This window comes from Streptococcus lishijunsis, from assembly GCF_047290665.1.
In the GTDB taxonomy this organism is placed as follows: Bacteria; Bacillota; Bacilli; order Lactobacillales; family Streptococcaceae; genus Streptococcus.
In genome coordinates, this window is the sequence record NZ_JBLBUC010000009.1 from 1 (window position 1) to 57671 (window position 57671).

Below are 57671 nucleotides of genomic sequence, written 5' to 3' on the forward strand. Positions count from 1 at the left end.
TTGTCTACAAACCAGTAGGAAGCTATGTACCAGTTGATCCAGATGGTAACCCAATCGGACCTAAGACTCCTTACACAAACGATCCAAACGATCCAAGTAAGGTAACTGGAAATAACACACCAGTGACTCCAGATGGTTACGACCCACAAAATCCAGATGGTACAAACAATACCTACACTCCAAATGACGATCCAACTAAGGATACTGAACAACCATTTACAAAATCTAAGACTCCAGAACCAGAAACTCCGGAAACTCCAGAAACACCGGCTGAGCCTAAACAACCAGGTACACGTGAAGTTCCAATTTACGAAACACGTACTCAAGTTGTCGAAGGCTACGAAACCGTTTATAGTCGTGAGAGAGTACGTAAAGTACGTCAAACACTTCCAGAAACTGGTGATGAGTCTAATGCCGCAACTGCCGCAACTGTTGGTGGTGTATTGATGGCAACACTTGGTCTATCAGGTCTTGCTCGCCGCAAAAAACGTGACGAATAAGACACCTAATCACTTTGCTAGCTCCAAGCTTGATTAACAAGTTTGGAGCACAAGGTGGTCAGCGTTAATATGGAGATGAGTTATCTAACATATGAGGTAAAGGTATTATGTTTGTTCTAATTAGTATTGCTATTATAACCTTGGTGGCATTTGTATCATTATTTGTTGCTGAAGTTATAAGGACTAAAAAATATGGTGTCCGTAAGGTCAAACCATTACGTGTTTTGTTGAATTGGTTATTGATAGTTTTCTTTGTATTTAGTATTGTTGGGATAGGCGTCGTTAGTTCTGTAAAATCATCTAACAGACAAGCGACAGCTACCAGTCAAAAATCAACTTCATCTAGCATATCTACTAAGAAGAGTAGTTCTTCAGCATCTACCTCATCGTCTTCAACTTCCAGTGAAGCATCTGAGACCTCTCAAAGTGAACGTTCGGAAGTTTCTTCTGAAGAAACCCCAGCACAGGCCAATGCTAGTGTTCCTACTCAGGAGTATGCCCAAGCAGCAGATATGAGTGCACAAACACAGGCAATCACATCAGCTAGTGAGGAAGAGTACTGGGAAGAAGGTGAGCTGACTTCTACGACGATACCTTATTCTTATACAACCTCTGTCACAGAGATTGTAGGCTCAAGAACTGAGTTAGTTGAATAAGTATCATGAATTGCTGTAGAAGCGAACATATGCTTTCCTTATGTAGATAGCTAAAAAGAGAACCTTAGGGTTCTCTTTTTTTATTTTGGGAATGGTTATGATACAATGAGATGAGAAGGAGGAGACTTATGTTTAAAGATGCCAGTGAGATGACTTTGGCTGCTCAAAAGAAGCAGGTCAGCCCTAAGGAATTGGTGGAGCATGCGATTACGATTATTGAGCGAGAAAATAAAAGAGTCAATGCTGTTGTTAGTGAGCGATTTGAAAAAGCTTTAGACGAAGCTAGTAAAGCCATCTTTCAGGGGCAAGCCTTTTTTGGTGTCCCCTTGTTACTTAAAGATTTGGGACAAGAAATGGCTGGTGAACCTTCTACATGTGGCTCTCGTCTGCTAGAAAAGACTATTATGACAGAGACAGACCATTATGTGAAAAGCTTGGAACGCCTAGGTTTCATTATCATTGGTCGGACAAATACACCTGAATTTGGGTTTAAAAATATTTCAGATAGCGATTTGCACGGTTCTGTTAATTTACCAGCTGATATTAGTCGTAATAGTGGTGGTTCATCTGGTGGAGCGGCAGCTGCGGTAGCATCTGGTATGGTGCCTCTGGCAGCAGCCAGCGACGGTGGTGGCTCTATTCGTATTCCTGCCTCATTTAATGGTTTGATTGGTTTAAAGCCAAGTCGAGGGCGCATACCTGTTGGACCAAGAAGTTTTCGCGGTTGGCAAGGAGCTTCGGTCCAGTTTGCCTTGACCAAATCTGTGCGAGATACGACAAGGCTACTCTATCATTTGCAGACCTGTCAGCTAGAAAGCCCCTTTCCTTTACCCACCCTCTCGAAGCTTGCTTTAGATGATAGGTCTTTTAAAAAGTTACGTATTGCCGTTTCTTATGATTCGCCTATTAACAGCTCTGTATCAAGTGAGGCTGTAGTTGCGCTGAATCAGACGATTTCGCAATTACAAAGCTTGGGTCATGAGGTTGAAGTGATTGATAAGGCTATCATTGACGGTAGAGAGGCGATGCAAACGTATTATCTTGTCAATAGTGTTGAGACAGCTTTGATGTTTCAACAGATGGAAAACTCTTTAGGACGTCAGCTAAGACAAGATGATATGGAATTGATGACTTGGTCTATCTTTAAGACAGGGCAATCTATTGATGCAGTGACTTATGCTCAGCTACTTGCCAAGTGGGACAGTTATAGTTATCAGATGCATTGTTTTCACCAGCACTATGATTTGCTTTTGACACCGACAACTGCTGATGTAGCCCCTAAACACCATCAGTTTGACTTATCTCATTCTCTAAAAGAAGCGCTTAGCGAGATTGAACACTATCAAAGGCAGGAGCAAGAAGAGCTGATTTGGACTATGTTTGAAAAAAGTCTTTCCTTGACACCTTTTACCCAACAAGCGAACCTGACAGGTCAACCTGCTATATCTCTACCTGTCTATAAGACTTCTGCAGGCTTACCTTTAGGCGTCCAGTTGGTGGCAGCTAAAGGAAGAGAGGATATCTTATTAGCTGTAGCAAGACAATTAGAGGAGATAGGGGCTTTTATACAATAGAATTCTGAGTCGCGAGAGCTAAATAGTTGAATAAATGCTGGAAAATCGGTATTGTCAATAGGTAAGCGTTTTTAAGTTTACCTATTTTTAAAAGGAGATTGTTTATGAAAAAGATATTATCACTTCTTGCCTTATGTGTGCTAGTGACTTTAGGTCTTGTAGCTTGTCGTAAGGCATCAAGTTCGCAAAATTGGGAGACGATTGCCTCTTCAAAAACGATTAAAGTCGCTACCTCAGGTACTCTTTATCCTCAATCTTATCATGATGATAAGAATAATCTGACAGGGTATGATGTGGAGATCATTAAAGAAGTAGCTAAACGTTTAGACTTGAAGGTCGAGTTTGTAGAAATGAATGTCGATGGTATGTTGACCGCTCTTAATAGTGGCCAAATTGATCTAGCAGGTTATTCTATCGAAAAAGATAGTAAAAATGCAAAGAAATTTCTCTATACAACGCCTCATAAATATTCTTTTGGGTCTATGATTGTGAGACAATCTGATGACTCAGGTATTGCTTCCTTGGAGGATTTAAAAGGGAAAAAAGCAGCAGGTGCAGCGACGACATCTTACATGAAAGTGGCTAAAAAATATGGTGCTGAATTAGTTATTTATGATAATGTGACCAATGATGTTTACCTTCGTGATGTTGCTAATGCACGTACAGATGTCATCCTCAATGACTACTATCTGCAAAAAATGGCCTCAAGTGCCTTACCAGATATTCCAGTAAAGATTTTAGAAGGTGTTTATTATAACCCTTCACAGGCTAATTTTGCGATAAAAAAAGGCAATACAACCTTGCAAGAAAAAGCCAATGACACGCTTGAGGATATGCGTCAAGATGGTACTCTTCAAAAGTTATCTAAGCAATTCTTTGCAGGCCAAGATGTCACTCAAGAAAAAGATTATGATTACCCTGTCATTGATGTCTCAGATGTGGAGTAGTCTATGTTTATTGATATCGCTCTTATAATCAAGAGCATCCCTTATGTTCTCTCAGGATTGCCCTATACACTTGGGATATCGGCGTTAAGCTTTATGACAGGCTCTGTCTTAGGGATTTTGATTGCCATTATGAGGCGCTCAAATAAGGCTATGCTGGCTATTTTAGCTAGGATTTATGTATCAACGATGCGCGGAGTTCCCATGATAGTTGTTTTGTTTATGCTTTATTTTGGTTTGCCTTATCTGGATATGGAGTTACCAGCTTTACTGTGTGCTTATATCGGCTTTAGCTTAGTGAGTGCTGCTTATATCTCAGAAGTGTTTCGTTCAGCTATTGAAGCGGTGGATAAGGGGCAATGGGAAGCAGCAGTAGCACTTGGTTTATCTCAAAAAGTGGTGATTAGAAAAATTATCTTGCCACAGGCCTTTCGGATTGCCATACCGCCTTTAGGAAATGTCGTCATTGACATGGTCAAAAGCTCATCTTTAGCTGCGATGATTACAGTTCCTGATATTTTCCAAAATGCTAAAATTGTTGGTGGGCGTGAATGGGATTATATGTCTATGTACATCTTAGTAGGTTTTATCTATTGGTCCTTATGCTTTATCTTAGAATATTATCAAACAAAGCTAGAAAAACGTCTTAAAACATATTAAAAAACGCCTATTGGCGTTTTTTTAGTCGATTAGGTGGAAGTTTTGATGTTTAAGTGTGATTTGACGAGCCTTGGTAAAGGTATGTAATTGTTTTAATTCTTCTTTATTGGTGATGATATTGATGACACTTCCAGAGCGCCCCATACGCCCTGTACGACCTGTTCGATGGATGTAGCTTTCCTTATCACGTGGTAGCTCTGCATTGACCACATAGTCTAATGCCTCAATATCAAGACCACGAGCTAGTAAGTCAGTCGTCAACAATAAAGACAGCTCATGCTTTTTAAAACGCTCTAGGATCACTTTTCGAAAAGCGAGATTAACATCACTAGCTAGAGACAGAGCTGAAGCACCGTGGTATTGCAGTTTTTCCTCACAAGCCCCTAGATGAGACAGGTTATTAAAGAAAACCAGTGCTCGAAAATCATCTATATTGGCTAATTTTCGTAAGAAATCTGTCTTGTCACGCTTATCAAGCTTGATGTAGTAGTGGCTGATATCAGGGCTTGTATCTTGGTTGACATCAATAGTCTGTGTGTCTGCTGCTAGTAAGTTATTGTTGATTTGATGTGTCGCTGAGATGTAAATCATCTGATGTTGGCGTGGGACATGGTGACAGATACGCTCAACAAATGAATATTGAGAGTCGCTTAGAAGAGCGTCAAATTCATCTAGGATGATCGTATCGATAGACATCATTTTAATTTTTTTAAGCTTGATCAGCTCATAAATACGACCTGCCGTCCCGATGAGAATTTCAGGTCCTTTTTTGAGACGTTCGATTTGCCTTTTTTGGCTAGAGCCTGATAAGAAGACCTGTGCCCTTAATCCGATAGGCTCTGCCCATTCTTTTGTGACGTGAAAGAGTTGCCCTGCTAATTCAGAATTTGGGGCTAATATAAGCAGTTGTTGGGCTTTTTTAGGAGTGAGTTTTAAGAGTGCAGGTAGTAGATAAGCAAGGGTCTTACCTGTACCTGTCGGACTGATGCCAAGAACATTGTGTCCTTCTGAGATGGGCGTAAAAAGGGCTTCTTGAATAGCCGTAAATTGAGTGATATCATGCTTTGTTAAAAGCGTTTTCCAGACATCTGGAAATGGATGCATAGTAAAACCTCGTCTCTTCTTTTTCTTTATTATACCAAAAAATTAGCCTTAATGGCGTGAAAGAGACTTTTTGAAAAAGAAAGCTATCTAAAAGCCAAGACTATTCCCATATGACGTAATTTATAGTAAAATAGATAAGAATATGTCGAGAAATGGAGTTGTATATGCGTAAAAAACCAATTATCATTGGCGTTACAGGTGGTTCTGGTGGTGGAAAGACCAGTGTGTCACGAGCTATTTTGGCAAATTTTCCAGATGAAAATATTGCCATGATTGAACACGATTCTTACTATAAAGATCAAAGCCATCTGACTTTTGAGGAGCGTGTAAAGACTAATTACGATCACCCACTAGCCTTTGATACGGACTTGATGATTGAACATATCAATGAGCTGATCTCAGGGCGTCCTGTGGATATTCCTATCTATGATTACACTCAGCACACTAGAAGTGATGAGACCTATCGTCAAGAGCCTCAAGATGTTTTCATCGTTGAGGGGATTTTGGTGCTTGAGGATAAACGTTTACGTGATTTGATGGATATTAAGTTGTTTGTGGATACAGATGATGATATTCGTATTATTCGCCGCATTAAGCGTGATATGGAGGAGCGTGGTCGTAGTCTTGATAGCATTATCGAACAATATACGAGTGTTGTTAAGCCTATGTATCATCAATTTATCGAACCTACTAAGCGTTATGCTGATGTCGTTATCCCTGAGGGTGTCAGCAATGTTGTGGCTATTGATCTGATCAATACCAAGATTGATAGTATCTTGACAGAAGAATAAAAAAAAGAGAGGTTTACCTCTCTTTTTTAGGATTATTTGTAGTTACGAGACTCAAGTCCTTCTTCTTCAAGGAAGAGACGTAGTGGTACGAGCTCTTCAGCTTCGTATTTTTCTTTGTAGGCTGCGATTTCTTCAGCAGAGTAAGCTTTTGGATCCAAGCGAAGTTCAGGTGCTTCTACTGGAAGTGGACGGTGTTGAGTGATACGTGCATCAACAACAACCGTTTTACCAGCCTTGTTTAATTCAACAGCTTCTTTGATAACAGCGTCGATGTCTTCGATACGATCAGCACGTAAACCAACAGCACCTTGGGCTTCAGCAATCATAGTGTAGTCAGGGTTTGTGAAGTCAACACCAAACAAGTGTTTGTTAGTATCTTCGTATTTGTTTTTAATGAAGGCATACTCAGCATTTGAGAAGACCACATTGATAACTGGAAGGTCATATTGAACGTTTGTAATCACGTCTGGGTAGCACATACCAAAGGCACCGTCTCCCATGATGTTCCACACTTGGCGATCTGGGTTGTCTTTTTTAGCCGCGATACCACCAGGAAGGGCAATACCCATTGTTGCAAAGAGTGGAGATGTACGCCACATATTTTTAGGGGTCATGTGAAGGTGACGTGTAGAGGTTTGAGTTGTGTTACCCACGTCGATTGAGTAGATAGCATTGTCATCAGCATATTTGTTGATAGCATTGTAAACTTGATACAATTGAAGGTCACCTTCAGTTTTGCCTTCAAGCTTGTTCATGTAATCACGCCAGTTTTGGTTGTTTTTAACAACTGCACGCCACCATGGAGTAGATTCCATAGGGTTGACTTTGTCTAAGATAGCTTTTGTAGCGTCTTTGACATCTCCAAGGATAGAAGCATCTAGTGCATGACGTTTACCAAGTTTGTAAGGATCAATATCAACTTGAATGAATTTTTCAATGTTTTTGAAAGTGTTGTACACTTCTGAGAATGGGAAGTTACATCCAAGGAAGAGAACAGTGTCTGCCTCAAAGATCACTTCGTTAGCTGATTTCCAACCGACACGGTAAGCTGAACCAGTCAAGCCTTCGTAGTCCCACTCAAACGCTTCAAAGTTTTTACCAGTTGTAATGATAGGTGCTTTGATTTTACGTGAAAGCTCTGTAACGACCTCGCCAGCACCAACACCACCAAAACCAGCATAAATAACAGGGCGTTTAGCATTGTTTAGGATGTCAACAGCTTTATCAATCTCAGCTTGGTTCAAAGCAGGTGCGATAAAGGTACGGTCGTAAGAACCTGAACCATAGTAAGAATCAGCGTCGATTTCTTGGAAACCAAAGTTTACAGGGATTTCAACAACAGCTGGCCCTTTTTTAGCGATAGCAGCACGGCAAGCTTCGTCGATTACTTTTGGCAATTGCTCAGCGTAAGCCACGCGTTTGTTATAGACAGCAACACCGTTATACATTGGGTTTTGGTTCAATTCTTGGAAAGCGTCCATGTTCAATTCATTAACTGGGCGTGATCCAAGGATAGCAAGAAGTGGTGTTGCATCCATAGCAGCGTCATAGATACCGTTAATCAAGTGTGTAGCACCTGGTCCACCAGAACCCACACAGACACCGATTGAGCCACCAAATTTAGCTTGCATAAGAGCAGCTAGAGAACCAGTCTCTTCATGGCGTACTTGTAAGAAATTGATGTCTTTATCTTCAGCAAGAGCATCCATCAATGAGCTAAGTGTTCCAGATGGAATACCATAGATAGTATCTACTCCCCATGTTTTTAACACGTTAAGCATAGCTGCAGAAGCAGTGATTTTTCCTTGACTCATAATGATAAGTCTCCTTTAAAAAAATAGAATAGAAGTGTTATTATTGATTAATAAGAAAGCGCTTCAATCAATGATACCCTTCAAGTTTAACACACTTTCATAGACTAAGCCAATGATATGCTCACTAACTATACATCTTTTATGTATTTGTATAGTATAACACGTGATAACCTAAATTGCTGTTATAGTTGATAATCTTTCATTTTTTCATGAAAAAAGATGGCAATTTCTATTGACAAAATAATCTGAAAATTGTACACTATTATCTATAAACATCCAAGGAGAGAGTCAAATGATTACAGTATCTACAGTTTTGTTGTTGATAAGGGAGGGCTGATGCAAGAGCATTAGTCCTGTTTGGCTTACCAAGCGGGAAAAAGCACCTCGCTTGGTAGTGGGGTGTTTTTTTAGTAGATTATTAGAAAAGGTGAAACTATGCAAAGAGTTGAATTTCTTGATACGACATTACGAGATGGTGAGCAGACACCAGGCGTTAATTTTTCCATCAAAGAAAAGTTAGCTATTGCAAAACAGTTGGAAAAATGGGGAGTATCTTCTATTGAAGCGGGCTTTCCTGCAGCTAGTCCTGATTCATTTGAAGCGGCTAGGGAGATTGCAAAAGCTATGACAAGGACTGCAGTATCTGGTCTGGCACGCTCTGTCAAATCAGATATTGATGCTTGTTATGAAGCCCTTAAAGAGGCGAAGTATCCTCAGTGCCATGTCTTTATTGCAACGAGTCCTATTCATCGTCGTTTTAAGCTCAACAAGTCAAAAGAGGAGATTTTAGCAATTATTAAAGAGCATGTCGCTTATGCGCGTGAGCGGTTTGATGTGGTTGAATTTTCTCCAGAAGATGCGACACGCACCGAGCTTGATTATCTTTTAGAAGTGTGTCAGACTGCTGTGGATGCAGGGGCCTCTTATATCAATATCCCAGATACCGTAGGTTTTAGCACACCTGAGGAGTATGGGAATATCTTTAAGTATTTGATTAGCCATATCAAGTCAGAGCGTGAGATTATCTTTAGCCCGCATTGCCACAATGACTTAGGTATGGCTGTGGCTAATACCCTGTCTGCGATTAAAAATGGAGCAAGGCGAGTAGAAGGTACTATCAATGGTATTGGTGAGCGAGCTGGTAATGCTGCTCTTGAAGAAGTCGCTGTAACGCTTAAAATCAGAGAGGAATACTATAACGTATCCAGTGACATTTGTCTAAAAGAGACGCTCCATACTTCTGAGATGGTGTCTCGCTTCTCAGGAATTCCCCTTCCTAAAAATAAGGCAGTCGTTGGAGGCAATGCTTTTTCACATGAATCTGGTATTCATCAAGATGGTGTCCTTAAAAACCCACTAACGTATGAAATCATTACACCTGAGCTGGTCGGTGTGACTAACAATGCCTTACCACTGGGCAAATTGTCTGGTCGTCATGCTTTTGTGGAAAAACTGCATGATTTGAATCTTGACTTTAATGAAGAAGAGCTAAATACTTTATTTGCCAAGTTTAAAGCACTGGCCGATAAAAAACAGGCTATTACTGATGCTGATATCATAGCTTTGGTAGCTGGTGTTGACATTGACAATCCAGAAGGTTTTCGTTTTGATAATCTAAGGTTAAGCTCAAACAGCGATGAGACGATTAGTGCAGAAGTCTTGATGGTCAATACAGATCAAGAACAAGTCTCTATCAGTGCTACTGGAAAAGGTTCTGTTGAGGCGATTTACAATGCTATTGATCTCTTTTTCAACCAACATGTGACGCTTCTTAGCTATACGATTGATGCCGTGACAGATGGCATTGATGCGCAAGCGCGTGTATCGGTGTCGATTGAAAATAAAGACACTGGCACTATCTTTAATGCCTCAGGGATTGATTTTGATGTGCTAAAGGCAGGAGCTATCGCTTATATCAATGCGAATGCTTTGGCGCAAAAGGAAAATAGAGGTCAGATAACACAGCGCTTATCAGAAAAAGAGGTGTAAGGAGTATGACATATCATATAGTGACTTTAGCAGGTGATGGTATCGGTCCTGAAATTATGCAGGCAGGACTTGAGGTGCTGGCCTGTGTTTCTCAAAAAGTCGGCTTTAGCTATGAGACGAGAGCCTATGACTTTGGAGGAGCGGCGATCGACAGTCATGGACATCCTTTGCCTGAGGAAACGCTTAAAGCTGCGAAGTCAGCTGATGCGATTTTGCTTGCGGCAATTGGTAGTCCTCAATATGACAAAGCAGCTATTCGTCCTGAACAAGGTCTATTAGCTCTTCGAAAAGAGCTGGATTTATTTGCTAATGTTCGACCTGTAAAGCTGTTTGAGGCCATAGAACACCTGTCTCCTCTAAAAAATGATCGTATCAGAGGTGTTGACTTTATAGTAGTTCGTGAGTTGACGGGCGGGATTTATTTTGGAGAGCATGTGTTAGAAGCTGATCGAGCATGTGATACCAATTCTTACACAGCTGTTGAGATTGAGCGGATAATGCATAAGGCTTTCCAGCTAGCTAGACATAGACGAAATAAAGTGACTAGTATCGATAAACAAAATGTACTTGCCACTTCAAAATTATGGCGTCAGGTAGCTGAAAAAGTCGCTAAAGAGTATCCTGATGTCATCCTAGAGCATCAGCTTGTCGATAGTGCCGCGATGACGATGATCACCAATCCTAAGCGTTTTGATGTCTTGGTTACTGAAAATTTATTTGGAGATATTTTATCAGATGAATCAAGTGTTCTCTCTGGTACTTTAGGTGTCATGCCATCGGCTAGTCATTCCGATAATGGCCCCAGTCTTTATGAGCCGATACATGGTTCAGCGCCTGATATTGCGCATAAAGGGATAGCTAATCCTATCAGTATGATTTTATCGGTAGCCATGATGTTACGTGAGAGTTTTGGGGAGCAAAAAGGGGCTGCTATGATTGAAGGAGCTGTTGAGAAGGCACTGTTAGACGGTATTTTGACAGCAGATTTGGGTGGTAATGCTAGTACTAAAGAGATGACTGAGGCGATTATAGCACGATTAGTGTCAGTGAGATAGAAAAGAGGAAGCAGATGAGTGGAAAATCTATCTTTGATAAACTGTGGGATAGACATGTCATAAAAGGTGTAGAGGGTGAACCACAGCTCATGTATGTCGATCAGCACTATATTCATGAGGTGACAAGTCCTCAAGCTTTTGATGGCCTTAGAGAGGCAGGTAGAAGGGTCAGAAGACCTGATTTGACATATGGTACTTTTGATCATAATGTACCTACGGTTAATATCTACGATATTCGAGATGTCATCTCAAAAGCACAAATGGATGCTTTAGCGAGAAATGTGAAAGAATTTGATATTCCTCATGCCGCACATGGATCTGATTTGCAAGGGATTGTTCACATGATTGGACCTGAGACAGGGCGGACTCAACCTGGAAAGTTTATCGTTTGTGGGGATAGCCATACCGCTACACATGGGGCTTTTGGAGCGATTGCTTTTGGTATTGGAACAACTGAGGTAGAGCATGTGTTTGCGACTCAGACTATCTGGCAAGTAAAGCCTAAGAAATTGTTGGTGAAATTTACCGGGAAAGCCCCAAAAGGTGTGTATGCCAAAGATTATATTTTAGCGCTTATAGCAAGGCATGGAGTAGCGCTTGGTGTGGGCTATGTTGTGGAATATCAAGGTGAAGCTATAGAAGCTCTGAGTATGGAAGAGCGCATGACTATCTGCAATATGTCTATTGAATTTGGCTCAAAAATGGGGATCATGAATCCAGATCAGAAGACTTATGATTACCTGTCGCAAACGAAACATCGCCCTAGTGATTTTAGCGCTGCGCTAAAAGATTGGCAGACCTTGGTATCAGACAGTGATGCGACTTATGACAAGGTGATTGAGTGTGATGTCTCTCAATTAGCGCCTATGGTGACTTGGGGGACTAATCCTGCAATGGGTGTAGGTTATGACCAGCCTTTTCCTGAGATACAGGATATGAATGACGAGAGGGCGTACGCTTATATGCAGCTAAAGCCTGGTCAAAAGATTGGTGATATTAAGTTGGGTTATATCTTTTTGGGGTCTTGTACCAATGCTCGCTTGAGTGATTTGAAGGTGGCAGCCAGATTTGTCAAAGGGAAGAAAATTGCAAAAGGCATGACAGCTATTGTCGTACCTGGTAGCCGACCTGTTAAACACGCCGCTGAGCGCTTAGGTTTAGACAAAATTTTTACAGACGCAGGCTTTGAGTGGCGAGATCCAGGTTGTTCCATGTGTTTGGGGATGAATCCAGACAAGGTACCTGAAGGTATTCACGCTGCTTCGACTAGTAATCGTAATTTTGAGGATCGTCAAGGTGTTGGAGCTAGGACGCATTTGTGCAGTCCAGCCATGGCAGCCGCCGCTGCAATTGCAGGGCGTTTTGTAGATGTGAGGCAACTAGAGATGACGATTGATGAGGAGGTATGATGGAAGCATTTACCTTATATAAGGGCACGACAGTGCCTTTGATGAATGACAATATCGATACTGACCAGATTTTACCCAAGCAGTTTTTAAAGCTGATTGATAAAAAAGGCTTTGGACGATACTTGATGTATGAGTGGCGTTATTTAGATAACAACTATACTGAAAATCCAGACTTTATCTTTAATCAAACGCCATACAAACAGGCGACCATTCTCATTACAGGGGATAATTTTGGGGCTGGTTCATCCCGAGAACACGCCGCTTGGGCTTTGGCAGATTATGGGTTTAAAGTGGTGATAGCAGGTTCTTTTGGGGATATTCACTATAATAACGAGTTAAATAATGGCATCTTACCTATTGTTCAGCCACTCTATGTGAGAGAGCTTTTGGCTCAGCTTAATCCAGAAGATGAGGTGACAGTAGATCTTGAAGAGCAGATGATTTACTCACCTGTGGGAGAGTTTAGCTTTGAGATTGATGCGGATTGGAAGCATAAGCTTTTACATGGTTTGGATGATATTGGTATTACACTCCAGTATGAGGAGCTTATCACTGCTTATGAAAAACAGCGTCCAGCTTATTGGTTAGAGGACGAGAAAAAGATATAAAAAATTCAAAAAAATCTGAAAAAAGCATTGAAAAAGCTCTTTAAAGATGTTAAACTATAACATAAAAAACAGACAATTCTGTTTATGGCAAATAAATGATATAGAGAAAGGAAAAGCAATGACAAAACATATCCAATGGAACGGTAATCTTTCACACGAGGGATTTGAGATTATGAAAGGTGAAGGCGGTGTGATTGTCTGTCCGACAAAGGTTGGCTACATTATCATGACAGCTGATAAGAAAGGTTTGGAGCGTAAATTTGAAGCTAAGGAGCGTAAGCGCAATAAGCCTGGAGTGGTGCTTTGTGGTTCTATGGAAGAGTTACGCAGTCTAGCTCAGTTGACTCCAGAAATTGATGCATTTTATCAAAAACATTGGGATGAGGATATTTTATTGGGTTGTATCCTACCTTGGAGAGAGGATGCTTATGAGGATTTAGTGGCTATTGGGGATGGTCGTGAAGAGCTGATGACAGATACACGCAAGACATCTTGTTTTGTTATCAAGTTTGGTAAAGCTGGCGAACAGTTAGCTAAAGAAATGTGGGAACAAGAAGGACGTATGGTCTATGCCTCTTCTGCTAATCCTTCAGGAAAAGGAAATCGTGGTAAGGTAGCAGGTATTGGAGAGCGCATTGAGTCTATGGTTGACCTTGTTATTGAAGCAGATGATTATGTCGCGTCTATCCAGCCTGATAAAACGGTTGAGACTCGCTATGAGCAAGGGGTCATGGTGTCTATGGTTGATAAGGAAGGTAATCTAATTCCACAACAAGGAGAGGCTAGTCGCTCTATCACACCGTGTCCTGTTGTTATTCGAAAAGGACTTGATATTGATAAAATCATGATGCACCTCTCTGATACTTTTAATTCTTGGGATTATCGTCAAGGAGAATACTACTAATAAAAGATTGTCCGTAAGGGCGATCTTTTTATTGCTAGACTTGTTAAAAAGATACAGTAGAATAGTCACCAAAGTGATAAATCATGATATAATGAAGACATGGAAAATAGTAAAAAAATCGAAGCCTACCAATTGATGTTAGCGCAAGCAGAGGCGCTTTTTGCTGATGAGGATAATGCTTTGGCGAATTTGTCAAATGCTTCTGCCTTATTAAAGACAACTCTGCCTAATTCTGTCTTTACAGGTGTGTATTTATACGATGGGACAGAGCTTATTTTAGGGCCTTTTCAAGGTCATGTGTCTTGTGTACGTATCGCCTTAGGTAAGGGTGTTTGTGGTGAAGTAGCTCAAACACAAGTCCCTATGATTGTCGATGATGTGACGACACATGCCAACTATATAGCTTGTGACTCGGCTGCTAGAAGTGAGATTGTCTTACCTATCATGCGTGACGGTCAGCTCCTTGGTGTTTTAGACCTTGATTCTCATAAAGTAGCTGATTATGACCAGATTGATAAGGAGTATCTGAGCTCTTTTATTGACTTATTAGTGGCACATACGAAGTGGGACTTTGCGATGTTTGGAGTGACGAGATAATGTACCAAGCACTCTATCGGAAATATCGGAGTCAGACCTTTGATGAGATGGTGGGACAAAGCGTGGTATCTCAGACCTTAAAGCAAGCAGTGGCAAGGGAACAGATTAGCCACGCTTACCTGTTTTCAGGACCCAGAGGTACTGGAAAGACCAGCGCTGCTAAGATTTTTGCCAAAGCCATGAATTGCCCTAATCAAGTAGATGGTGAGCCTTGTAACCACTGTGATATCTGTCGTGATATTACAAAAGGTAGCCTTGAGGATGTGATTGAAATTGACGCCGCTTCAAATAACGGTGTGGATGAAATCAGAGATATTAGGGATAAGTCAACCTATGCTCCAAGCCGCGCTACTTATAAAGTGTACATCATTGATGAGGTGCATATGCTCTCAACAGGGGCTTTTAATGCTTTGTTGAAAACCTTGGAAGAGCCGACAGACAATGTCGTCTTTATCCTAGCAACTACTGAATTACATAAAATTCCAGCGACTATTTTATCACGTGTACAGCGTTTTGAATTTAAAGCGATCAAACAAACGGCTATTGAAGAGCATCTAAAGACTATCTTGGATAAAGAGCAGATTAGCTATGAGGATTCAGCTATTAGTCTGATTGCAAGACGTGCTGAAGGAGGTATGCGTGATGCCTTGTCCATCTTAGACCAAGCCCTTAGTCTGACGAGCGACAAGAAGGTCAATTTAGCTATTGCTGAGGAGATTACAGGCAGTATCTCAAGAGATGCTCTAGATGACTACGTTGCAGCGCTTTATCATCAGGAAGCTAATCGTGCTTTGGAGCAGTTGGCGTTCATTTTTGATCAAGGTAAGAGCATAAACCGATTTGTGACGGATCTTCTCATTTACCTTCGTGATCTTTTAATAGCTAAGGCAGGTGGTTTAGAAGGGTATCAAAGTGAGCAGTTCCAAGCCAATCTAGCTTTATCAAATGAGCTTCTTTTTGACATGATTGATGTTGTGACAAATCAGATTTCCATCATCAAGACAAGTCATCAACCTAAGATTTACGCTGAGATGATGACCATTGCGCTCTCTGAGTTAAGTGATAAGAACCCCTTAACAGATAAGGAAGCTCTTGAAGAACAGATTCGTGCGCTAAAAGACGAGCTATCCTCTCTTAAAAAGATCATTGCAGATGGTAGTCAAAAAGGATTTTTACCACAAGCTCAAAGAAAGCCTAAATCTAGCTTTGTCTATAAGGTTGATCGAGCCAAAATTTTAACGATTATGGAAGAGACGGTTGTTGATAGTCAGCAGTCGCGTCGCTACCTCGATGCTTTAAAAGAAGCGTGGAATGAGATTTTAGATAGTCTATCGGTGCAGGACAGGGCACTTTTACTAGGATCTGAGCCTGTTTTAGCCAATAGCGAAAATGCGATCCTGGCTTTTGAGGCAGCCTTTAATGCGGAGCAGGCCATGAAGCGCTCTGATCTCAACGCTATTTTTGGCAATATTATGAGTAAAGTAGCAGGTTTTTCCCCAAATATCTTAGCTGTCGGTAAAGATGATTTTAATCGCATTCGTGGGGACTTTGCTAAGCAACGCCAACTTCAAAAACAGCAAGAGACAGATGAGGAAAGCTCACAACTTCCTGAAGCCTTTTCCTTTTTAGCTGATAAAGTGACCCTTGTAGATGACTGAACATCTTTTTAACGCTTAGTTTCAGTGATAGCCTCTCAAAAAGCCTTTAAAAAGGCTTTTTTTGCTAATGACAACGGTTATGCGAGTTATATAAACGAGCATGAAGACATGTCTTTTGTGTATGGTTCGATGACTGTGAGATGAAGTGATGTCTAAAGTGACCTGTTAAGAGTGCTTTCATAAAGTTGGTTTGTGGTGTATGCGAATCGTTATGATGCTTATGGTATGAAGCAAGCCGCCTTTGGCTGATGGCAAATGAAACGCAGTACTGTAGCAGTAATGTAATAAGCCTCCCTCAGCAGACCATCTCTAAGAGTGTCAAAGGGAGCAAAAGATTGAAACTCTTAGTCTTAGAGTAGCAAGTGCTTATGTCAAAAAATTCAAAAACAATGACTTGACTGCCTCAATAGCTGAACAACTTGCATCTATTCAACTAAATAGTATTAAAATCCTATTGAAAAAAGTGAAACGCTTGATTTGACAGTGATTTACGGTTGAGTGGATAGTCTATTTTGGTTTATGATATAATAGTAGTAAAACAAGAGACTATTGGAGCAGTGATGATTAGAGATATTGTGACAGACCCTTTTTTTCTAGGGAAAAAATCAACACTAGCCAGAAAAAGTGACCGTTATCTGGCACAAGATTTAAAAGATACGTTATGGGCTCATCAAGATCATTGTGTCGGTATGGCAGCTAATATGATTGGGGTTAATAAACGTGTGATTATTATTGATTTGGGTGCTTTTGATTTGGTGATGTTTAATCCCGTCATCCTAACGAAAGCCAACCCTTATAAGAGTAAGGAGGCTTGTCTATCCTTGATTGGTTATCGTGAGGTGCGTCGCTTTGATGTGATTACGGTGAGTTATTGGGATGAGCAGTGGCAACCGAAGCGCTTGCGTTTGACAGGTTTTGAAGCTAAAATCTGTCAGCATGAGATGGATCATTTGGAAGGGATTTTGATATAGATGACTTATGTTCTAACGACAGCTTTTAAGCCTAGTGCTAGTCAAGAAAACGACGCTAAAGCGCTAGCTACGTCTTTACAAATACCTTATCAAAAGCGCTATAAACTATCTCTAAAGCGTATTGGCCAAGGATATGATGGGGTGTTTGTGCTCTACAAAGATAGTCTTAGGTTTGTTCATCCAGATGGTCAGATGTTATGTTTTCATCCTGATACAGCTATGCTACGTCTAAAAGCAGAGCATGACCCTTTGAGGTATCTGATTGGGGAGGCCAGGAAGTCTGTTCTTGATTTGACTATGGGCTTAGCATCTGATAGTATCCTCATGGCAGGGGCTGGTCATGAGGTGACAGCACTAGAGTCTGAGTTGGTTCCCTATACTGTGATGAGCTATGGGTTAGCCCATTATCACTCTAATTACGCTCCTTTGGAGAGAGCGATGCGCTCTATTAGGACTGTTCATAGCTCTGCGAAGACTTTTTTAGAGAAACAAGCTGACGCAAGCTTTGATATTATCTATTATGACCCTATGTTTGTCCGAAATATTCAGGAATCCCAAAATCTCTCTGCTCTCTCTCCTTTAGCTAATCACGAACCTCTGTCTAAAGCATTATTTGAGCAAATGAAGCGTGTAGCGCGTGATAAAGTGATTATGAAAGCTCACTTTCAAGATGATGTTTTTGAACGTTTTGGCTTTGAGCGTTTGAGACGTCCCAACCAAAAATCGCACTACGGTATTTATGTGATTTAAACCCAAAATACTGTCAAGATTTTTTCTTGACACCTTATCAAAATGTGCTATAATAATATAAGTGTTTGATAGCAAGGCTATCAGCAGATAATTATATTTTAGAAAAGAGACTTTATTATGGCAGTAAAAATCCGTTTAACTCGTATGGGTTCTAAGAAAAAACCTTTCTACCGTATCAACGTAGCTGACTCACGTGCACCACGTGATGGACGTTTCATCGAAACAGTTGGAACTTACAACCCACTTGTAGCTGAAAACCAAGTAACACTTAAAGAAGACCGTGTTCTTGACTGGTTGTCTAAAGGGGCACAACCTTCAGATACAGTTCGTAACATCTTGTCAAAAGCTGGTGTTATGAAGAAATTCCACGATTCAAAATTCTCAAAATAATCAAGTGAGCGCTTATGGATACCATTGAAAATCTCATTATTGCTATTGTCAAACCCTTAACATCTAAGCCTGAAGAGTTTACGATTAAGATACAAGATACACCTGAGTTTTTGGAGTATCATTTGGACTTGAATCAAGATGATATTGGGCATATTATTGGTAAAAAAGGACGGACCATTATGGCGATAAGGTCGATTGTCTATTCGGTACCAACCCAAGGTAAAAAAGTGCGCCTTGTTATTGATGAAAAAAAATAGTGTCGAAACTTATTTTCGGCACTATTTTTTGATACTAAAAACCACCTGTTAGTCTAACAGGTGGTTTTGTTTAGCTAAATAATTGGATGAGAAGCCCACCTAGAATAAGGACGATGGCGCCTCCGAGACGATTTGCCATCTGAGCAAAGGCAATCATCTCCATACGCTCTGCTGCAGAGAGAACAGCGATATTTCCTGTCCCTCCCATAGAGTTGTTAATCATACCAGCTCCAATAGCTGTCTCTACTGGGTATAATCCCATCCATTTGCCGATGATAGCACTGGCTAGTCCCATAGCGACAACAGACGTTAGGCTAAGGAGGACAAACTGCCAGGTCATGGCGTGAAGAAGTGAAGAGAGGTCAATCATAGAAAGTCCGATACCAGCCAAAATAGCGTGTGTTAAGTTTGTCATGATGACTTGATTGAACATCACAACAGTCTCCTCTAAAGGTTTGGGAACACTATTAAAAGCTTTTAGCAAAAAGACAATCAAAATCATAAAGGCATAGCTATGTACTTTAGGGACAAAGCTATTTAGGATAATGCCGATGAGAAAGAGTGTGAAAGATAGCATTAGCCCTACTCCAATTTTAGTGGCATCTAGTGTGATATTAGGTTTTTTTAGATCTTCTTTATCAACTGGAATCAGAATACCATGTCCATTATACTTAGTGTTAGCAAAGGCCTTAGAAATAAAGACGGCTCCAATAATGGCTAAGATATTACCAAGAGTAGTGGCAGGTGCTAATTGGGATAAAATAGTGCCTGCATCGGTATGTAGTGCTCCTGCGTAGATTTTTGAGAGAGGCACGATATCAGCTCCCATCCCTCCTGCCATCTGAGCAAAAGAAATGTACATGACAGAATGCCCAAAGCCTTGTCCTAGTAGCATACCGACAAAGCCTACGGCAAAAAATCCGATGACCATCGAAAGCAGAGCGACAGGAATAAAGCGAGCGGATGCTTTGACAAGAAGGTTACGATTCATACCTAAGATAGAGCCACAAATCAAAGCGGCGATGTAAAAATCTAGAAATCCCCAACCGTTCATAAAGGTAGCTGTTGCTGAAATGACATCTTTTGGAATCCAGCCTAATGTGGCAACAATAGAGGCAGCAAGAAGTGTAAAGACAGAGCCACCTTCCGAGATATGAATTAAAGATAGGGAGTTTCTCGCCCATCCAGTAAAAGAGGTGCCCTAATACAATCAACATGAAGGTAATGCCTAGCATATTGAGAGGGAGCTTGCCCATAGCGATAGTAATTGCCAAGATAAGGACAAAACCGAGGTAGAGGGGAAGACTAACGCCAGAAATGTTGCTACTCCAAAGTTTCGATTCTTTCATGAGAGCCCTCCTCTATATTAGTAGCGTGGGTACCATTTGAGGTCTCGTACGGCTTTTGCCATATCTGTTTCTTTAGCTTGGGCTAATCCTTGCTCTTGAGCTTTCTTAGCAACAGCCTCAGCGACTTTGATAGAGACTTCAGCAACATATTGGAAAGGAGGCAGTACAGGTGCACCAGCTTGTCCTGGGTCAACTAAGCCACTAAGCGAATGCGCTGCAGCACCAATCATCTCATCTGTAAGAAGCTTAGCTTCTGAGGCAATCATACCAAGACCAAGTCCTGGGTAGATGAGGGCATTGTTGGCTTGACCAATTTGATAATCAACCCCTTTATAATGGATGGTTCCAGAAGGAATACCGGTTGCAACAAAGGCTTTTCCGTCAGACCATGTGATGACTTGTTCAGCTGTTGCTTCGATTTTTTTAGTTGGATTAGAGATTGGGAAGATAATAGGACGCTCAGTATTATCACACATAGCCTCGACGACTTCTTTAGTAAAGGCACCAGGATTAGTAGATGTGCCGACTAAGATAGTTGGTTTGACCGCCTTAACCACGTCTAGAAGACTTGTCATGTCCCCTAAGCCATCAAAGTCTGAGCGTTTTTTGGCAAATGGTTTTTGGGCAGGTGTGAGGTCGTCCATGTCATCAAAGAGCAGACCTTGTTTGTCAATCATAAAGAAGCGTTTGTAAGCTTCTTCTTCTGATAACCCTTCAGAGACCATCTCAGCATGAACCCTAGAGGCGATACCAGCACCAGCAGAACCACCACCATAGCAGAGATAGACTTGATCAGTTAGTTTTTCTCCTGTGATATCAAGGGCCCCAAAGATACCACCTAAAACAACAATACCAGTTCCTTGAATGTCATCATTGAAAGTTGGAATATCGCCTTTATATTTGTCAAGGATTTTAGCAGCGTTTGAGCGACCGAAATCTTCCCAGTGTAGATAGAGTTTAGGAAAGAGGCGTTCAGCTGTTTGGACAAATTGATCGATGAATTGATCGTATTGTTCACCGCGGATACGCTCATGACGGTTACCAAGGTACATAGGGTTATCAAGTAGTTCTTTACGATTGGTTCCTGCATCGATGACTAATGGCATAACACAGCTAGGATCGATACCTGCAGCAGCAGTGTAAACCATCAATTTACCGACAGAAATGTCAACACCTTGTACACCCCAGTCACCGATACCTAAGATTCCTTCAGCGTCAGTGGCTACGATGAGGCGAATGTCGCGATCACCAGCAGCATTTTTTAGCGTTTCTTCGATAGCTTCAGGATGATTGATATCAAGATAAGCTGCATACTGAGGATCAACAAAAAGCTCACTATATTGTTCGATTGATTCTGCAATAACAGGATCATAGACGATAGGGTTAAATTCGACGATATGTTGTTCAAAAAGGTAGTAAAAGAGCGTACGGTTTGTATTGAAAATTTCCATCAAAAAATGACGTTTTTCAATATCCGATGATTTACGTTGGTAGTGTTTGTAGGCTTGCTCTGCTTGTTCTTCGATGGTTTGAACATAAGGAGGTAAAATCCCCACCAAACCTAACTCTTTGCGCTCTTTCATAGTGAAGGCAGTTCCTTTATTTAAGAAAGGATTATTTAAAATAGCATGTGCTTTCATGAAAAACTCCTTTATGAATATATAGTAAAATGATCTTCTAGCTAGAATCATTTAGCATTATAAGCTAGAGATTTTCTTATAGTCAACTTTTTGAAAAATCATAAAAATTTTTTATAAGTTCCATTATTTATGATACAATGCTAATGAGGTGACGTTATGAATATCAGAGATTTGGAGTATTTTCATAAGTTAGCAGAACTAGGCTCTTTTACCATGGTTGCTGGTTTTTTTGGGGTTAGTCAGCCTACGATTACTTATGCGGTCAAACGTTTGGAAGAAGTCTATGCGTGTGACTTAGTTATTAAAGACCGTTCGCATCGCTCAGTTGTTCTGACTAGTGAAGGAAAGATTTTGGACAATCATATCAAAACTGTCCTAGAAGAGTTGATGATTGCTCAAAAATCAATTGCCCGTAGTTGCCAGCACGAAGTTAGAGTAGGTTTACCTCCTATGATTCGCTCGCATATCTTGTCTGCTATCATTGATAAAGGTGAGGCGTTAGACTTTATGGCCCATTTTAATTTATCTGATGTGAAGGGATCTCGTTATTTGTTGCAGCAGCTATTAAGATGGTGAGTTGGATTTTAGCTTATTGGGAAGCTTACAGTCGCTTGAGCATCCTCATTTGATAACACGAGAAATCTATCAGCGCCCTTTTTATATCTTTGTTTCGGAAAAACATCCCCTAGCCCAGCAAAAAGAGATTTCTTTTGCAGAATTACTAGACTGTCCTTTTATTATTTTAGATGAAGGGCATATTCATTTAGATGCCTTCAATAAACTCAATGCCCGCCACCATAATGCCGCACAAATCTTATTAACCTTTAATGATCCCTTGATGATTGCGCAGATGGTGGGGCAAAATCTAGGCATTACACTGATGAGTGATTTTGCTTTTTTAGCGCATGTAAAAGGCTTGGTTAAAATTCCTTTGGTTGCTGATGAAGAGCTAGCCTTTCATGTCAGCTATGCTTATTCAAAAGACTATGTTATAAAAGAGTCCTTGGAGCGTTTTATTGCGTTACTTGACTATCTTTCAGAAGATATGAGTTGAAGAAAGTCGAGCGTTTTACATAATAAAATACACTTGATTAGTGATCAAGTGTATTTTGGTGTGCTTTGATATAAGCGAGTTTTTGAGCTCGGCTTTGCTGCTTAAAGTGGTATTCTGCTTTCATGGCTGCTTGTTTACTTGAGAAAGGCTCATAGTAAAGGAGACTGACAGGTAGTCTAGCTTTGGTGTATTTGGCGCCTTTTCCTTGATTATGAGTAGCTAAGCGCTTCTTAAGGTCAGTTGTGTAGCCAGTGTAGAGTGTCCCATCACTACAAGTCAGCACATACATATAAGCTTTGTCTGTTTTTTTAGGCATCTTTATCTCCAAAATAAATGGCAAAAAGCTCATCAGTATAGTCACCATTATCGTTATGCACAATGAGTGGCGGTAAAATAGTTAGGCCATCCAAAGAGCCATCCTTGATAGCTTCTATTAGAAGCATGTTGGCTGGCTTACCTAGTTTGGGATACACGAATTGGATACGTTTGGGTGCTAATTTATAGCGTCTCAATGTATCTAAAATATCTAAGAAACGCTCAGGTCGATGCACTAAAGCTAGTCTGCCTTTACTCTTTAGGGCTTGCTGACTAACTGCACAAATGGTATCGAGATTGGTTGTGATTTCATGTCTTGCTAGGAGATAATAAGGACTGATATTTTTCTTAGATGTCTCACTGCTTTTAAAGTAAGGGGGATTACACAGGATAAGGTCCACGCTGGAGCGCTTGACATGATTGAGAAGATGTTTGAGGTCGTCATTGACCACTTGCATTTGCTTACTGAGGTGATTTAGCGAAATAGAGCGCCTTGCCATATCAGCTAATCGTTCCTGTAATTCTACCGCAAGGATATTGGCTTTTGTCTGATGGCTAGCAAACAAACCTACGGCACCATTACCACTACAAAGGTCAACGATAAGACCTTTTGAGGGGAGCTTTGGAAACCGTGACAGTAGTACGCTATCAATGGAATACGAAAAAACAGCCTTATTTTGAATAATCTTAACATCAGTTGAAAAGACCTGGTCAATACGCTCTCCGTCTTGTAAAATTGGATTTGTCATAGTTTTATTATAGCAAAATTTAGCGCCTGTGTAAGATAAAGATAGTGTCTGGGATAAGAAATGTGATTTTTAGTTGTAAATTACGTTAAGAATGGTAAAATAGTAAGGACGACGTAAACCAGTAAGGAGAAAGATGTGTTTTATACTTATTTACGAACCTTGGTAGCTTTTTTATTGTGGATTGCTAATGGTAATAATCACTATCATCACCAAGATAAGATTCCTAATCAAGAGGAGAATTACATTTTGGTGTCGCCTCATAGGACTTGGTGGGATCCGATTTACATGGCATTTGCCACGCGCCCTAAAAAATTTATCTTTATGGCTAAAAAAGAATTGTTTAAAAATCGTATGATTTCTTGGTGGATCCGTATGTGCGGCGCTTTTCCTATTGACCGTGAAAACCCAAGCCAAGATGCCATCAAGTATCCGATTAAAATGTTGAAAAAAAGTCAGCGTTCGTTGATTATGTTTCCTAGCGGTAGCCGTCATTCGACAGATGTCAAGGGTGGTGTCGCAGTTATTGCTAAGATGGCAAAGGTTAAGATTATGCCTGTCGTCTATGCAGGACCAAGAACCTTCAAAGGACTGTTAAAAGGTGAGCGTGTGGATTTGAATTTTGGAAATCCCATTGATATCTCAGACATCAAACGCTTAAATGATGAAGGTATTGAGGAAGTAGCCCGTCGCATACAGGCCGAATTTGACAGAGCCGATGCTGAAAATGCTGTTTACAATAAAGGAAAAAAACGTAGCGCTCTGACCTATCTTTACCGCATTCCTCTGGGGTTGGTAGCTATCGTGCTAGTGATTTTGACTTTTATCTTTAGCTTTGTAGCTAGCTTTGTCTGGAATCCTGAAAAACACTTACGTTAAAAACTTGTTGTCAAACAAGTTTTTTTAGTTGCCTTTTTGCGAATAGATAAGTAGGAGGACGTGTCATGTTTGATATGATTATTGAAAAGCTAAAAGCGCAAAAACTATTAGCCATCATCTGTACAGGTTTGGTAATGGTTTTGGTCTGTTTATTTGCCCTTATTATTAAGCCAAAGTCATCTGCTCAACTAGAGCCCTTATCTGTTATGAGTGTTAGTTCCACTAGTAGTTCATCATCAAAAGAGGCGACCAAAGGCTTGTCACAAACAAGCTCTCAATCAACGAGCATTGTCGTTGATGTCAAAGGAGCTGTGCAAAAAGAAGGTGTTTATACGCTATCTAGTGATAGTCGTGTGTCAGATGCTATTCAAAAAGCAGGAGGCTTGAGCGCAGATGCCAATAAAAAATCCATCAACTTGGCTCAAAAATTAACAGATGAGGCGCTTATCTACGTCGCTAAAGAAGGAGAAGACATGGCTGGTCTTCCTCAGCAAATGACAACAGCTAATGCTTCATCAGCGTCTAGCCAAGAATCTGACAAAATCAACCTTAATACAGCAAGACTATCTGATTTGCAAACGATATCAGGTATCGGCAGCAAACGAGCTCAAGATATTATTGACTATCGTGAGACACAAGGCGGTTTTGCCTCTATTGATGATTTAAAGAATGTCTCAGGTATTGGAGACAAGACATTAGAGAGATTACGCCATGCGGTCACAGTGGATTGATAACTGTCCCTTAAAGCCTATTTATCTGGTCTTTTTGCTTTTACAAGCTTACTACTTAGTGATAAGTCCACATCTATTATTGGGCATTTTTCTGATTTGTTCTCTAGGCTTTGTTTGCTATCGTTATGGCTTTACTTCTTTTTGGGAAATAGCGGTGCTTTTGTCTTTGTTTGGACTTGGGTTATCACTCTACCACCATCATCAAAAAGACGCTTATCGTAAGGAAGGCACGCAGATAAGCCAACTTCACTTGCTGCCAGATACGATTAGTATCAATGGTGATTTAATGTCTTTTAGGGCAAGTCAAGAAGGAAAGACCTATCAGGCCTTTTACCAGTTAAAGAGTATTGAGGAAAAACAGTACTTTGAACAAGTGACAAAACCTCTTGAGTTGACTGTCAAGGCAGACCTTCAAGAAGCGAGTCCAAAGCGTAATTTTTCAGGCTTTGACTACCGAGAGTATCTCTACTATCAAGGGATTCATCGTGTCGCTCAGATAGATAGTATTATCTCGCAAAAGGCTATTAAGCATTACAATCCTTTTTTGCTATTAAGAGAATGGCGACGCGTAGCTATTGTGAGGTCTCAAGCCTTTCCAGATCCTATGAGGCACTATATGACAGGGCTTTTATTTGGTTATTTGGATAAGTCTTTTGAGGAGATGAGTGATATTTATACGAATCTAGGTATTATTCATTTATTTGCCTTGTCAGGCGCTCAAGTAGGTTTTTTTATTTATGGTTTTCGATATGTGTGTCTTAGGTGTGGGTTAACCAGGGAGGCGACACGACTATGGCAGATTCCTTTTTCCTTTCTTTATGGAGGGCTAACAGGTTTTGGTGTTTCTGTTAGCCGTAGTCTGATTCAGTCGTTATTGAGTCAGTATGGTGTTAAGCGATTGGATAATTTCGCTTTGACCTTCATTATTATGCTAATAGCAATGCCCTATTTTTTAATGACTAGTAGTGGGTTATTGAGTTTTTCTTTTGCCTTTTTACTGGCTTTGATAGATGTAGGAGATAGGTCACGTTTTAAAGCTGGGGTTGTGACGACGCTGTGGGTTAGTCTGGGCATTTTGCCGATTTTGATGCTTTTATTTGCTAGTTTTCAGCCCTTGTCATTGATACTGACTGCCATGCTATCCTTTTTGTTTGATAGTCTGATGTTACCGCTACTGAGTCTTAGTTTTATCGTGTCTCCTTTTATTCGTCTGTCTTTCTTTAATCCCCTTTTTCGTTTATTAGAATCGAGCCTTACGACTATCTCACATCTAGTAGAGAGACCATTTATTCTAGGTAGCCCTCATATAGCTGTGGCGATAGCCATGCTTGTCTTGATCGGTTTTTTATATGATTATCATAAGCATCAAAAACAAGCTCTTTGCTTAGCTATTTTATTGGTCAGTCTTTTTAGCGTGACTAAGCATCCCTTGACCAATGAGGTGACGATAGTAGATGTAGGTCAGGGAGATAGTATAGTGATTCGAGATAGCTGGGGAAAGACTATTGTGATTGATGTCGGTGGAAAGGTTACTTTTGCTAAAAAAGAGACTTGGCAAGAGAGGCATTCAGATAGCAATGCTGAGAGGACTTTATTACCTTATCTACGTAGTAGGGGGATAGCACGTATTGACCAGTTAGTATTAACTCATACCGATACTGACCATATGGGGGATATGGAAGTGGTTGCAAAACAGATAGCTATCGGAGAAGTTCTTGTCTCGTCTGGTAGTCTGACTAATGCTGATTTTGTTAATCGCCTGAATCAGATGAAGGTAGCTGTTAAGACCATTCAAGCAGGAGATAGTCTAGAGATCATGGGCAGTCAATTACAAGTACTCTATCCTATGGATATAGGTGATGGCAAGAATAATGATTCCATAGTCTTATATGGGCAACTGCTAGGACTTCGCTTTTTATTAACAGGTGATTTAGAAAAAGAAGGGGAGGAGCGCTTGATAGCGAGCTATCCTGATTTGGCAGTGGATGTACTAAAGGCAGGGCATCATGGTTCTAAAGGCTCGTCTAGTTTGGCCTTTTTACAACATATCAATCCACGCTTGACCGTGATTTCAGCAGGGCTTAATAATCGTTACCAACATCCTCATCAGGAGACCCTAGAGCGCCTAGAGGAGGTCAATAGTAGTTGTCCTACGGACTGATCAGAGTGGTGCTATTCGCTTTATAGGACTCAATAGCTGGCGTATAGAGACAGTGAGAGCTGATTAGACTTTTTCCTTCCTTTATTTTCTCATAGTGTTATAATGAAAGATAAGGAGGGATGCATATGTTATCCTATTATCGAGCCTTTTGGGCAAATTACGCGAATTTTAAAGGGCGTAGTAGTCGCAAGCAATTTTGGTTTATCGTTTTGCTAAATAGTCTTATCAGTCTATCGTTTGTGGTGATGTTAGCTATTTTGTTAGGTGGTCTTCCTGTTGTTCTTGATTATTTACAAGGTCAGGGCATCTTTTTATCTCTGAATGCTTTTGAGCTGACGTGGGTGCGGTTGGTGCCGATTATTTTGGTTGTTTTTGCTCTTTTTATGATTTGGTTGTTGTTGTGTTACATACCAACTCTAGCTCTCCAAGTGCGTCGGTTGCGTGATGCGGGTTTTAACGCTAGCTTTATCTTATTCGTTTTAGGAGATTTTGCTCTTATCATTCCTTATGTCGGTTTCGTGATTTGCCTAGGGTGTCGTATTACCTTACTGATCTTTTATTGTTTACCAACCAAGCCTAAGATCACAAGCTTATAATAGTATTTTATGCTGACAAGCGCGTTTTTCTCGCTTGTTTTTTTGGTTTTGATAGCACTGATATTGGGGTTATTATGACATAGTATAGAAGGGGACTATTTGATTAGTTATGATATAATAAAACTATGATTGCAATAGAAGATGTGCGTCAGTTGACGTTAGAGACATTAGGGACGCTTACCGTATTGACAGGAGATGACCTAGGACAATATGCTCAGCTAAGAGAGAGTTTACTTGAGGTGATTGGCTTTGATAAGGCTAGTCTTAGTTTTTCTTACTTTGACTTAGCTGAAGATGATTATCAGAAAGCGCAGCTAGATTTAGAGAGTTTGCCTTTTTTGTCTGATTATAAGGTGGTTATTTTAGACAATGTGTTAGATATTACGACTACCAAAAAACATCATTTAGACGAAAGCTCTCTCAAGCAGTTTGAAGCTTATCTGGAAGCGCCTGTCTCAAGTACCAAGTTGATTGTCTTAGCGCCAGGGAAATTGGATAGCAAACGACGCTTAGTGAAGTTGTTAAAACGCGATGGTAAGGTCATTGAAGCCAAAAAACCTAAAGAAGCAGAGCTAAAGACTTATTTTCAGCAGTATGCTCATCAGCACGGTTTAGTGTTTGAGAAGGGAGCGTTTGAGGAATTGTTGCATCGCTCAGGATTTGATTATGCTAGCCTACACAAAAATATGGCTTTTCTAATAGCCTATCAAACAGAAGGTCAGATTAGCCTTGAGGACATTGCAGAAGCGATCCCTAAAACCTTACAAGACAATATTTTTGAGTTGACCAAGTTAGTGCTAAATAAGCGTGTGGCGGAGAGTTTAGCGTTAGTAGCTGATTTGCGCTTGCAAGGTGAGGATGAGATTAAGTTAATTGCCATTATGATAGGTCAATTTCGTCTTTTTATGCAGGTGTCTATCTTATCGAGTCGAGGACAGTCAGAGTATCAGATAAAAGAGAGTTTGTCTGATTATCTAGGACGTAGCGTCAATCCTTATCAGATTCGCTATGCTATTCGTGACTCGAGAGGTTTATCGTATGCATTTTTAGCTAAATCCTTGATATTGTTGATTGAGACAGACGCTGCTATTAAAAAAGGCTTATATGATAAATCCTATCTATTTGAGCTGGCTTTGTTAAAATTGATGGCTTAATGATAACGCCTTGCAATCAAATTACTTGTAAGCTAGGCTAGATTTTTTTACAATGGAAGTATTAAAAAAGAAATGAGGTCTTTGTCATGGCAATTACATTACCAGATTTACCCTATGCATATGATGCGCTAGAGCCCTATATTGATGCAGAAACGATGACACTTCACCACGATAAACATCATGCGACTTATATTGCAAATGCGAATGCAGCACTTGAAAAGCATCCTGAGCTTGGTGATGATGTTAAGACGTTACTAGCAAATGTTGAGGCAATTCCAGAAGACATCCGCCAAGCGCTAATCAATAATGGTGGTGGTCATTTAAATCATGCCTTCTTCTGGGAGATTATGTCTCCTGAAAAGACTACGATTTCTTGTGATTTAGAAGCTGATATTGAAGCGACATTTGGTTCTTTTGATGCTTTTAAAGAAGCCTTTACAGCAGCTGCGACTAGCCGTTTTGGATCGGGTTGGGCTTGGCTTGTTGTCAATGCAGATGGCAAACTTGAAGTAACCTCAACGGCTAATCAAGATACGCCTATCTCTGAGGGCAAGACACCTATTTTAGGACTGGATGTTTGGGAGCACGCCTACTATCTCAACTACCGTAATGTCCGCCCAAATTATATTAAGGCTTTCTTTGAAGTTATTAACTGGGATAAGGTAGATGAACTCTACAAGGCTGCTAAAGCCTAATGACTGAAAAAGACTATGCTAGCCATAGTCTTTTTGTTATCATTTTGTAAAAAAATATTAAAAGACTTGCAATTTATCTTAAAAGTTTTACAATAGAAGTGATATGAAAAAAGCAAGACATAACAGAGAGCAAAAAGTAGATGCTATTTTTGCAAGTATTATTTTAGGTGTTTTGAGCCTTATGATTGTGTGTGTATTTGCCATGATGGTTGAGCAAGCCACTAAATCAAAAGATAGCGACAATAAGCCATTAGCTCAAACAAAACAATCTAAGACGCAACGAATCGTGCCTAAAAGCCAAGCTGATAAGGAAGCTGTGATGGCACAAGACTTGGTCGAGATGGATAGTTTAGGGCTTTATTATGATTACGCTAATTTATCCTTAGAAGAGACGGTCAAGGCTTATATGAGTGAGTTTGGTTTGGCTGAGGATAGTGTGGCTTTGTCTTATAAAGATTTGACAACAGGACAGACAGCAGCACTAAATGATACACAGCCTATGACGGCAGGATCAACTTATAAATTACCCTTAAATATGCTAGTCATGGACAAGGTGGCAAAAGGGGACTTGTCTTTGACAGAGCGCTATGATATCACTCAGACGACCTACGAGTACATAGAGGAGCACAATAGCTATGTGGCAGCTTTTAATGGTGCGATGACTATCCCAGAAATGCAAGAATATTCGCTTGTCTATTCGGAAAATACGCCTGCTTATGCCTTGGCTGAGCGCTTAGGGGGGATTAAGAAGGCTTATCAGCAGTTTGGGCGTTATGGTAAGTCTAAAGGAGCCCTAAAAACCATTAGCCAGGAAGGTAATAAAACGACTACGGATTATTATATCCAGGTCTTAGAGTATTTGTATCAGCATAGCGATAAATATGCCGATTTATTGTATTATCTGGAGATTGCTTTTCCTAATCAATACTATCGAGGTTTGCTTGGCAATAGCTTAACCATCGCCCAAAAACCAGGCTATGTGCGTGAAGCGCTGAATGTAGGCGCGATTGTGTACGAGGAAAAGCCTTATATTGTAGCCCTTTATACTAAAGGTTTGGGAGGGTCTGATGAGACGAGTACCGAGATAAATCCTTATGGCTACTATCAACTCACCCAGCTATGCTATGTCATCAATGAATGGCATCGTGTTAATATGAACTAAAAGGATGCTTAGCATTCTTTTTTTGATGCCTCTAAAACCTTAGCTTCGAGATGGTTTACAAGAAAAGCCCTTGAGAATCAAGGGCAAGGTATGTTTAGTGATGTGAGTCGTTTTGGGAGAGGGTGAGGTAGTTTTGAAGTAGGCGTTTAAAGGCTTTTCGAGCAGCATTTGAGCGTTGTTTTGCTGATTTATGATGACGGCTATAAATAGGATTATACTTGTCTTTATATTCATCTATCGAGGCTTCACGAAAGGTCAGATTGTTTTGGGTCAATGAGTGATTGACAAAGTCAGGTTCGTGATAGGTGATGGGAGTGATGTCAAGCTGGATATGGCGCGTGTCATTTTGACTAGCATAATTAAAGGTAGCGCTATTGATGATACCATTTGTAGAGTGGTCCTTAGTATCTAAGGCCAACAGAAAATCACCACTTGATGAGAGGATAAATTCGCTATGAAAGGTAATCACCACTTTGAAATTACTATTTTTGGTGTTGTCAGGATAGATAGACTTTAGTTGCCCTTTGGTATTGATGCGGCTAGCAATTTTATTATGGTAGCGAGCAGGCTCTGTCAGTGAGTATTGACTGCTATCTAGTTGGGCTAGATACTTGGCAAGGGCATCGGCATCACTGTCGGTCTGTTGTTTATAGTGTTTTCGGATCCAGTTGGCTTGTTGACAAGCAATGACGTAGCGAAATTGATGGAGGCGCCGATTGAGTGTGTTTGTCTTAGAAAGAGAGTCATTAGGATAAGCGATTTGGACTAGCTGAGCGACATCTTGCCATAAGCTGTCACTGGGAGACAAACTGTCATCAAAATGTGTCAATAAGGATTTGGTCTCACTAGTGTTATCGCTGAGTTCATCAGGCATATGAGCGCTATCTAATAAGAGTTGTAGCAGTTGTTTAGCATGCTCTAGCTGATAGAGTGGCTCTTGGGTTTGTAGAGTGGCTAATTGTGTCTTAAAGAGACGTCTAAAGGTTTGGCTAGCGATGATTTGACTGTTTTCTAGCTGTTCATCAAGGTCTTTTAGAGTAAGTGAGTCTTGTGGGAGATAGCGCAGATAAGCTGATTGGATAGTTTGATTGGTCCATCCTGCTTTTTGCAGTGATTTGATGTGTTTTAGGAGGATCCGACGTATCCGTAATTTTTCTTGAAAAGACATGGCATGATAAGCTTTATTGTGCTCGATAACATATTGAAAGCTACTTTGCTGATGGTGATAAGTCTTTTCAAAATGATAGTTTTGCTTTTCATGGTCATAGATACTCATAGCCAAAAAGATGAGAAGACCAAGCGCTAGCAATCGTTTTAAAACGGGCATCATTCTCTTCTTTCTAATCCTATAGAGGCTGGACAAAAAGCCCAGATTCCTTGTTAAAAAGTGGTGTTGGTTATCCTATCTTATTTAACGAACATGGCATCTCCAAAGCTAAAGAAGCGATACCCTTCTTTGACGGCATGCTCATAAGCATCTAAGACAAACTCACGTCCAGCAAAAGCAGCGACTAGCATGACAAGTGTGGATTTTGGCAGATGAAAGTTGGTTGAAAAAGCATCAACAACTTTAAATTGGTAGCCTGGTTTGATAAAGATATTGGTCCAGCCAGAGTCAGCTTGCAATTTACCGCCAAATTTAGAACCGATGGTCTCAAGTGTACGAATAGACGTTGTCCCTACGGCAACAATGCGTTTGTTTTGGGATTTGACTTGGTTGAGTGTTTCTGCAGCTTCTGCAGATAAATGGTAAAATTCAGAGTGCATTTCATGCTCTTCGACATTATCCACTGAGACAGGTCGAAAGGTTCCAAGTCCGACATGCAGGGTTAGATAGACTAGCTTGACTCCTTTTTTTTGGATCTTATCAAGTAGCTCTTGTGTAAAATGAAGTCCAGCTGTCGGTGCCGCTGCAGAGCCGTTTTCCTTGGCATAAACGGTCTGGTAGCGCTCTTGATCCTCTAATTTTTCATGGATATAAGGAGGAAGGGGCATTTCACCGAGACTTTCAAGGATTTCAAGAAAAATCCCTTCGTAGCTAAAGCGCACAATGCGACCACCATGCTCTAACTCTTTAGTGACAGTAGCTTTAAGTCGCCCATCACCAAATATAATTTGGCTACCAACTTTTAGGCGCTTAGCGGGTTTGGCGAGCACCTCCCAGTCATCGTTTTTTGTATTTTTAAGGAGTAGTAATTCTACGTGCCCATGAGTATCTGCTTTTTCGCCGTAAAGTCTGGCTGGTAGGACACGAGTATTATTCATGACAAGGGCATCTCCAGCTTCTAGCTCATCTATGATATGGTCAAAATGACTATCGACCATACGGTGTGTCTTATGGTCAATCACAAGAAGTTTAGAACTATCACGCTGTTCTAGGGGGGTTTGGGCAATAAGCTGTTCAGGTAAGTCAAAATTAAAATCAGTTGTATTCACGATAGTCTCCTTGTAAGCATTGATTTGATTTCTTTATTATATCATAAATCTGAGTTGAGGTTTTAGTCTGATTTTTACTTGACAAATATTGGTCTATACCATATAATAAAGGTAATCAATCGGTATAGACCAAAGAGGAGGCTATTATGAATATCATCACTGTCAAAAACACTCAAGAAGGTGGTCAAAAAGCATTTGAACTTTTAAAAGAAAGCATGGAAAAAGGAAGTCAGACTTTAGGGCTAGCCACAGGTAGCACACCTCTGACTTTTTATCAAGAAGTTGTTGCAAGTGATCTCGACTTTTCTGAGATGACTAGTATCAATCTAGATGAGTATGTTGGTTTGGCTAGTTCTCATCCGCAAAGCTACGCTTATTTTATGAAAGAGCACTTGTTTAATCAAAAACCGTTTAAAGCATCTTATTTGCCAAATGGTTTGGCAGAAGATTTAGAAGCTGAGGCAGCTCGTTATGATCAGATTATCAGTGAGCATCCCATTGATTTTCAAATTTTAGGTATTGGACGCAATGGCCATATTGGCTTTAATGAGCCAGGAACGCCTTTTGATGAGACGACACATGTGGTTGACTTAACCCCTAGCACTATCGAAGCTAATAGTCGCTTTTTCAGTACAGAAGAGGAAGTTCCAAAGCAGGCTATTTCTATGGGGATTGCCTCTATTGTAGCAGCTAAGCAAGTCGTTTTGATGGCTTATGGTAAAGACAAGGCAAAAGCCATCTATGGTCTTGTCAAAGGTGAAGTGACACCAGATCTGCCTGCTAGCGTCCTTCAACATCATCCTAATCTGACTCTCATTTTAGATGAAGAAGCAGCAGCTTTACTTGCCGACTAATGAGACTCGATAAATTATTGGAGCATCAGCAGTATGGCTCCAGAAAGACTATAAAGCGCTTAATTCAAGCTCAAAAGGTCACTGTTGATGGCGAGATTGTGAATAATTCTAGCCGTATCGTTGACAGTGGTTTACAGGATATCCGAGTAGAGGGGAGAAAACTACCATCTTGTGGTCATACTTATCTGATGCTCTATAAGCCAAAAGGAGTTGTCAGTGCTGTGTCTGACAAAGAGCATCAGACGGTTCTTGATTTATTATCAGATAAAGATCGAAAAGAAGGGCTTTACCCAATCGGACGACTAGATAGGGATACCGAAGGTTTATTGCTGTTAACCAATAATGGTCCTTTGGGGTTTCGTATGCTTCATCCTAAACATCATGTCACAAAGACTTATTATGTAGAAGTTAATGGCTATTTAGGAGAAGATGCCATCACCTTTTTTGAAGGAGGTATTATCTTTCATGATGGCACGCAGTGTCAGGCGGCTAAGCTAGAGTTGATCGAAGCATCAGAAACGTTTAGCTCAGCTTATGTGACCATTAGTGAGGGGAAATTTCATCAGGTTAAGAAAATGTTTTTGGCCTACGGTGTTAAGGTGATTGGTTTAAAACGTTTACGTTTTGGGGCTTTTCACTTGGATGATAGTCTAAAAGCAGGCGAGTATCGTCATTTTTTAGACAATGAACGCCAACTTGTCAAGCAGTATCTCGATTGAGCGAGAAGTGTTTGATAAGTGGTGTTTTTTTCTTATTTCTGAAAGTTTTTGAAAGAAATTTAAAAAATATGGACTTAAAGCATTGATTTTTCAGAAAAATGTGTTAGAATGGCATATGTTTTAGGTCTCATTTTATTAAGATAAGGAGCGCAAGTGATGACGACTGTACGAAAATTACGAACAAGACTACAGATCTACCACGCAGCAGGAAAACTACTTCATGAAACGCCCTATGACAAACTAAGAGCGACACAGATTGCAGAAGAAGCCTTGATTAGTCGTTCTGGTTTTTACCTTTACTTTTCAGATAAAGATGCCATGGTAAGTTCTTACTTTGACTTTTTGGCAAAGCAAGTCAAATCGATTTGTGATGCTCATAGAGAAAGCGCGGAAGATTTAAATCAAGCTTTGATTGAAATCATTACTTTTTTACAAGATGAAGAGTTGTTTGCAGGTTTACTAGGACGCAACTCAACCCCTCATATTCGTGAGCGTGCTAGAGAAGGTATCGAACAATTTGCCATGAGTGAGGTGGTTAGCTATTTTGAAATGTTAGGCTTTGACTTTGAAAAGCTGATTTTAAATAAGGCTGATCTAGAGTATTATCGAGACTCAGCAGTTAGCAGTATTATTGCGATTTTCATGCGTTGGTTTGCTCGCCGAAAAGCAGAGCGACCAGAGCGTATCGCCCGTATTATTCGTGAGGATTTGGTGACTTTTATGACCATATCAACACCTCATATCAAACATCAAGAAGTTAGATGAGATTAAGAGAGTCCTTAGTCTCTTTTTTGCGCAAGTAAGCATCATAATCGTAGGTTTACTTTTATTTTTTGGTATAATAGGTGACATGACTATATTTAATGATTTATACCATGATTATCCAGAAATGCCCTATATCTCTAAAGACCGTGATTTAGAAGAAATTCGTCTGAGTCCTAAAGTGCCTAAGCGTAATATGCAAAGGACACAAGAAGGGTTATTACCAGGGCATATTATTTTGTTGTGGCGGATTAACTTTGGAACCTTTACCACAGAGACTCCTTTTTCCAAATATTTTGAGTATAGCTACGGCATTGAGGCTCAAAAAGAGCTAGATCATCTGATTACTGAAGGTTATGTAGTGATTGACTCAGCACAAGACTCACTAGCGCACCTGCCAGCTAGTCGCTTGAAAGTCTTTTTGAAAGAAAGAGGTCTTAAGGGGCTTTCAAAAATGAAGCGAAGTGATGTTGATAAGGCTATCAAGCAGAGCTTTTCTGAAGAGGAGCTAGGCAGACTTTTTAGCATTAGAGGGCTCTCACTAACTATAAAGGGTCAAAAAGCACTTACCAATCATCCAGAAATCATAGCCAAGCATCCACAAAAGAAATTCTAGCTTTTATCCTTAGTTAAATTGTGCTATAATAGGCATAACTATGTTAATGGTCAGGAGAAGATTTTATGGAAATGACACGTGAACAAGAATTTGTCAATCAATACCATTATGATGCTAGAAATTTAGAGTGGGAAAAAGAAAATGGGGAGCCAAAAACCAATTTTGAGGTGACCTTTCAGCTAGCTAAGCAAGACGAAGTAGCTGTATCAACCAGTGTTGTTGCAGTGCTTCAGTTTATGGTGGTTCGTGATAGCTTTGTGATTAGCGGAGCTGTCTCTCAAATGGTCCATATAAAAAATCGTATCATTCAAGCACCAAAAGATTTTAGTCAGGAAGAGGTCGAAGATTTAGCGGCACCTCTTTTGGATATGGTGCAACGCCTTACGTATGAAGTTACAGAAATTGCCCTTGATCGTCCGGGCTTGAATTTGGAGTTTAAATAGGTAATGAAATTAGCGTTAATAACAGATAGTACAGCTGTCTTACCTCAAGAGGTTAAGGCACGCTCTGATGTCTATGTCTTAGATATCCCCATCACTATTGATGGGGAGTCTTATGTAGAGGGGAAAACGATCAGCTTAAGTGAATTTTACACAAAGATGGCTGCCTCTAAAGAACTACCAAAGACTAGCCAACCAAGCCTAGCTGATTTAGAAGAGTGTTTAGAAAAGCTTGAAGCAGAAGGTTTTACTCATGCCATTGGACTGTTCTTGTCATCAGGGATTTCAGGTTTTTGGCAAAATATTCAATTTCTTATTGAGGAACATCCTAAGATGACTCTGGCTTTTCCAGATAGCCGCATCACCTCTTATCCTTTAGGTCGTATGGTGGAAAATTGCCTGCGCTTAGCCAGTGAAGGGGTGAGCTTTGAAGCTATTTTAGAAAAATTAGATGAACAGATTAAAAAGACCCAAGCTTATATTATGGTAGATGATTTAAATCATCTGGTTAAAGGAGGGCGCCTGTCTAATAGCGCTGCGATTATTGGCAATTTATTGAGTGTAAAGCCTATCCTTTATTTCAATGAAGACGGTAAAATCGTGGTCTATGAAAAGGTTAGAACAGAAAAAAAAGTCATGAAACGCTTGCTGGCTATCTTACAAGAAACCACGTCACCTGACCAAGATTTATATGATATTTTCATCATCAATGCCAATGCAACAGAAAAGGCAGAGCGCCTTTATGAGATGATGCGTGAGGCAGGGTACCAAGATGTGGATATGGTGACTTTTGGTGGCGTGATTGCGACTCACCTAGGAGAAGGATCAGTAGCTTTTGGAGTGACACCAAAGATTTAAAAAGGATAATGTGATGAGTATAAAAGTCATTATTGCAGGATTTAAGGGAAAAATGGGCTCGACTGCTTTTAAGATGATACAAAATGACCATCAGCTAGAGGCTGTAGCTCTTTTAGATCCTTTTGCAAAAGAAAGTGAGATAGACGGCGTTCCTGTCTTTAATGACAAGGAAGCTTTGATTGGTCTTGAGGCAGATGTTTGGGTTGATTTTACGACTCCTGAGGTAGCTTATAGCCATACACACTTTGCGATTGAGCAGGGCTTTTCACCAGTAGTAGGGACCACAGGCTTTAGTGATGATAATATCAAAGAGTTGATAACCTTGTCTGAGACACGCAAAGTAGGGGGCTTGATTGCTCCTAATTTTGCCATTGGCGCGATTTTATTGATGGAGTTTGCGGCTAAGGCGTCTCGTTATTTCCCAGATTTAGAGATTATCGAGTTGCACCATGATAAGAAAAAAGATGCCCCTAGTGGGACTGCACTAAAAACAGCAGAAGTAATCTCAGCAGTGCGTTCATCTAAAGAGCAAGGTGCTTCTGATGAAGAAGAAATTCTAGCTGGCTCAAGAGGTGCAGCTTTTGATGGTTTTCGGATTCATAGTGTCCGCCTGCCTGGACTTGTAGCTCACCAAGAAGTTATCTTTGGCGGTGAGGGTGAGGGCTTGACCTTGCGTCATGACTCTTATGATCGCTCCTCTTTTATGAAGGGCGTTAATCTAGCTATCAAAAAAGTCATCACCCTAGATAGATTAGCATATGGTTTGGAACAGTTATTATGAAATTAACCCATTTGCCTTCTGAGTTTCAGAAGGCTTTGCCCATATTGGAGAAAATACGTTCAGCTGGTTTTGAAGCGTATTTTGTAGGAGGAAGTGTCCGTGATGTCTTACTTGATCGCCCCATTCACGATGTCGATATAGCAACAAGTGCTTATCCTGAGGAAATCAAGCGTATTTTCAAACGCACGGTAGATGTTGGTATAGAGCATGGTACGGTCTTGGTGCTGGATGATTCGTGTGAGTATGAGATTACGACCTTTAGGACAGAAGATGTCTATGTGGATTATCGTCGTCCTAGTCATGTGACCTTTGTTCGCTCCTTAAATGAAGATTTAAAGCGTAGAGATTTTACGGTTAATGCTTTTGCGCTGAGTCCTGATGGAGATATCATTGACCACTTCAAAGGTCTTGATGATCTTGATGAGCATTTACTGAGAGCTGTTGGTCAGGCAAACGAGCGCTTTAATGAGGATGCTCTTAGGATTTTGCGAGGGTTGCGCTTTTGCGCTAGTCTAGATTTTACTATCGAGCCAACGACTTTTGAGGCCATGTGTGAGTACGCTCATCTCTTATCTAAGATATCGGTAGAGCGCTCTTTTATTGAACTGGACAAGCTTTTATTAGCACCTTATTGGAAAAAAGGTTTGAGCGCTTTACTAGATTGTAAGGCTTATGAGTATTTGCCTTTTTTACAAGGTCAGCTACCTTTATTAGAGCGTATGTGTCATGTCGTAAGAGAAGCTAGCTTTAAGCAGTCAGAGGAAGCTTGGGCTTGTCTCTTGTATTTTCTTGACTGTGATAAGCCTAAATCTTTTTTGAAGGCTTGGAAGACATCTAGCCAGTTTCAACGAGATGTGACAGCTATTTTAGAGATCTATCAAAAGCGCTTAGAAGGTGAGGTCGATAAACCTCTTGTCTATCATTATGGCAAAGAGTTGACCTTGTTAGCTGAGCATTTGCGTTTTATAACAGGTTTAGATGTTGATTTAGAGCGTATTGAGTCAGTTTATAAGGATTTAGCCATTTATGATAAGCATGAGATTGTCGTCAATGGTGCTGATTTGATGGAGGAGCTAGGTCTAAGACCAGGTCCAGATTTGGGCAAAGTGTTAGCCTTGATTGAGCAGGCTATTGTGACAGGAGTGTTAGCCAATGAAAAAGAAGCCATTATGGGTTTTGTAAGGAGTCAAATCAATGAGTGATTTTTTAGTGGATTCACTGAGTAAGTCTGTCGGTGATAAGACAGTGTTTAAAGATATTTCCTTTATTATCCATGATTTAGATAGGATTGGGATTATTGGTGTCAACGGTACAGGCAAGACAACCCTTCTTGATGTGATTGCAGGTAAATTAGGCTTTGATGGAGATGTATCTCCTTTTTCTTGTCCGAATGATTATAAGATAGCTTATCTGACACAAGAGCCTGACTTTGAGGAGCACAAGACGGTGCTTGAGGCTGTGTTGAGTTCGGATTTACGTGAGATGCAGTTGATTAAGGCGTATGAAGAGTTGTTGTTGTCTTATGATGAGTCTAAGCAAGATCAACTAGAGCGTGTCATGGCTGAGATGGATAGTTTAGATGCTTGGGCGATTGAAAGTGAGGTCAAGACCGTTTTGACTAAGCTTGGCATCACACAGCTAGATCAGGAGTTAGCCGCCTTGTCTGGTGGTTTGAGACGTCGCGTCCAGCTAGCGCAAGTCCTTCTCAATGATGTCGATTTACTGCTTCTTGATGAGCCTACGAACCACCTAGATATTGAGACGATTGCTTGGCTGACACATTATTTGACTAATAGTAAAAAGACGGTGCTTTTTATCACCCATGATCGCTATTTTTTGGATAATGTTGCCAGTCGTATTTTTGAGTTGGACAATGCCCAACTTCGTGAATATCAAGGGAATTATCAAGATTACGTTCGTCTAAGAGCAGAGCAAGATGAAAGAGATGCGGCTAGTCTGCACAAGAAAAAACAACTCTACAAGCAAGAGTTAGCTTGGATGAGAAGACAACCTCAAGCCAGAGCGACCAAGCAGCAAGCTCGTATCAATCGTTTTCATGATTTAAAGGATAATCTAGCATCAAAGAGTGATAATACAACGCTTAATATGTCCTTTGAGACCAGTCGTATTGGTAAAAAGGTTATTTCGTTTGAAGATGTGGATTTTGCTTATGGAGATAAACCTATCCTATCTGATTTTAATCTTTTGATTCAAAATAAAGACCGTATCGGTATTGTCGGTGATAATGGCGTCGGCAAGTCAACTTTACTGAATCTTATTGCTGGTCATGAAAAGGCAAGCAAGGGAGAGATTTCGATTGGCGAGACGGTTCGCATAGGATATTTTTCACAGCAAATCAAAGATATGGATATGTCTAAGCGTGTCATCACTTATCTACAAGAAGTTGCTGATGAAGTCAAAACACAGGTTGGTACAACAAGTGTGACAGAGCTGTTGGAGCAATTTTTATTTCCGCGCTCCAGTCATGGGACCTTGATTTCTAAGTTGTCAGGTGGTGAGAAAAAGCGTCTTTATCTTTTAAAAATTCTCATCGAAAAGCCCAATGTGCTCTTACTAGATGAGCCGACTAATGATTTAGACATTGCCACATTGACAGTGTTGGAGCAGTTTTTACAGGATTTTTCTGGCCCAGTCATTACGGTTAGTCATGACCGTTATTTTTTGGATAAGGTAGCTAGTAAGATATTAGCTTTTGAAAATGGCAGGATTGAGAGCTTTTATGGTAATTACACAGATTATTTGGATGAAAAAGCCTTTAAGGAAAATCCGCCTCTTAAAGCTCAAACGGCCAAGGAAAAGCCTCAAGCTAAAAGTACCAAAGCCTCTCAAAAGAGGATGTCTTACCTAGAGAAAAAAGAGTGGGCGACTATTGAGGAGCGGATTATGGAAATAGAGGATGCTATTAAAGCTATTGAAGCAGGAATGGCGACTTGTGGAAGTGATTTTACACGCTTGTCTGACTTGCAAAAAGAAGTCGATAGCTACAATGCTCAGCTTGATGAAGCTTATGAGCGTTATGAGTATTTAAGTCAATTGGAAAGTTAAGAAAGGAGAGCATATGGGTTATATTTGGTCTTATATCAAACATTATCCCAAGTGGTTAGTTTTAAATGTTGTAGGAGCCTTATTTTTTGTTTTGGTTCACTTAGGGATGCCAACAGCCTTGGCTAAAATGATTGACCAAGGTATTACAAAAGGAGATACTCAAGCGATTTATTATTGGGCGGGTGTCATGGCTATTATTTTAGTCCTAGGTGTGATTGGACGTATTACGCTTAGTTATGCTTCTAGTCAATTGACATCGACCATGATTCGTGACATGAGAAATGATATGTATCGTAAATTACAAGAATATTCTCATCACGAGTACGAGCAAATCGGTGTTCCTTCTCTTGTGACGCGGATGACTAGTGACGCTTTTGTCCTAATGCAATTTACCGAGCAGGTCTTGCGTATGGGAGTAGTGACGCCCTTGATGATTATCTTTAGTGTCTTGATGATTTTAGTGACTAGCCCGTCATTAGCTTGGATTGTGGCAGTAGCTGTCCCACTTCTTGCTTGGGTAGTTGGCTATGTAGCTATCAAGACCAAGCCCTTGTCTGAAAAGCAGCAAACCTTACTGGATAAGATCAACCAGTATGTGCGTGAAAATCTAACAGGGTTACGTGTGATTCGCGCTTTTGCGCGTGAAGAGTTCCAAGAAGAACGCTTTGATAAAGCCAATGTCAGCTATACAGGTGTTTCCAATCGTTTGTTTAAATTAACAGGATTGACAGAGCCACTCTTTGTGCAAATTATTGTAGCTATGATTATTGCGATCGTCTGGTTTGCCTTAGCTCCTCTTGAGCGTAGTCAATTGCAAATCGGGGATTTGGTAGCCTTTATTGAATATAGTTTTCATGCGCTATTTTCCTTTTTATTGTTTTCCAATCTGTTTACTATGTATCCACGTATGGCAGTCTCAAGTAGCCGTATCAAAGAAGTGATGGACATGCCTATCTCAATCAATCCCAATGAAGATGGGGTTGTTGAGACAGAAAAACATGGCTATCTTGAGTTTGATAATGTCACATTTGCTTATCCAGGTGAGACGGAAAACCCTGTTTTACACAATATCAGCTTTAAGGCCTCTCCAGGGGAGACCATCGCCTTTATCGGCTCAACAGGATCTGGAAAATCATCCTTGGTCAACCTAATCCCACGTTTTTATGATGTGACTTTAGGTAAAATCAAGGTTGATGGTGTGGATGTTCGTGACTATAATCTCAAGGCACTTCGAGACAAGATTGGTTTTATTCCACAAAAAGCACTTTTGTTTACAGGGACTATTGGAGACAACCTCAAATACGGAAAAGAAGATGCGACCATTGATGAATTGCGTCAGGCTGCGGACATTGCACAAGCTAAGGAATTTATCGAAAGCCGTGAGGATGCCTTTGATACACACCTAGCAGAAGGTGGAAGCAACCTCTCAGGTGGGCAAAAACAACGTTTGTCTATTGCACGTGCTGTTGTTAAAAAGCCAGATATCTATATCTTTGATGATTCTTTCTCAGCGCTAGACTATAAGACAGATGCTATTTTACGCCGTCGTCTTAAAGAGGTCACTGGTGATAGTACAGTGCTTATCGTTGCGCAACGTGTCGGTACTATTATGGGTGCGGATCAGATTATCGTCTTAGATGAAGGTGAAATTGTCGGACGTGGTACACATGAAGAATTGATGGCGTCCAACAGCATTTATCGTGAAATTGCTAATTCCCAACTAAATCAATCTAGTATCAATGAGTAGGAGGAGACTATGAAAGAAAAACATGTATTTTTTCGCTTGTGGGACTACCTCAAGCAGTATAAAGGGGAGCTTATTTTAGCGATTTTCCTAAAAGTGTTGAGTGTTGTCGCTAGCGTTTTAGAGCCTTTTGTTTTGGGGCTAGCGATTACAGAGCTTACCAATAATCTTGTCGATATGGCAAAAGGAGTGGCGGGTGCTCACATCAATATGCCTGTTATAGGGATGATTTTGATTGTTTATTTTGCACGTGGTCTGGTCTATGAGATAGGCTCTTATGGGTCTAACTACTTTATGACTAATGTCGTTCAAAATAGTGTTCGTGACTTGCGTCGTGACCTCAGTCATAAAATTAACAGCATTCCTATTTCTTATTTTGATAAACACCAGTTTGGTGATATGTTAGGGCGTTTTACTAGCGATGTCGAGACAGTCTCTAATGCCCTTCAGCAAAGTTTTTTGAAAATGGTTGAGGCTATTTTAAGTATTGTACTGGTACTCTTTATGGTCTTTTATCTCAATGCGCAGCTAGCTTTAATTTTGGTGATCTGTGTGCCTGTGACGTATCTAGCATCTCAGTACATTCTCAAAAAATCACAGCCTTATTTCAAACGCCAAGCCAATCTAGTCGGTGATTTAAATGGCTTTGTTCAGGAAAAATTGACAGGTTTTAATGTCATTAAACTCTACGGACGTGAAGAAAATTCGACACAAGATTTTCAAGCCATTACAGAAGAGCTTCGACATGTCGGCTTTAAAGCCAGCTTTATCTCAGGGATGATGATGCCTGTGTTAAATGCTATCAGTGATTTTGCTTATTTGATTGTCTCTTTCTTTGGAGCCCTTCAAGTCTTAGCTGGTAGATTAACGATTGGTAATATGCAGGCTTTTGTTCAGTATGTCTGGCAAATCAGCCAGCCTGTCCAAACCATTACCCAGCTGGCTAGTGTTATCCAGAGTGCTAAATCATCGCTTGATCGTATCTTTGAAGTCTTAGATGAAGAGGCTGAAGTTGATACTGTGACAACACATCTAGAAGAAAATCTTAGTGGCCGTGTGAGCTTTAATCATGTGGATTTTGCTTATGTTGAGGATAAGCCACTTATTCGTGATTTTAATCTTGAGGTAAAACCAGGAGAGATGGTAGCTATTGTGGGACCTACTGGTGCTGGAAAAACCACTCTTATCAACCTTTTGATGCGATTTTATGATGTGACTAATGGCTCTATCAGCGTTGATGGGCATGACATTAGACAATTATCTAGACAAGAATACCGCAAGCAGTTCGGGATGGTCTTGCAAGATGCTTGGCTTTATGAGGATACTATCAAGGAAAACCTACGCTTTGGTAATCTTGAAGCGACGGACAATGAAATCGTTGAAGCTGCTCTAGCGGCTAATGTTGACCACTTTATTAGGACGCTACCTGGTGGCTACAATATGGAAATGAACCAAGAGTCAAGCAATATTTCTCTAGGGCAAAAACAACTTTTGACCATTGCTAGAGCTTTGTTAGCAGACCCTAAAATTCTTATCTTGGATGAGGCAACGTCTTCTGTTGATACGCGTTTAGAATTGTTGATTCAAAAAGCCATGAAAAAATTGATGGAAGGACGCACCAGCTTTGTCATTGCGCACCGTCTATCAACGATTCAAGAAGCAGACAAGATCCTCGTCTTAAAAGATGGACAGATTATCGAGCAAGGCAATCATCAAAGTCTCTTAGCGGATAAAGGGTTTTATTACGATTTATATAATAGCCAGTTTGCTGATCAAGAAGCATAATGTTACAAAAAAGATTGAAGGAACACTTCAATCTTTTTCTTTTTTTGAGAGATTAAAAAAACACCTCAGACTTAAAAACTTGTCTAAGATGTTGTTAATGTCGCGCTTTAATAAGAGCAATGATACCAAGACGTAAGCCAAAACTAGCCACAAGGGCAAGAGTAAATGCCCAAAATGGTGTCAGACTAAAAGTTAGGAGTAAAAAAGCTATAAAAACAGTACTGATAGCAAAGCCAGATAGCTGAGCAAAAAAAATCAAGTCTTTATACTTATTTAAATTGGTATCAATAGCGTGAAAGGCTTTTGATTTTGGGTTAGCATGTAGCTGTGTGACCTGTTGGTCCTCTAGCTCTTGTTCATGCTTTATAGGTACTGGCATAGCTCTCTCCTTTAAAGTTTCCTAATTATTCTACCATAAAGAGTAGTGTTTGTCACTGTTTTTGGCAATTATTTTTAAAAAGTACTTAAAATCAGTCTCAAGACTGAGAGAAAAAGTCTCTAGGATTTTAAGGAGATGATAGGCATTTGTTGTGTTTTATGATAAAATAAGTCTGTTATGGAAAAAATTATTATTACTGCAACTGCGGAATCTATTGCACAAGTCAAGGAACTTCTTGCTGTGGGTGTTGACCGTATTTATGTTGGTGAGGAAAATTATGGCTTACGCCTCCCACATAATTTTACCTATGACGAGCTAGCTGAGATTGCTAAGCTGGTTCATGAAGCAGGAAAAGAGTTGACCGTCGCTTGCAACGCCTTAATGCATCAGGATATGATGGATAATATCAAGCCGTTTTTGGAGCTGATGAAGTCTATCCATGTTGATTATTTGGTGGTTGGTGATGCTGGCGTCTTTTATGTCAATAAGCGTGATGGGTATGATTTTAAGCTGATTTATGATACATCAGTTTTTGTGACATCAAGCCGTCAGGTTAATTTTTGGGGTCAACACGGAGCAGTCGAGACTGTCTTGGCGCGTGAAATTCCGTCTGAAGAACTATTTGAAATGGCTGAAAATCTCGAGTTTCCAGCTGAAGTATTGGTATATGGCGCTTCGGTCATTCATCATTCTAAACGTCCTTTATTGCAAAATTATTATAATTTCACGCATATTGATGATGAAAAAACACGTGAGCGTGGTTTGTTTTTAGCTGAACCAAGCGATGAAACTACCCATTATTCCATCTATGAGGATAAGCATGGGACACACATTTTCATCAATAACGATGTTAATATGATGACTAAACTCAACGAGTTGGTAGCTCATGGCTACACGCATTGGAAATTGGATGGGATTTATTGCCCTGGGCATAACTTTGTTGATATTGCCAAGCAATTTGTAAAAGCCGCTCGTCTAATCGAGCAAGGGACATTTAGTCAAGAAGAAGCCTTTTTGCTAGATGAGACTGTTCGTAGTCTCCATCCAAAAGGGCGCGGTTTGGATACAGGATTTTATGATTTTGATCCTGAAACAGTCAAGTAAGCTAGTATGAGAGAGTTTCTAATTTCAGGGCATACTGGCTAAGGACATCACTTACTATACATTGACAATCTTGAAAATTGGAGAATATTATGGTAAAAACACTAAAACGCCCAGAGGTTTTAGCACCTGCTGGAACATTGGAAAAATTAAAAGTCGCCATTGATTATGGGGCAGACGCTGTATTTGTCGGTGGACAAGCCTACGGATTACGTAGTCGCGCAGGAAACTTTAGTATGGATGAGATGCGTGAGGGGATTGCTTACGCTCATGCACGTGGGGCTAAGGTTTATGTCGCTGCCAATATGGTAACGCACGAGGGTAATGAACGCGGTGCAGGCGCTTGGTTTCGTGAATTGCGTGATATGGGATTGGACGCAGTTATCGTCTCTGACCCAGCTCTTATCGTGATTTGTGCGACAGAGGCGCCAGGGCTTGAGATTCATCTCTCAACACAAGCCTCATCAACCAATTATGAAACCTTTGAGTTTTGGAAAGAGCTAGGCTTGACTCGAGTTGTTTTAGCTCGTGAGGTGACTATGTCTGAGTTAGCTGCTATTCGAAAACGGACAGATGTCGAGATTGAGGCCTTTGTGCATGGCGCTATGTGTATCTCTTATTCAGGGCGATGTGTATTGTCTAATCATATGAGTCATCGTGATGCCAATCGTGGTGGTTGCTCTCAGTCATGCCGCTGGAAATATAACCTCTATGACATGCCTTTTGGGGATGAACGACGCTCGCTAAAAGGGGAAATCCCAGAAGAGTTCTCCATGTCAGCCGTTGACATGTGTATGATTGAGCATATTCCTGATATGATTGAAAATGGTGTTGATAGTCTCAAGATTGAAGGACGTATGAAGTCTATCCATTATGTTTCTACGGTTACTAACTGCTATAAAGCAGCGGTGGATGCGTATATGGAAAGCCCTGAAGCGTTTGAAGCCATCAAAGATGATCTGATTGATGAATTGTGGAAAGTTGCACAGCGTGAACTGGCCACAGGCTTTTATTACCACACACCAAGTGAAGAAGAGCAGTTGTTTGGAGCACGTCGCAAAATTCCACAGTACAAATTTGTCGGTGAGGTTGTCTCCTTTAATCCAGACAACATGACAGCTACCATTCGCCAGCGTAATGTCATTATGGAAGGGGATGCTGTCGAGTTTTACGGACCAGGCTTTCGTCACTTTGAGTGCCATATCACTGATCTACATGATGCCCAAGGGCAAAAGATTGAGCGTGCTGCCAATCCTATGGAGTTGTTAACCATTACAGTACCACAAAGCGTTCAAGCAGGTGATATGATTCGAGCCTGTAAGGAAGGTTTGGTCAATCTTTATCATAAAGACGGTACCAGCCAGACAATGAGAGCTTAGTTGCTTCTCCCAAAGGAAAGATTATGACTTTATTTTATCTATTTTTAGCAATTTTAGCTATTTTTACGCTCATCAAAATACTGCTGTTGGTATTTTATATGAAGTCCATTAAGCCAAAGACAGATGAGCATGGCAATCTGGTGACGCCAAGACCTAAAAAAGACTTATCTGATGAAGATAAAAGAGATCAAGAAGAAGATTATGACAGCGATTGGTGAGTCATCAAAAAAAGGAACCCTAGGGTTCCTTTTTAAGTGCGATGAAAAAAACGTTTTGGGATTTGTTGGGCAATACTGATCGCTAAGGCAATCATAAAGGCTGTGATAAAGCAGGAACGTAGATGCTCAGCAGCTAGTTTTTCTGATCCTGTCAATAAAAAATAAACAGCTCGATAAAGGCTTAATCCAGGGATGAGAGGAACCATGCTAGTCGCTAGAAAAATCGTGATAGGGCATTTACGCCTAGCAGCCAAAAAGCGTGATAAAATAGCAATAAGTAGGCAAGGTAGAAATACAGCTAGACCATCAATATGAAAGCTATAATCTAATATCAAATAGAAAAACCAACTGAGGCTACCTAAAATCCCTAAATTTTTGTAATAAAAACGAGGTACACGGTAGAGAACAGCAAAAGCGACTGTACCAAGTCCAGCCATGAGAGTTCTCAAAAAGAGCATAAGAGGCTCAGCAGTAGCATCTGGGAAATATTGAGTGAGCGTACTGGCAAAAGGGAGGACACTTGTCATGATAACGACTCCTGCTGAAATAGAGCTGCAAATCAACAGTGAGGACATTAGCAGGGACACACCAGTGGTAAAATTGTTTTGAGATAACTCACGAACAGCATTGGTGAAGATAGCTCCAGGTACTAACATCATTAGAGCGCCTAAGAGGATTAGGCTACGATGCTCACCAAGACCAAGGAGATGAAGCATATTGACCGAAAGAGTAGCAGCTGAGCTACCGATAATCGTTAATAAAAAACCTGTATGGATAAAAGGTTTTAATAATCTAAGGACAAGACCTAAAAATAAACCAGTTAGAGCAGCTGCTAGAGCATCAGATAGAGAGCTGCCAAGCGCTAGAGAAAAGCTTCCCGCTCCTATAAAATAGGTCAATAAATGCGCAGGAAAAGAAGGTTGTGTCATGCGGTCTATTTGATCGAGACGCTCAGAGACGTCAGCCAAAACAATATGCTCTTTTTGGACAAGTTGACGTGAGAGTGTATTGACTGCCTCAAGCTTACCAAGATTGGTCTGTTGGTCATAGACGGTTAGGATAAGTGCTTCTTGTTGACCATTAGGGTTGGTAGCTGACGCCATGATACCGTTGCTGATGACATAAGCTTCAAATTGTTTGAGTTGAAGAGAGCGTGCAAGATAGCCCATGGTTTGTTCGACACGATAAATTTCAGAGCCACTCTCAAGCAAGATTCTTCCTGCCTTGAGAACGACTTGAAGAGCGTTTTCATGAGTAAGAGGATAAGTCATAAGTACCACTTTCTAATGATAAAGCGTATAAAAACTGGACATTGTCCAGTTTTTAGTTAATCAATATAGTGCAGTTTACCTCTGAAATCATCAAGGGTGCCATAGCCTTTTTCTTGCATAATCTCTTGAAGTTCTTGAGTAATGCGAGAAAAGACCTCAACACCTTCTTTTTGGAGGATAGTCCCTAGCTGAACCATGCTAGCACCGCAAAGGATATGCTCAAAAGCATCGCGTCCGCTCTTAACACCACCTGTTCCGATAATTTGGATGGATGGCTTGAGGCGTTGGTAAAAGGCATGAACGTTAGCTAGGGCTGTTGGTTTGATATAATCACCACCAAGACCACCAAAACCTTGTTTTGGCTTGATAACAACAGACTCATCATCAATCACAAGACCATTTCCGATAGAGTTGATGCAGTTGACAAAGCTTAGTGGATAGCGGTTAAAGATTTCTGCTGCTTGGTCAAAGTGCACGATGTCAAAGTAAGGGGGGAGTTTAATACCAAGAGGTTTTGTATAATAGCTAAAGACTTCCTTTAAGATGGCATCAGTTGTCTCAAAATCATAAGCAATTTGAGGTTTCCCAGGGACATTTGGACAAGATAAATTGAGCTCGACCAGTCCTTGGTAAGCGCTAGCTTCTACTTGTTTGAGGAGTTTGTGTGTCTCATCGGGTGACATACCGACAAGAGAGAGGATGTGATGTTTGCTATTAGGCTTGTCTTGTAGCTCAATGACATAGTCTAAATAGTAATCAAGCCCTTGGTTGGGTAAGCCCATGGAATTGATAGAACCTAAGTCTGTATTGACATAGCGAGGCTCAGGATTTCCCTCTCTGGCTGAGAGGGTTCCTGTTTTTGTGATGAAAGAGCCTGCTTTTGATTGTTCGACAAGCTCTAACTCTTCACGTGTCATACAATAGACACCAGCAGCATTCATCAAGCAGTTGTCAAAATGAAAATCTCCAATATGTGTTGCAGTAGAAACCATAACATCCTCCAAAAAAGTTTTGTTTTATTCTATCATGTTCGCCCTAAAAGAGCAAGAAGAGACCCTTTCTTTTGAGGATTAGAAAATAAGGATGCGCTTTAAATTTATTGTAAAAAGCGCTTGCAAAAAATAATTTCTCGTAATAGCTAGATTTTTCACATGATTTTGTGTAAAATAAGAAAGTAAGTATAAAGGCGACTAGCCTAAATAAAAGGAGACATATCTAATGGTAAAATTAGTATTTGCACGCCATGGTGAATCTGAATGGAACAAAGCTAACCTTTTCACTGGTTGGGCTGATGTTGATCTTTCAGAAAAAGGAACACAACAAGCAATTGATGCAGGTCAATTGATTAAAGAAGCGGGTATCGAATTTGACCAAGCTTATACATCTGTTTTGAAACGTGCTATCAAGACAACTAACCTTGCTCTTGAAGCGTCTGATCAACTTTGGGTGCCAGTTGAAAAATCATGGCGTCTAAATGAGCGTCACTATGGCGGTCTTACAGGTCAAAACAAAGCAGAAGCTGCTGCTAAATGGGGTGATGAGCAAGTCCACATCTGGCGCCGTTCATACGATGTTTTGCCACCAGCTATGCCACGTGATGATGAGTATTCTGCTCATACAGATCGTCGTTATGCTTCATTAGACGATTCTGTTATCCCAGATGCTGAAAACTTGAAAGTAACGCTTGAGCGTGCGCTTCCATTCTGGGAAGATAAGATTGCTCCTGCGCTTAAAGATGGTAAAAATATCTTTGTAGGTGCTCACGGTAACTCTATTCGTGCCCTTGTTAAACACATCAAAGGCTTGTCAGATGACGAAATCATGGATGTTGAAATTCCAAACTTCCCACCATTGGTATTTGAATTTGATGAAAACTTGAATGTTGTAGATGAGTACTACCTTGGTAAATAAGAAATCTTAATCATTCATTCACAAAAAGGCTCTAATCTTATTGATTAGGGCTTTTTATGATTCAAAAAACACCTAGTAGCCATGTAGCTATCTAGGTGTTTGGGTTACGGTGTGTCTTCAGAAGAACTTGAGCTACTTGAGGACTCACTAGAGCTTGTCAAGGTCTCACTAAGCTTGAGATAGCTTGGTGCTTGATAGAGATCAACAGTTGTTTTATTGCCATTTTTACTGTAGAGGCTGGTTGAGTCACTACCTCGTTTCTTCTCAATACTCTTAAGTTGTTTCATAGCGTTGGCATAGTCGATAGTAGTAATATCGACTGTTTTTAGACCATTGTCTGTATCAAAACGTAGTAAGTCTCCTGTCTGAATCTCATCACTAACTTTGAGTTGCTGGCTAGCAGCTTCACGGATCGCTTTGACTTTTTCTTCGGTACTAGTATCTGGGTTGGTAATTTCCAGTCCATTAGCCGTGTAGAAGAGTTGTCCGCCGTAGCTAGTGTATTCGGGAGTGATAAAGTAGTTAGAGGTTCTCAGTGCCACAATTTGACTATTTTCAGGTGAGAGGAGGTCTTGACCGACCATAGAATATTTAGAAGTATCAATGCCTAGGAGATGTAGTAAGGTCGGAAGTCCATCTACTTCACCACCGTAGGTCTGGCTGATAAAGCCTCCTGTATAGCCTGGAATGTGAACCATATAAGGCACACGTTGGAGCATGGCATTGTCGTAGTCTGTCCAAGTCTCTGAATTTTTACCAAGTAAAGGCGCTAGGCTAGTGTTGCGTGAATTAGAGATACCGTAGTGATCTCCGTAAAGCACAATGACTGAATTGTCATAAAGTCCTGAAGCTTTGAGGTAATCAAAGAAGGATTTTAGCGCTGAGTCAAGATAATTAGCTGTTGCAAAGTAGCCGTTGATTGTCTCATCGTTGGTCTTGGCTAAAGGAAACCCTTGTTCGTTTGAATCCCCTTCAAGACTGGTATAAGGGAAGTGATTGCTGACAGTGATAAACTTAGCATAAAAAGGTTGTTGCATATGCTCAAGATACTTGATCGAATCTTTAAACATATATTTGTCATTAAGCCCATATTGGAAGGAATTTTGCTCTGTTAATTTTGATAGATAACTTGAGTCAAAGAAGTAGTTGTAGCCCCACTGTTTATAGGCGTTATTACGATTCCAAAATGTCCCTACATTACCGTGGAAAACAGCGCTAGTATAGCCACCGTTTTGAGCGAGAATATTGGGAGCTGCAAACTGGGTATTTTCGCCACCATAATTAACCATGAAAGAACCACTGCTAAGTCCAAATAAAGACGTCTCCATAAGCGTCTCCGCATCAGATGTCTTTCCTGCCTTTACCTGATGGAAGAAATTCGCAAACGACAAGGTTTCGTTGGAGTGATAAAGTGAGTTGATAAATGGGGTGACTTCATACTCTGTGTCATCAACCTTGAGTTTGTAATCAATCAAGAATTGTTGGAAACTCTCCAAATGAATCACGATGACATTGCGCCCTTTAGCGATACCGTAGTAGGTGGGATTAGGAGCAGCGTAGTGTGAGGCGATATACTCCTTGGCTTGTGTGAGCTCCTCAGCAGTCGATTGGCTTCGCTCTTTTTGGGCTTGGTAAGTCTGATTACCGCTATAAGCTGTAAACGCAGGTATCCCTAAGGCACGCACCACATAAATATTTGAAAAACCGCGTGTCAATAATTCTGGACGGTCAATCTCAGCGAGAAAGAGATTGACGGAAAAGAGCATACCAGAAAGTGCAGTCACCGCAAAGCTCGCACGTTTATTGAAGGGGCGTTTGTCACTATGGATGCGTTTGGTAGCAAATAGCGTGATTAAGATGATATAGTCAAGGATATAGATAATATCAGTGACCCGCATCAAATTCAAAGCAGAATCCCCAAGCCCTGTTGATGTTTTAGAACTTGCTAGCATAGCATTGACTGTCAAAAAATCGGAAAATTCACGATAGTAAATGGCATTGGCAATCAAGAGAAGATTCAAAATGGTATAGAGAATCCATGCTACTGTGTAAAAAGTACGCGTGCGCTTGATATAAAGCGACAACCCTAGAAAGAGCAGAGCTATTGGGATGGGATTAAAGAGCGTTAGAAAGACTTGATAAGCATTTTCAAGTCCTAAGCTGAAATCCGTGTGATAAGCCCAAGTTGTTTTTAGCCAGTAACAAAACACCAAGGTCAAAACAAAGCCTAGACGTGTGTTTAAGATACTGAATACCGTATTTTTTATTGTTTTCAAGATGGGAACATCCTCATGTATCATTTTTCCTAAAGTTAAAATCTCAGTCTTGATTATATCATATTTTTCTAAAAGTTATGGCTAGAAATTGTAAATTATCAGGAAAACGTTTGCGCTTTATGCTTTAAAATACCTCATTTTTTCTTTTTGACAAGTTTTAGTTTAGACGAAAGGCTATATAAAGGTGGGGACAAACTTAGGCTATCAAGATTCTAAAACTTTTGATATAATAAGACTATGAATAAACTAGTTGTGGATAAGCGGGTCGAAGAAAAGCTGGCTCGCGGCATCAAGCTTTTGGATAAAGATGATATTAAGGACTCGAGTGAAGACGAGCTTTTATCAGTATATGCCAAATCTGGAAAACACTTAGGGACGGCTTATTTGTCCTATCAAAATAAGGGAAGAGGTTGGTATCTAGGTCCTGGTCATGTGACCTTAGATAAGTCTTATTTTGTTGCCATTTTTCAAAAAGCCCGCCAAAAACGTAGCGCCTATGAGCATGATAGTAGTACTAGCGCTTATCGCTTGTTTAATCAAGACGGTGATGACTTTGGTGGTCTCAGTATAGACCGCTATAATGATTATGCACTTTTTTCGTGGTATAATAGTTTTGTCTATGCTAAGCGAGATGTGATTATCAGGGCTTTTCAGGAGGTCTATCCTGATATAGTCGGAGCTTATGAGAAGATTCGATTTAAAGGATTGGACTATGAAAGTGCGCATGTGTATGGACAAGAGGCAAGAGAGTCCTTTTTGATCCGTGAAAATGGTGTCCTTTATGATGTCTTTTTAAATGACGGCTTGATGACCGGCATTTTCTTAGACCAACATGAGGTTAGGGCTAGTTTGGTGGATGGGCTAGCAGCTAATAAACGCCTTCTCAATATGTTTTCTTATACGGCAGCTTTTTCCGTCGCTGCAGCTATGGGAGGTGCTAAAGAGACGACTTCAGTTGATTTAGCCAAGCGTAGTCGTCATTTATCCCAAGCGCATTTTCAAGCAAATGCTATTCCACTTGAAAATCACCATTTTATCGTCATGGATGTGTTTGATTATTTTAAATACGCCAAGAAAAAAGATTTAGTGTTTGATATTATTGTCCTTGACCCACCTAGTTTTGCCCGTAATAAAAAGCGCGTATTTTCTGTAGCCAAGGATTATCATAAGTTGATTTCTGATGCCCTAGACTTGCTGTCAGAAGACGGTATGATTATCGCATCAACTAATGCCGCCAATGTAAGTCAAAAGCAATTTCAAAAGCAGTTAGAAAAAGGTTTTGGAGATGTAGAGCATTCTTATGTGGATGTTAAGACGCTTCCTTTTGACTTTGCCGTTAATCAAGCAGATAGTCAAAGTCAATATTTAAAAGTTTTTACAGTAAAGGTTAAAAAATGAAAATAGTAGTATCCGTAATGCCTCGTAGTTTAGAAGAGGCGCAAGCTATAGATATATCGCGATTTGAAGGTGTTGACATTGTGGAGTGGCGAGCTGATTTTTTACCCAAAGACGAGATTGTAACGGTTGCCCCCGCTATTTTTGAAAAATTCGCAGGCCATGAGATTATCTTTACCTTACGCACTAGTAAAGAAGGTGGGCATATCAGCTTAACTGATCAAGAATATGTGCATTTGATTCGTGAGATCAATAGTATCTATCAGCCTGATTATATTGATTTTGAGTATTATTCCCACAAAGATGTCTTTCAAGATATGCTAGATTATCCTAATCTTGTCTTGTCTTACCATAATTTTGATGAAATGCCTGAAAATATCATGGAGATTTTTTCAGAATTGACTGCCCTTGCTCCGCGAGTTGTTAAGATTGCAACGACACCTAAGACCGAGCAAGAGGTGTTAGACTTGATGAACTACACAAGAGGGTTTAAAAGCATCAATAAAGAGCAGGAATTTGCTACGATGTCTATGGGAAAGCGCGGGCGTATCTCACGTTTGGCAGCTGATTTGGTTGGCTCTAGTTGGACTTTTGCAAGTCTTGATCAAGCTAGCGCTCCAGGGCAAGTCTCTCTCAATAACATGAAACTCATTCAGGAGGTCTTAGATGAAGATTGATGGTCACACACGTTTAGCAGCGGTTGTTGCACGTCCTATAAAACATTCTATCTCTCCTTTCATCCATAACGTTGCTTTTGATAAGACAGGAGTTAATGGTGTTTATGTCGCTTGGGATGTGCCTAAAGAGGATGTCAAAGCTAGTCTTGACAACATTAAGCGCTATGATATGTTTGGGGTCAATATCTCTATGCCTTATAAACAAACAGTGATTCCTTATATGGATGAGTTGACTGACTCTGCCCGCCTGATTGGCGCCGTTAACACGGTTATCAATCGTGATGGAAAACTAATAGGGCATAATACAGATGGGATTGGCTTTTTTAGAAGTCTTGAGACCTTTGCTGATTTTGATGTTAAAGACAAGGTCATGACCATCTTAGGCGGTGGCGGTGCAGCAACAGCCATCATTGCTCAAGCAGCCTTAAATGGTGCTAAAAAGATTAGCATTTTCAATCAAAGTCAGTTTTTAGAGCAAACCAAACAACAAGCAAAAGAACTCTCTGAAAAGACAGGGGTAGCTATATCTGTCTATCCTGTCGAAGATAGAGATCTTATCGAAGAGAAGACAGCTGTATCTAATTTACTAGTCAATGCGACTAGTGTCGGTATGGATGGCAAGTCGATGATTATCCGTGAGGGTATGACTTTTCCAGAGCAGTTACTGGTGGCAGACGTGATTTATCAGCCATTTGAGACCCCATTTTTAGCTTATGCCAAATCGAGAGGGCTTAAGACTTTTAATGGGCTTGGTATGCTGTTATTCCAAGCTGCAGAAGCGTATGAAGCTTGGACAGGTAAGGCTATGCCAACAAAAGAGATTTGGCAGGCGCTTGAGGAGACCTACAAGACAAACTAGGGAGGATTATATGAAATTACATGTTGATTTACCACAAAGCCCCTATGATATTGTCATTGAAAAGGGGAGTTTGCCAAAAGCGGGTGACTGGCTTAGAAAGCTATGGCAGCCTCAAAAGCTTGTCATTATTACGGATAATCATGTCGGTAATCTCTATGCTGAAAAAGTCAAGTTGAGCTTAGAGGATGCTGGTTTTGAAGTGGCGGTATTTGACTTTTTAGAAGGTGAAGCGAGTAAGAATCTCACCACTGTCAATAAAGCGTACGAGTTTTTAGCTAAAGCAGGTATGACTAGAAGTGATGGTATTGTTGCTCTTGGTGGCGGTGTTGTTGGTGATTTAGCTGGCTTTGTTGCCTCGACGTATATGAGAGGGATTCATTTTGTCCAGATTCCAACTAGTCTGACAGCACAGGTTGACTCTTCTATTGGAGGTAAGACAGGAGTCAATACAACATTTGCTAAAAATATGGTGGGAACATTTACACAACCTGATGGTGTTCTTATCGATCCTGATACCCTTTTTACCCTTGGAAAACGTGAGTTGATTGAGGGTATGGGTGAGGTGATTAAGTACGGATTGATTGATGACCTTGAACTTTGGGATGAGTTGGAGGCTATGGATGGCTCTCAAGAATCTATTTTAGCTCATGCCGAGAGTATTATTTACCGCTCATGTAATGTCAAGCGAAAAGTTGTTGTTGAGGACGAACTAGATAATGGTGTGCGTCTTTATTTAAATTTTGGGCATACGATTGGTCATGCTATTGAAGCTACAGCAGGTTATGGCAAAATCATGCATGGTGAAGCTGTGGCTATTGGGATGATTCAAATCGCACGAGTGGCAGAGCGTAAAGGGTTGATGCCAGAAGGGATTAGCCGACAGATTTTAGAGATGTGTGCTAAGTTTGGTTTGCCGACAGAGTATGAACCATGGGATAGTGACAGACTCTATCAAGCACTGACCCATGACAAAAAAGCGCGTGGCAAAATGATTAAGACAGTGCTTGTGCCTGAGTTAGGAAGTGCTAGGA

Annotated in this window: 53 protein-coding genes and 3 pseudogenes (1 of these 56 running past the window's edge); 44 read left to right on the top strand and 12 right to left on the bottom strand. The window is 40.5% G+C overall.

The window, feature by feature from the left end:
- The 5 genes from ACLN19_RS04965 to ACLN19_RS04985 form a co-directional block, all read left to right on the top strand.
- The coding region (locus ACLN19_RS04965; RefSeq protein WP_413383920.1) for an LPXTG cell wall anchor domain-containing protein at nucleotides 1–500 on the top strand (500 nt) is incomplete at its 5' end.
- 107 nt (nucleotides 501–607) lie between these two features.
- Nucleotides 608–1156, top strand: a complete 549-nt coding sequence (locus tag ACLN19_RS04970; protein ID WP_413383922.1) for a hypothetical protein — start codon at nucleotides 608–610, stop codon at nucleotides 1154–1156.
- A 128-nt stretch (nucleotides 1157–1284) separates the two neighbouring features.
- The gene (locus ACLN19_RS04975) at nucleotides 1285–2730 is read left to right on the top strand and encodes an amidase (protein ID WP_413383924.1); all 1446 of its coding nucleotides are present in this window, start codon (nucleotides 1285–1287) and stop codon (nucleotides 2728–2730) included.
- Nucleotides 2731–2834: 104 nt separating this feature from the next.
- Complete coding sequence (locus ACLN19_RS04980) at nucleotides 2835–3677, top strand: transporter substrate-binding domain-containing protein (protein ID WP_413383926.1); 843 nt, start codon at nucleotides 2835–2837, stop codon at nucleotides 3675–3677.
- Nucleotides 3678–3680: 3 nt separating this feature from the next.
- Nucleotides 3681–4334: an amino acid ABC transporter permease gene (locus ACLN19_RS04985; protein ID WP_413383928.1), complete on the top strand. Its 654-nt coding sequence runs from the start codon at nucleotides 3681–3683 to the stop codon at nucleotides 4332–4334.
- A gap of 21 nt (nucleotides 4335–4355) precedes the next feature.
- Here ACLN19_RS04985 and ACLN19_RS04990 read toward each other — a convergent pair whose 3' ends face one another.
- Nucleotides 4356–5438 (bottom strand): DEAD/DEAH box helicase, encoded by a 1083-nt coding sequence (locus ACLN19_RS04990; protein WP_413383930.1) that lies wholly within the window; start codon nucleotides 5436–5438, stop codon nucleotides 4356–4358.
- A 164-nt stretch (nucleotides 5439–5602) separates the two neighbouring features.
- Between ACLN19_RS04990 and udk the strand changes: the two genes are divergently transcribed.
- Nucleotides 5603–6229, top strand: a complete 627-nt coding sequence (udk, locus tag ACLN19_RS04995; protein WP_413383932.1) for a uridine kinase — start codon at nucleotides 5603–5605, stop codon at nucleotides 6227–6229.
- A 32-nt stretch (nucleotides 6230–6261) separates the two neighbouring features.
- Here udk and spxB read toward each other — a convergent pair whose 3' ends face one another.
- Nucleotides 6262–8043, bottom strand: coding sequence for a pyruvate oxidase (gene spxB, locus ACLN19_RS05000; RefSeq protein ID WP_413383934.1), 1782 nt, complete (start codon nucleotides 8041–8043; stop codon nucleotides 6262–6264).
- Between the two features lie 435 nt (nucleotides 8044–8478).
- Between spxB and ACLN19_RS05005 the strand changes: the two genes are divergently transcribed.
- The 11 genes from ACLN19_RS05005 to ACLN19_RS05055 all read left to right on the top strand — a co-directional run bounded on the left by ACLN19_RS05005 (nucleotide 8479) and on the right by ACLN19_RS05055 (nucleotide 18631).
- Nucleotides 8479–10032, top strand: a complete 1554-nt coding sequence (locus ACLN19_RS05005) for a 2-isopropylmalate synthase (protein WP_413383937.1) — start codon at nucleotides 8479–8481, stop codon at nucleotides 10030–10032.
- A gap of 5 nt (nucleotides 10033–10037) precedes the next feature.
- Complete coding sequence (leuB, locus tag ACLN19_RS05010) at nucleotides 10038–11087, top strand: 3-isopropylmalate dehydrogenase (RefSeq protein ID WP_413383939.1); 1050 nt, start codon at nucleotides 10038–10040, stop codon at nucleotides 11085–11087.
- Nucleotides 11088–11101: 14 nt separating this feature from the next.
- Nucleotides 11102–12496 carry a 3-isopropylmalate dehydratase large subunit gene (gene leuC, locus ACLN19_RS05015; protein WP_413383941.1) on the top strand — a complete coding sequence of 465 codons (1395 nt, stop codon included), beginning with the start codon at nucleotides 11102–11104 and terminating at the stop codon, nucleotides 12494–12496.
- Nucleotides 12496–13104 carry a 3-isopropylmalate dehydratase small subunit gene (gene leuD, locus ACLN19_RS05020; protein WP_413384032.1) on the top strand — a complete coding sequence of 203 codons (609 nt, stop codon included), beginning with the start codon at nucleotides 12496–12498 and terminating at the stop codon, nucleotides 13102–13104. Before leuC ends, leuD begins: the two co-directional genes overlap by 1 nt.
- A gap of 118 nt (nucleotides 13105–13222) precedes the next feature.
- Entirely contained in the window at nucleotides 13223–14008 is a 786-nt protein-coding gene (locus ACLN19_RS05025) for an L-threonylcarbamoyladenylate synthase (RefSeq protein WP_413383943.1), read from the top strand.
- A 99-nt stretch (nucleotides 14009–14107) separates the two neighbouring features.
- Nucleotides 14108–14605 carry a GAF domain-containing protein gene (locus ACLN19_RS05030; protein ID WP_413383946.1) on the top strand — a complete coding sequence of 166 codons (498 nt, stop codon included), beginning with the start codon at nucleotides 14108–14110 and terminating at the stop codon, nucleotides 14603–14605.
- Nucleotides 14605–16263 (top strand): DNA polymerase III subunit gamma/tau, encoded by a 1659-nt coding sequence (gene dnaX / locus ACLN19_RS05035; protein WP_413383948.1) that lies wholly within the window; start codon nucleotides 14605–14607, stop codon nucleotides 16261–16263. The genes ACLN19_RS05030 and dnaX overlap by 1 nt, the downstream gene beginning before the upstream one ends.
- 560 nt (nucleotides 16264–16823) lie before the next feature.
- Nucleotides 16824–17234, top strand: coding sequence for a peptide deformylase (locus ACLN19_RS05040; protein ID WP_413383950.1), 411 nt, complete (start codon nucleotides 16824–16826; stop codon nucleotides 17232–17234).
- Nucleotides 17235–17984, top strand: coding sequence for a class I SAM-dependent methyltransferase (locus ACLN19_RS05045; RefSeq protein WP_413383952.1), 750 nt, complete (start codon nucleotides 17235–17237; stop codon nucleotides 17982–17984). It abuts the gene before it with no gap.
- A gap of 117 nt (nucleotides 17985–18101) precedes the next feature.
- Entirely contained in the window at nucleotides 18102–18374 is a 273-nt protein-coding gene (rpsP, locus tag ACLN19_RS05050; RefSeq protein WP_413383954.1) for a 30S ribosomal protein S16, read from the top strand.
- Nucleotides 18375–18388: 14 nt separating this feature from the next.
- Nucleotides 18389–18631 carry a KH domain-containing protein gene (locus ACLN19_RS05055; protein ID WP_413383956.1) on the top strand — a complete coding sequence of 81 codons (243 nt, stop codon included), beginning with the start codon at nucleotides 18389–18391 and terminating at the stop codon, nucleotides 18629–18631.
- A gap of 70 nt (nucleotides 18632–18701) precedes the next feature.
- Here the strand turns inward: ACLN19_RS05055 and ACLN19_RS05060 are convergent.
- Nucleotides 18702–19980, bottom strand: a pseudogene (locus tag ACLN19_RS05060) (2-hydroxycarboxylate transporter family protein).
- 17 nt (nucleotides 19981–19997) lie between these two features.
- Nucleotides 19998–21620: a malolactic enzyme gene (locus ACLN19_RS05065; protein WP_413383958.1), complete on the bottom strand. Its 1623-nt coding sequence runs from the start codon at nucleotides 21618–21620 to the stop codon at nucleotides 19998–20000.
- Between the two features lie 156 nt (nucleotides 21621–21776).
- Between ACLN19_RS05065 and ACLN19_RS05070 the strand changes: the two are divergent.
- A pseudogene (locus tag ACLN19_RS05070) lies at nucleotides 21777–22674 on the top strand (LysR family transcriptional regulator).
- Between the two features lie 37 nt (nucleotides 22675–22711).
- Here ACLN19_RS05070 and ACLN19_RS05075 read toward each other — a convergent pair.
- Together ACLN19_RS05075 and ACLN19_RS05080 are read right to left on the bottom strand one after the other, a co-directional pair.
- Complete coding sequence (locus ACLN19_RS05075) at nucleotides 22712–22990, bottom strand: GIY-YIG nuclease family protein (protein WP_413383960.1); 279 nt, start codon at nucleotides 22988–22990, stop codon at nucleotides 22712–22714.
- Nucleotides 22983–23738 carry a tRNA1(Val) (adenine(37)-N6)-methyltransferase gene (locus tag ACLN19_RS05080; RefSeq protein ID WP_413383962.1) on the bottom strand — a complete coding sequence of 252 codons (756 nt, stop codon included), beginning with the start codon at nucleotides 23736–23738 and terminating at the stop codon, nucleotides 22983–22985. The genes ACLN19_RS05075 and ACLN19_RS05080 overlap by 8 nt, the downstream gene beginning before the upstream one ends.
- Before the next feature lie 135 nt (nucleotides 23739–23873).
- Here ACLN19_RS05080 and ACLN19_RS05085 point away from each other — a divergent pair, with 135 nt between their 5' ends.
- The 7 genes and pseudogenes from ACLN19_RS05085 to ACLN19_RS05115 all read left to right on the top strand — a co-directional run bounded on the left by ACLN19_RS05085 (nucleotide 23874) and on the right by ACLN19_RS05115 (nucleotide 31113).
- A complete protein-coding gene (locus ACLN19_RS05085) occupies nucleotides 23874–24614 on the top strand; it encodes a lysophospholipid acyltransferase family protein (RefSeq protein WP_413383964.1) in 741 nt (246 codons plus the stop codon).
- A gap of 65 nt (nucleotides 24615–24679) precedes the next feature.
- Nucleotides 24680–25345, top strand: coding sequence for a helix-hairpin-helix domain-containing protein (locus ACLN19_RS05090; protein WP_413383966.1), 666 nt, complete (start codon nucleotides 24680–24682; stop codon nucleotides 25343–25345).
- Nucleotides 25326–27573: pseudogene (locus ACLN19_RS05095) on the top strand (DNA internalization-related competence protein ComEC/Rec2). Before ACLN19_RS05090 ends, ACLN19_RS05095 begins: the two are co-directional and overlap by 20 nt.
- 58 nt (nucleotides 27574–27631) lie before the next feature.
- Nucleotides 27632–28102 (top strand): DUF805 domain-containing protein, encoded by a 471-nt coding sequence (locus tag ACLN19_RS05100; RefSeq protein WP_413383968.1) that lies wholly within the window; start codon nucleotides 27632–27634, stop codon nucleotides 28100–28102.
- A gap of 125 nt (nucleotides 28103–28227) precedes the next feature.
- Nucleotides 28228–29256, top strand: a complete 1029-nt coding sequence (holA, locus tag ACLN19_RS05105; RefSeq protein WP_413383970.1) for a DNA polymerase III subunit delta — start codon at nucleotides 28228–28230, stop codon at nucleotides 29254–29256.
- Nucleotides 29257–29342: 86 nt separating this feature from the next.
- Nucleotides 29343–29951, top strand: a complete 609-nt coding sequence (locus ACLN19_RS05110) for a superoxide dismutase (RefSeq protein WP_413383972.1) — start codon at nucleotides 29343–29345, stop codon at nucleotides 29949–29951.
- A 103-nt stretch (nucleotides 29952–30054) separates the two neighbouring features.
- Nucleotides 30055–31113, top strand: a complete 1059-nt coding sequence (locus ACLN19_RS05115) for a serine hydrolase (protein ID WP_413383974.1) — start codon at nucleotides 30055–30057, stop codon at nucleotides 31111–31113.
- A 94-nt stretch (nucleotides 31114–31207) separates the two neighbouring features.
- On the opposite strand, the gene ACLN19_RS05120 is transcribed toward ACLN19_RS05115, so the two are convergent.
- Together ACLN19_RS05120 and queA are read right to left on the bottom strand one after the other, a co-directional pair.
- Nucleotides 31208–32443: a DUF3114 domain-containing protein gene (locus ACLN19_RS05120; protein ID WP_413383977.1), complete on the bottom strand. Its 1236-nt coding sequence runs from the start codon at nucleotides 32441–32443 to the stop codon at nucleotides 31208–31210.
- A 77-nt stretch (nucleotides 32444–32520) separates the two neighbouring features.
- Nucleotides 32521–33549 (bottom strand): tRNA preQ1(34) S-adenosylmethionine ribosyltransferase-isomerase QueA, encoded by a 1029-nt coding sequence (queA, locus tag ACLN19_RS05125; protein ID WP_413383979.1) that lies wholly within the window; start codon nucleotides 33547–33549, stop codon nucleotides 32521–32523.
- A gap of 146 nt (nucleotides 33550–33695) precedes the next feature.
- Here queA and ACLN19_RS05130 point away from each other — a divergent pair, with 146 nt between their 5' ends.
- The 11 genes from ACLN19_RS05130 to ACLN19_RS05180 all read left to right on the top strand — a co-directional run bounded on the left by ACLN19_RS05130 (nucleotide 33696) and on the right by ACLN19_RS05180 (nucleotide 45174).
- Nucleotides 33696–34403, top strand: a complete 708-nt coding sequence (locus tag ACLN19_RS05130; RefSeq protein WP_413383981.1) for a glucosamine-6-phosphate deaminase — start codon at nucleotides 33696–33698, stop codon at nucleotides 34401–34403.
- Nucleotides 34403–35122 carry a pseudouridine synthase gene (locus tag ACLN19_RS05135; protein WP_413383983.1) on the top strand — a complete coding sequence of 240 codons (720 nt, stop codon included), beginning with the start codon at nucleotides 34403–34405 and terminating at the stop codon, nucleotides 35120–35122. Before ACLN19_RS05130 ends, ACLN19_RS05135 begins: the two co-directional genes overlap by 1 nt.
- Nucleotides 35123–35278: 156 nt before the next feature.
- On the top strand, nucleotides 35279–35887 hold the full coding sequence (locus ACLN19_RS05140) for a TetR/AcrR family transcriptional regulator (protein WP_413383985.1): 609 nt from the start codon (nucleotides 35279–35281) through the stop codon (nucleotides 35885–35887).
- An 85-nt stretch (nucleotides 35888–35972) separates the two neighbouring features.
- Nucleotides 35973–36500 carry a hypothetical protein gene (locus tag ACLN19_RS05145; protein ID WP_413383987.1) on the top strand — a complete coding sequence of 176 codons (528 nt, stop codon included), beginning with the start codon at nucleotides 35973–35975 and terminating at the stop codon, nucleotides 36498–36500.
- Between the two features lie 65 nt (nucleotides 36501–36565).
- Entirely contained in the window at nucleotides 36566–36943 is a 378-nt protein-coding gene (locus tag ACLN19_RS05150; RefSeq protein ID WP_413383989.1) for a DUF1149 family protein, read from the top strand.
- A gap of 3 nt (nucleotides 36944–36946) precedes the next feature.
- Entirely contained in the window at nucleotides 36947–37798 is an 852-nt protein-coding gene (locus tag ACLN19_RS05155) for a DegV family protein (protein WP_413383991.1), read from the top strand.
- 13 nt (nucleotides 37799–37811) lie between these two features.
- Nucleotides 37812–38579 carry a 4-hydroxy-tetrahydrodipicolinate reductase gene (dapB, locus tag ACLN19_RS05160; RefSeq protein WP_413383993.1) on the top strand — a complete coding sequence of 256 codons (768 nt, stop codon included), beginning with the start codon at nucleotides 37812–37814 and terminating at the stop codon, nucleotides 38577–38579.
- The gene (locus ACLN19_RS05165; RefSeq protein WP_413383995.1) at nucleotides 38576–39781 is read left to right on the top strand and encodes a CCA tRNA nucleotidyltransferase; all 1206 of its coding nucleotides are present in this window, start codon (nucleotides 38576–38578) and stop codon (nucleotides 39779–39781) included. Before dapB ends, ACLN19_RS05165 begins: the two co-directional genes overlap by 4 nt.
- Nucleotides 39774–41645 carry an ABC-F family ATP-binding cassette domain-containing protein gene (locus tag ACLN19_RS05170; protein ID WP_413383997.1) on the top strand — a complete coding sequence of 624 codons (1872 nt, stop codon included), beginning with the start codon at nucleotides 39774–39776 and terminating at the stop codon, nucleotides 41643–41645. The genes ACLN19_RS05165 and ACLN19_RS05170 overlap by 8 nt, the downstream gene beginning before the upstream one ends.
- A 13-nt stretch (nucleotides 41646–41658) precedes the next feature.
- The gene (locus ACLN19_RS05175; RefSeq protein WP_413383999.1) at nucleotides 41659–43392 is read left to right on the top strand and encodes an ABC transporter ATP-binding protein; all 1734 of its coding nucleotides are present in this window, start codon (nucleotides 41659–41661) and stop codon (nucleotides 43390–43392) included.
- 9 nt (nucleotides 43393–43401) lie between these two features.
- Complete coding sequence (locus tag ACLN19_RS05180; RefSeq protein ID WP_413384001.1) at nucleotides 43402–45174, top strand: ABC transporter ATP-binding protein; 1773 nt, start codon at nucleotides 43402–43404, stop codon at nucleotides 45172–45174.
- A 94-nt stretch (nucleotides 45175–45268) separates the two neighbouring features.
- On the opposite strand, the gene ACLN19_RS05185 is transcribed toward ACLN19_RS05180, so the two are convergent.
- Entirely contained in the window at nucleotides 45269–45553 is a 285-nt protein-coding gene (locus ACLN19_RS05185; RefSeq protein WP_413384003.1) for a DUF3270 family protein, read from the bottom strand.
- Between the two features lie 177 nt (nucleotides 45554–45730).
- Here ACLN19_RS05185 and ACLN19_RS05190 point away from each other — a divergent pair, with 177 nt between their 5' ends.
- The 3 genes from ACLN19_RS05190 (at nucleotide 45731) to ACLN19_RS05200 (ending at nucleotide 48251) form a co-directional block, all read left to right on the top strand.
- The gene (locus tag ACLN19_RS05190; RefSeq protein ID WP_413384005.1) at nucleotides 45731–46657 is read left to right on the top strand and encodes a peptidase U32 family protein; all 927 of its coding nucleotides are present in this window, start codon (nucleotides 45731–45733) and stop codon (nucleotides 46655–46657) included.
- An 89-nt stretch (nucleotides 46658–46746) separates the two neighbouring features.
- Complete coding sequence (locus ACLN19_RS05195) at nucleotides 46747–48033, top strand: peptidase U32 family protein (protein ID WP_413384007.1); 1287 nt, start codon at nucleotides 46747–46749, stop codon at nucleotides 48031–48033.
- A gap of 23 nt (nucleotides 48034–48056) precedes the next feature.
- Nucleotides 48057–48251, top strand: a complete 195-nt coding sequence (locus ACLN19_RS05200) for a hypothetical protein (RefSeq protein WP_413384009.1) — start codon at nucleotides 48057–48059, stop codon at nucleotides 48249–48251.
- Between the two features lie 32 nt (nucleotides 48252–48283).
- Here the strand turns inward: ACLN19_RS05200 and ACLN19_RS05205 are convergent, their stop codons facing one another.
- Nucleotides 48284–49522 (bottom strand): threonine/serine exporter family protein, encoded by a 1239-nt coding sequence (locus tag ACLN19_RS05205; protein ID WP_413384011.1) that lies wholly within the window; start codon nucleotides 49520–49522, stop codon nucleotides 48284–48286.
- A gap of 56 nt (nucleotides 49523–49578) precedes the next feature.
- Nucleotides 49579–50514 carry a dihydroorotate oxidase gene (locus ACLN19_RS05210; protein ID WP_413384014.1) on the bottom strand — a complete coding sequence of 312 codons (936 nt, stop codon included), beginning with the start codon at nucleotides 50512–50514 and terminating at the stop codon, nucleotides 49579–49581.
- Nucleotides 50515–50740: 226 nt separating this feature from the next.
- Between ACLN19_RS05210 and ACLN19_RS05215 the strand changes: the two genes are divergently transcribed.
- Nucleotides 50741–51433, top strand: a complete 693-nt coding sequence (locus tag ACLN19_RS05215; protein ID WP_413384016.1) for a phosphoglycerate mutase — start codon at nucleotides 50741–50743, stop codon at nucleotides 51431–51433.
- A 104-nt stretch (nucleotides 51434–51537) separates the two neighbouring features.
- Here the strand turns inward: ACLN19_RS05215 and ACLN19_RS05220 are convergent, their stop codons facing one another.
- The gene (locus ACLN19_RS05220; protein ID WP_413384018.1) at nucleotides 51538–53709 is read right to left on the bottom strand and encodes an LTA synthase family protein; all 2172 of its coding nucleotides are present in this window, start codon (nucleotides 53707–53709) and stop codon (nucleotides 51538–51540) included.
- A gap of 237 nt (nucleotides 53710–53946) precedes the next feature.
- Between ACLN19_RS05220 and ACLN19_RS05225 the strand changes: the two genes are divergently transcribed.
- The 4 genes in view from ACLN19_RS05225 to aroB are tightly spaced (at most 10 nt apart) and all read left to right on the top strand, a layout consistent with a single transcriptional unit that may run on beyond the window.
- On the top strand, nucleotides 53947–55107 hold the full coding sequence (locus ACLN19_RS05225; protein ID WP_413384019.1) for a class I SAM-dependent rRNA methyltransferase: 1161 nt from the start codon (nucleotides 53947–53949) through the stop codon (nucleotides 55105–55107).
- Nucleotides 55104–55781, top strand: coding sequence for a type I 3-dehydroquinate dehydratase (gene aroD / locus ACLN19_RS05230; RefSeq protein ID WP_413384020.1), 678 nt, complete (start codon nucleotides 55104–55106; stop codon nucleotides 55779–55781). The genes ACLN19_RS05225 and aroD overlap by 4 nt, the downstream gene beginning before the upstream one ends.
- A complete protein-coding gene (locus tag ACLN19_RS05235) occupies nucleotides 55771–56640 on the top strand; it encodes a shikimate dehydrogenase (protein ID WP_413384022.1) in 870 nt (289 codons plus the stop codon). The genes aroD and ACLN19_RS05235 overlap by 11 nt, the downstream gene beginning before the upstream one ends.
- Nucleotides 56641–56650: 10 nt before the next feature.
- Nucleotides 56651–57671, top strand: the 5' portion of a protein-coding gene (gene aroB / locus ACLN19_RS05240) for a 3-dehydroquinate synthase (protein ID WP_413384023.1). It continues 47 nt past the right edge of the window; the window shows 1021 of its 1068 coding nt (coding positions 1–1021); the start codon lies at nucleotides 56651–56653; its stop codon lies beyond the right edge, outside the window.

Coding starts and splice junctions, on each gene's coding strand:
- rpsP (WP_413383954.1), top strand. CDS start 18,102: ATGGCAGTAAAAATCCGTTTAACTCGTATGGGTTCTAAGAAAAAACCT.
- ACLN19_RS05165 (WP_413383995.1), top strand. CDS start 38,576: ATGAAATTAACCCATTTGCCTTCTGAGTTTCAGAAGGCTTTGCCCATA.
- ACLN19_RS05110 (WP_413383972.1), top strand. CDS start 29,343: ATGGCAATTACATTACCAGATTTACCCTATGCATATGATGCGCTAGAG.
- ACLN19_RS04980 (WP_413383926.1), top strand. CDS start 2,835: ATGAAAAAGATATTATCACTTCTTGCCTTATGTGTGCTAGTGACTTTA.
- ACLN19_RS05025 (WP_413383943.1), top strand. CDS start 13,223: ATGACAAAACATATCCAATGGAACGGTAATCTTTCACACGAGGGATTT.
- ACLN19_RS05225 (WP_413384019.1), top strand. CDS start 53,947: ATGAATAAACTAGTTGTGGATAAGCGGGTCGAAGAAAAGCTGGCTCGC.
- ACLN19_RS04990 (WP_413383930.1), bottom strand. CDS start 5,438: ATGCATCCATTTCCAGATGTCTGGAAAACGCTTTTAACAAAGCATGAT.
- ACLN19_RS05195 (WP_413384007.1), top strand. CDS start 46,747: ATGGTAAAAACACTAAAACGCCCAGAGGTTTTAGCACCTGCTGGAACA.
- ACLN19_RS05100 (WP_413383968.1), top strand. CDS start 27,632: ATGTTATCCTATTATCGAGCCTTTTGGGCAAATTACGCGAATTTTAAA.
- ACLN19_RS05145 (WP_413383987.1), top strand. CDS start 35,973: ATGACTATATTTAATGATTTATACCATGATTATCCAGAAATGCCCTAT.
- leuD (WP_413384032.1), top strand. CDS start 12,496: ATGGAAGCATTTACCTTATATAAGGGCACGACAGTGCCTTTGATGAAT.
- ACLN19_RS05180 (WP_413384001.1), top strand. CDS start 43,402: ATGAAAGAAAAACATGTATTTTTTCGCTTGTGGGACTACCTCAAGCAG.
- ACLN19_RS05150 (WP_413383989.1), top strand. CDS start 36,566: ATGGAAATGACACGTGAACAAGAATTTGTCAATCAATACCATTATGAT.
- ACLN19_RS05185 (WP_413384003.1), bottom strand. CDS start 45,553: ATGCCAGTACCTATAAAGCATGAACAAGAGCTAGAGGACCAACAGGTC.
- ACLN19_RS05215 (WP_413384016.1), top strand. CDS start 50,741: ATGGTAAAATTAGTATTTGCACGCCATGGTGAATCTGAATGGAACAAA.
- udk (WP_413383932.1), top strand. CDS start 5,603: ATGCGTAAAAAACCAATTATCATTGGCGTTACAGGTGGTTCTGGTGGT.
- spxB (WP_413383934.1), bottom strand. CDS start 8,043: ATGAGTCAAGGAAAAATCACTGCTTCTGCAGCTATGCTTAACGTGTTA.
- ACLN19_RS05030 (WP_413383946.1), top strand. CDS start 14,108: ATGGAAAATAGTAAAAAAATCGAAGCCTACCAATTGATGTTAGCGCAA.
- ACLN19_RS05115 (WP_413383974.1), top strand. CDS start 30,055: ATGAAAAAAGCAAGACATAACAGAGAGCAAAAAGTAGATGCTATTTTT.
- ACLN19_RS05140 (WP_413383985.1), top strand. CDS start 35,279: ATGACGACTGTACGAAAATTACGAACAAGACTACAGATCTACCACGCA.
- ACLN19_RS05155 (WP_413383991.1), top strand. CDS start 36,947: ATGAAATTAGCGTTAATAACAGATAGTACAGCTGTCTTACCTCAAGAG.
- ACLN19_RS05075 (WP_413383960.1), bottom strand. CDS start 22,990: ATGCCTAAAAAAACAGACAAAGCTTATATGTATGTGCTGACTTGTAGT.
- dapB (WP_413383993.1), top strand. CDS start 37,812: ATGAGTATAAAAGTCATTATTGCAGGATTTAAGGGAAAAATGGGCTCG.
- ACLN19_RS05175 (WP_413383999.1), top strand. CDS start 41,659: ATGGGTTATATTTGGTCTTATATCAAACATTATCCCAAGTGGTTAGTT.
- ACLN19_RS05055 (WP_413383956.1), top strand. CDS start 18,389: ATGGATACCATTGAAAATCTCATTATTGCTATTGTCAAACCCTTAACA.
- holA (WP_413383970.1), top strand. CDS start 28,228: ATGATTGCAATAGAAGATGTGCGTCAGTTGACGTTAGAGACATTAGGG.
- ACLN19_RS05005 (WP_413383937.1), top strand. CDS start 8,479: ATGCAAAGAGTTGAATTTCTTGATACGACATTACGAGATGGTGAGCAG.
- ACLN19_RS05190 (WP_413384005.1), top strand. CDS start 45,731: ATGGAAAAAATTATTATTACTGCAACTGCGGAATCTATTGCACAAGTC.
- ACLN19_RS05235 (WP_413384022.1), top strand. CDS start 55,771: ATGAAGATTGATGGTCACACACGTTTAGCAGCGGTTGTTGCACGTCCT.
- ACLN19_RS05120 (WP_413383977.1), bottom strand. CDS start 32,443: ATGATGCCCGTTTTAAAACGATTGCTAGCGCTTGGTCTTCTCATCTTT.
- ACLN19_RS05065 (WP_413383958.1), bottom strand. CDS start 21,620: ATGAAAGCACATGCTATTTTAAATAATCCTTTCTTAAATAAAGGAACT.
- ACLN19_RS04985 (WP_413383928.1), top strand. CDS start 3,681: ATGTTTATTGATATCGCTCTTATAATCAAGAGCATCCCTTATGTTCTC.
- ACLN19_RS05090 (WP_413383966.1), top strand. CDS start 24,680: ATGTTTGATATGATTATTGAAAAGCTAAAAGCGCAAAAACTATTAGCC.
- ACLN19_RS05130 (WP_413383981.1), top strand. CDS start 33,696: ATGAATATCATCACTGTCAAAAACACTCAAGAAGGTGGTCAAAAAGCA.
- ACLN19_RS05205 (WP_413384011.1), bottom strand. CDS start 49,522: ATGACTTATCCTCTTACTCATGAAAACGCTCTTCAAGTCGTTCTCAAG.
- ACLN19_RS05135 (WP_413383983.1), top strand. CDS start 34,403: ATGAGACTCGATAAATTATTGGAGCATCAGCAGTATGGCTCCAGAAAG.
- leuC (WP_413383941.1), top strand. CDS start 11,102: ATGAGTGGAAAATCTATCTTTGATAAACTGTGGGATAGACATGTCATA.
- ACLN19_RS05170 (WP_413383997.1), top strand. CDS start 39,774: ATGAGTGATTTTTTAGTGGATTCACTGAGTAAGTCTGTCGGTGATAAG.
- dnaX (WP_413383948.1), top strand. CDS start 14,605: ATGTACCAAGCACTCTATCGGAAATATCGGAGTCAGACCTTTGATGAG.
- ACLN19_RS05045 (WP_413383952.1), top strand. CDS start 17,235: ATGACTTATGTTCTAACGACAGCTTTTAAGCCTAGTGCTAGTCAAGAA.
- ACLN19_RS04975 (WP_413383924.1), top strand. CDS start 1,285: ATGTTTAAAGATGCCAGTGAGATGACTTTGGCTGCTCAAAAGAAGCAG.
- ACLN19_RS05080 (WP_413383962.1), bottom strand. CDS start 23,738: ATGACAAATCCAATTTTACAAGACGGAGAGCGTATTGACCAGGTCTTT.
- leuB (WP_413383939.1), top strand. CDS start 10,038: ATGACATATCATATAGTGACTTTAGCAGGTGATGGTATCGGTCCTGAA.
- ACLN19_RS05200 (WP_413384009.1), top strand. CDS start 48,057: ATGACTTTATTTTATCTATTTTTAGCAATTTTAGCTATTTTTACGCTC.
- aroD (WP_413384020.1), top strand. CDS start 55,104: ATGAAAATAGTAGTATCCGTAATGCCTCGTAGTTTAGAAGAGGCGCAA.
- ACLN19_RS05210 (WP_413384014.1), bottom strand. CDS start 50,514: ATGGTTTCTACTGCAACACATATTGGAGATTTTCATTTTGACAACTGC.
- ACLN19_RS04970 (WP_413383922.1), top strand. CDS start 608: ATGTTTGTTCTAATTAGTATTGCTATTATAACCTTGGTGGCATTTGTA.
- ACLN19_RS05040 (WP_413383950.1), top strand. CDS start 16,824: ATGATTAGAGATATTGTGACAGACCCTTTTTTTCTAGGGAAAAAATCA.